33 protein-coding genes and 1 pseudogene (1 of these 34 running past the window's edge) are annotated in these 48,311 nt (G+C 44.0%); 15 read left to right on the top strand and 19 right to left on the bottom strand.

Annotated features, from left to right (window positions below):
• From FN815_RS02305 to FN815_RS02335, 7 genes are all read right to left on the bottom strand, one after another.
• Positions 1-631, bottom strand: the beginning of a protein-coding gene (locus FN815_RS02305) for an ABC transporter ATP-binding protein (protein ID WP_142452969.1). Its footprint begins 1,112 nt before the window's first position; the window shows 631 of its 1,743 coding nt (coding positions 1-631); its start codon is at positions 629-631; the stop codon falls past the left edge of the window.
• 92 nt (positions 632-723) lie between these two features.
• A complete protein-coding gene (locus tag FN815_RS02310; RefSeq protein ID WP_142452970.1) occupies positions 724-1,758 on the bottom strand; it encodes an NAD(P)/FAD-dependent oxidoreductase in 1,035 nt (344 codons plus the stop codon).
• Positions 1,759-1,827: 69 nt separating this feature from the next.
• Positions 1,828-3,201 (bottom strand): acyclic terpene utilization AtuA family protein, encoded by a 1,374-nt coding sequence (locus FN815_RS02315; protein ID WP_142452971.1) that lies wholly within the window; start codon positions 3,199-3,201, stop codon positions 1,828-1,830.
• A 185-nt stretch (positions 3,202-3,386) separates the two neighbouring features.
• A complete protein-coding gene (locus FN815_RS02320; RefSeq protein ID WP_142452972.1) occupies positions 3,387-4,301 on the bottom strand; it encodes a dockerin type I domain-containing protein in 915 nt (304 codons plus the stop codon).
• A gap of 255 nt (positions 4,302-4,556) precedes the next feature.
• Complete coding sequence (locus FN815_RS02325; RefSeq protein ID WP_142452973.1) at positions 4,557-4,940, bottom strand: VOC family protein; 384 nt, start codon at positions 4,938-4,940, stop codon at positions 4,557-4,559.
• A 177-nt stretch (positions 4,941-5,117) separates the two neighbouring features.
• Positions 5,118-6,626, bottom strand: a complete 1,509-nt coding sequence (locus FN815_RS19195; RefSeq protein ID WP_185957138.1) for a methyl-accepting chemotaxis protein — start codon at positions 6,624-6,626, stop codon at positions 5,118-5,120.
• 57 nt (positions 6,627-6,683) lie between these two features.
• A complete protein-coding gene (locus FN815_RS02335; protein ID WP_185957139.1) occupies positions 6,684-7,241 on the bottom strand; it encodes an SCO family protein in 558 nt (185 codons plus the stop codon).
• A gap of 322 nt (positions 7,242-7,563) precedes the next feature.
• Between FN815_RS02335 and rsmI the strand changes: the two genes are divergently transcribed.
• Positions 7,564-8,247, top strand: coding sequence for a 16S rRNA (cytidine(1402)-2'-O)-methyltransferase (gene rsmI / locus FN815_RS02340; protein ID WP_142452976.1), 684 nt, complete (start codon positions 7,564-7,566; stop codon positions 8,245-8,247).
• Positions 8,244-9,785, top strand: a complete 1,542-nt coding sequence (lnt, locus tag FN815_RS02345) for an apolipoprotein N-acyltransferase (RefSeq protein ID WP_246075109.1) — start codon at positions 8,244-8,246, stop codon at positions 9,783-9,785. The genes rsmI and lnt overlap by 4 nt, the downstream gene beginning before the upstream one ends.
• 214 nt (positions 9,786-9,999) lie before the next feature.
• Here the strand turns inward: lnt and FN815_RS02350 are convergent, their stop codons facing one another.
• The 8 genes from FN815_RS02350 to FN815_RS02385 form a co-directional block, all read right to left on the bottom strand.
• Positions 10,000-10,269, bottom strand: coding sequence for a ParE family toxin-like protein (locus tag FN815_RS02350; RefSeq protein WP_142452977.1), 270 nt, complete (start codon positions 10,267-10,269; stop codon positions 10,000-10,002).
• Positions 10,266-10,484, bottom strand: coding sequence for a hypothetical protein (locus tag FN815_RS02355; RefSeq protein WP_142452978.1), 219 nt, complete (start codon positions 10,482-10,484; stop codon positions 10,266-10,268). Before FN815_RS02355 ends, FN815_RS02350 begins: the two co-directional genes overlap by 4 nt.
• Positions 10,485-10,632: 148 nt before the next feature.
• A complete protein-coding gene (locus tag FN815_RS02360) occupies positions 10,633-12,291 on the bottom strand; it encodes a BamA/TamA family outer membrane protein (RefSeq protein WP_142452979.1) in 1,659 nt (552 codons plus the stop codon).
• Between the two features lie 488 nt (positions 12,292-12,779).
• A complete protein-coding gene (gene galB / locus FN815_RS02365; protein ID WP_221930215.1) occupies positions 12,780-15,551 on the bottom strand; it encodes a beta-galactosidase GalB in 2,772 nt (923 codons plus the stop codon).
• Positions 15,552-15,621: 70 nt separating this feature from the next.
• A complete protein-coding gene (locus tag FN815_RS02370) occupies positions 15,622-16,953 on the bottom strand; it encodes a glucuronyl esterase domain-containing protein (protein WP_142452980.1) in 1,332 nt (443 codons plus the stop codon).
• Between the two features lie 532 nt (positions 16,954-17,485).
• The gene (locus tag FN815_RS02375) at positions 17,486-18,835 is read right to left on the bottom strand and encodes a serine hydrolase domain-containing protein (protein ID WP_142452981.1); all 1,350 of its coding nucleotides are present in this window, start codon (positions 18,833-18,835) and stop codon (positions 17,486-17,488) included.
• A gap of 270 nt (positions 18,836-19,105) precedes the next feature.
• A complete protein-coding gene (locus FN815_RS02380; RefSeq protein WP_142452982.1) occupies positions 19,106-19,600 on the bottom strand; it encodes an MgtC/SapB family protein in 495 nt (164 codons plus the stop codon).
• Positions 19,601-19,709: 109 nt separating this feature from the next.
• Positions 19,710-20,915, bottom strand: coding sequence for a CynX/NimT family MFS transporter (locus tag FN815_RS02385; protein ID WP_142452983.1), 1,206 nt, complete (start codon positions 20,913-20,915; stop codon positions 19,710-19,712).
• Positions 20,916-21,438: 523 nt separating this feature from the next.
• Between FN815_RS02385 and FN815_RS02390 the strand changes: the two genes are divergently transcribed.
• A complete protein-coding gene (locus FN815_RS02390; RefSeq protein ID WP_142452984.1) occupies positions 21,439-22,893 on the top strand; it encodes a histidine kinase dimerization/phosphoacceptor domain -containing protein in 1,455 nt (484 codons plus the stop codon).
• 216 nt (positions 22,894-23,109) lie between these two features.
• Here the strand turns inward: FN815_RS02390 and FN815_RS02395 are convergent, their stop codons facing one another.
• A complete protein-coding gene (locus tag FN815_RS02395) occupies positions 23,110-24,294 on the bottom strand; it encodes a hybrid sensor histidine kinase/response regulator (protein ID WP_142452985.1) in 1,185 nt (394 codons plus the stop codon).
• 3 nt (positions 24,295-24,297) lie between these two features.
• Complete coding sequence (locus tag FN815_RS02400; RefSeq protein WP_142452986.1) at positions 24,298-28,155, bottom strand: PAS domain S-box protein; 3,858 nt, start codon at positions 28,153-28,155, stop codon at positions 24,298-24,300.
• A gap of 322 nt (positions 28,156-28,477) precedes the next feature.
• On the opposite strand from FN815_RS02400, the gene FN815_RS02405 reads away from it, so the two are divergent.
• A complete protein-coding gene (locus tag FN815_RS02405) occupies positions 28,478-28,912 on the top strand; it encodes an MBOAT family protein (protein WP_142452987.1) in 435 nt (144 codons plus the stop codon).
• Positions 28,913-28,966: 54 nt separating this feature from the next.
• Here FN815_RS02405 and FN815_RS02410 read toward each other — a convergent pair whose 3' ends face one another.
• The gene (locus FN815_RS02410) at positions 28,967-29,650 is read right to left on the bottom strand and encodes a hypothetical protein (protein WP_142452988.1); all 684 of its coding nucleotides are present in this window, start codon (positions 29,648-29,650) and stop codon (positions 28,967-28,969) included.
• A gap of 552 nt (positions 29,651-30,202) precedes the next feature.
• On the opposite strand from FN815_RS02410, the pseudogene FN815_RS19305 reads away from it, so the two are divergent.
• Both FN815_RS19305 and FN815_RS02415 read left to right on the top strand, forming a co-directional pair.
• Positions 30,203-30,634, top strand: a pseudogene (locus tag FN815_RS19305) (cache domain-containing protein); the annotation flags it as partial.
• Between the two features lie 327 nt (positions 30,635-30,961).
• On the top strand, positions 30,962-32,818 hold the full coding sequence (locus FN815_RS02415) for a methyl-accepting chemotaxis protein (RefSeq protein WP_425461069.1): 1,857 nt from the start codon (positions 30,962-30,964) through the stop codon (positions 32,816-32,818).
• A gap of 349 nt (positions 32,819-33,167) precedes the next feature.
• Here the strand turns inward: FN815_RS02415 and FN815_RS02420 are convergent, their stop codons facing one another.
• A complete protein-coding gene (locus FN815_RS02420) occupies positions 33,168-33,797 on the bottom strand; it encodes a helix-turn-helix transcriptional regulator (RefSeq protein WP_142452990.1) in 630 nt (209 codons plus the stop codon).
• A gap of 190 nt (positions 33,798-33,987) precedes the next feature.
• Between FN815_RS02420 and FN815_RS02425 the strand changes: the two genes are divergently transcribed.
• The 9 genes from FN815_RS02425 to FN815_RS02465 all read left to right on the top strand — a co-directional run bounded on the left by FN815_RS02425 (position 33,988) and on the right by FN815_RS02465 (position 47,679).
• Positions 33,988-34,596 (top strand): superoxide dismutase, encoded by a 609-nt coding sequence (locus FN815_RS02425; protein ID WP_221930216.1) that lies wholly within the window; start codon positions 33,988-33,990, stop codon positions 34,594-34,596.
• A gap of 406 nt (positions 34,597-35,002) precedes the next feature.
• Positions 35,003-35,533 carry a DUF2480 family protein gene (locus FN815_RS02430; protein ID WP_142452991.1) on the top strand — a complete coding sequence of 177 codons (531 nt, stop codon included), beginning with the start codon at positions 35,003-35,005 and terminating at the stop codon, positions 35,531-35,533.
• A gap of 13 nt (positions 35,534-35,546) precedes the next feature.
• Positions 35,547-36,110 carry an NADPH-dependent FMN reductase gene (locus FN815_RS02435; RefSeq protein ID WP_142452992.1) on the top strand — a complete coding sequence of 188 codons (564 nt, stop codon included), beginning with the start codon at positions 35,547-35,549 and terminating at the stop codon, positions 36,108-36,110.
• Between the two features lie 70 nt (positions 36,111-36,180).
• Positions 36,181-37,086 carry a sirohydrochlorin chelatase gene (locus FN815_RS02440; RefSeq protein WP_142452993.1) on the top strand — a complete coding sequence of 302 codons (906 nt, stop codon included), beginning with the start codon at positions 36,181-36,183 and terminating at the stop codon, positions 37,084-37,086.
• A gap of 293 nt (positions 37,087-37,379) precedes the next feature.
• Positions 37,380-38,003 carry an RNA polymerase sigma-70 factor gene (locus FN815_RS02445; protein WP_221930217.1) on the top strand — a complete coding sequence of 208 codons (624 nt, stop codon included), beginning with the start codon at positions 37,380-37,382 and terminating at the stop codon, positions 38,001-38,003.
• 337 nt (positions 38,004-38,340) lie between these two features.
• The gene (locus FN815_RS02450) at positions 38,341-39,384 is read left to right on the top strand and encodes a FecR family protein (RefSeq protein WP_142452995.1); all 1,044 of its coding nucleotides are present in this window, start codon (positions 38,341-38,343) and stop codon (positions 39,382-39,384) included.
• 53 nt (positions 39,385-39,437) lie between these two features.
• Positions 39,438-42,893, top strand: coding sequence for a SusC/RagA family TonB-linked outer membrane protein (locus tag FN815_RS02455; protein WP_142452996.1), 3,456 nt, complete (start codon positions 39,438-39,440; stop codon positions 42,891-42,893).
• A gap of 11 nt (positions 42,894-42,904) precedes the next feature.
• Positions 42,905-44,683: a RagB/SusD family nutrient uptake outer membrane protein gene (locus tag FN815_RS02460; RefSeq protein WP_142452997.1), complete on the top strand. Its 1,779-nt coding sequence runs from the start codon at positions 42,905-42,907 to the stop codon at positions 44,681-44,683.
• Positions 44,684-44,955: 272 nt separating this feature from the next.
• The gene (locus FN815_RS02465; protein ID WP_185957141.1) at positions 44,956-47,679 is read left to right on the top strand and encodes a glycoside hydrolase family 2 protein; all 2,724 of its coding nucleotides are present in this window, start codon (positions 44,956-44,958) and stop codon (positions 47,677-47,679) included.
• Positions 47,680-48,311 lie beyond the last annotated feature (632 nt).

Consider the following 48,311-nt stretch of genomic DNA (forward strand, 5'->3'; position numbering starts at 1 on the left):
ACTGAATCAATCGTATAGCTGAAAAAGTCTCTTTAGCCCGCCCGGCCAAAGTAGAATATTGCTCCTGAATAATAGTTGAATGCGTATGGATATAGCCGGTAATCCAATATGCAAAAAATGAGATCAGCGGTAGAGGAATTAAGGCCCACAACGTAAGTTCAGGATTCACAATAAACATCATGGTAAGCACAAAACCAGCCCTGGTTATGGTATTAATGCTATACATAATAACCGGGCCATAATAGTCCCGAACCTTGGAAACATCCTCAGTAGCCCGCACGTAGGTCTCGCCAGAAGAATTTTCGGCATAGTAACGTTGTGGCAGGTTCATAAGTTTTTTAACGATATCATTGCGGATATCAAACTCTACCCTGCGGGAGGTTACGATAAGTGTCTGGCGAGTGGCAAATAAGAGAATACCATACAGTGCCACTGTACCTATCAAGATCAGAGAATTGGTTGCGAGGATTTTTGAAGCTTCCGTAGAAAATAGAGTTTGCACAATGCTTGAGGGCACGTCAAATCCTTCTTCACCAAGGGCTTCAACCTGATCCATCGTGCGGCGAATATATACCGGAATCCACACCAAGAAAAAGTTCGAAGCCGTCAGAAAAAGAGTACCAAGAATCATGGTACTCTTATACTTTCTTAAATATTTATTTAACTCTTTTAGCGCACCCAAACCTTACAGGGATTGTCTCTATTTATATTTATAACAGGTTTTCAGCTGTCAAATCGGTTAACCCATTTTTGACCCAGCCTCACACCAGAAAGATAAGCGGATTCTACGGTATTTCCGTTCATATAAGCTCCAACCAAAGCAAGAGGTGTTTCTTTGCCCATAATTTCCATAAAATCATGTGGTAAAGGATTAATAGCCCGGCTGTATTTCCAGTAGTGAAGGCTTTTCCATTCAGGTAATGCAGCCCAACCGTCCAATATTTGTGCGAGACGATCTAAAATGATTTCCTGAACTTTTTCACGCTCTTCATTTGCATGTTTTTTGGCAAACTCCCAAGTAGTTTGTACCACCAGTGCTTTATTGGAATCTTCCTTTCTTTTGGTGTACTCGTTGGAAATCCATTGAATTATTTCATCATCACACTCCAGTGCATTCCATTCTGGCATCTCTGTATCGGCAAGATAGCCGGCCATCAGTGAAAATTGAGATTCGTATTCCACCTCATCAATCTCCCGAATCAGCTTAAGGGTCTCAATTTCGTCTATAGTTGTATTTATAAGAGCATACGCCTGGCGAGCCGGAGCAGTAATAATTACGGCATCGGCACCTTCGGTTAAAGCAGTAGGAAAATTTAGCATCCAGCTGCGTTTCTTGGTACGATTCTCACCAATATGAGTCAAGCCGCTTACTTTTTCTTCCATGCGGACATCCAGCATGCGTCCAAATTGTTTGCAAAACTCATTCATTCCGCCGGGCGCATAATAATAAGGCGTATCAGCCTCTTTACTTTTGATGTTGCCTTTGGCATCGCGATGAGCAAAATTTCCATCCCAGGTGGTTAGAATTCCTTTCTCGGAATATTTATTTACGAGTTCGAGAAATTCCGGATCTTTGGCCTGAAAATAGGTTACCCCATGATCCAGTTTCGCCTGATTATCTTTACCGGCATAGCGGGTGGCGAGACGACCGCCATAACCACGGCTTTTTTCAAAAACTACGACCTCGTGCCCGGCTTTGATAAGTTCATTACCTGCCGCTAAACCTGAAATACCTGCTCCTATAATTGCAATCTTCATTGTTCGCTAAATTTTCCATTCTTGCCCCTGGAAACTCTGATAAGACTCCAGGTGCAACATACATGATTATTATTGTTCAATTTCAAAAAGGGTTACCCGGGGCTGCACTGCTTTTTTATCTAACAGTGCGGGCCAATAAGCTACTACTCCACTGGCCTTGGGCCGTCCTCCGGCAAAACCGGTCACACCACTTGGTCCGGTGAGTATAAGTGGTGCTACCTCCATCCCAAAACGGTTCAGGTCTTCCTTGCTTTGTCCGGAAACTGAGATCCGCATCTGAATTTCATCATACTCTTGCTGTAGGGCTTCCTCCGTTACCGGCACTTCAGTGTTACCATTATAACCTACATACTCTTTGTGAAATTCGTCAAACTTTAAACCCAATTTTTTGGCTCTTTGCTCGAGTATTTCAGCTCCTTTTACTGCTTTTTTAAGAGCTCCTGGCCAACAATACACCAAGGTGGCAGAAAGTTTATATCCATCGTTGTAACTGGCTGATATTTTGTAGGTGGGTGTATCGGGTTTACCTTTGATGCCGGTGACTTTAACCCGGTTCTTACCGGCTTCTTCTACCTTCACCGAGGTGAAATCTGCAATTACATCCGGAGTAATATATTCCGAAGGATCGCCGATTTCATACAGCAGTTGTTCCTTCACCGTCATCTCGCTCACTAGTCCGCCGGTATTTTCGTGCTTGGTCACAAAAAACTCTCCGTTGGGATGAGCTTCAATGATCGGGAAACCAATATCGGTGAAGTCTTCCACTTTTTCCCAATCTGTAAAGTTTCCTCCTGAAACCTGCGCTCCACACTCAATAATATGTCCGGCAATGGTTCCCACTGCCATCTTATCGAAATCTTCAAAATCCCACCCAAATTCATAAATCATGGGAGCCAGTGTCAATCCCGTATCGGTGACCCGGCCGGTTATTATCACATCGGCACCTTCTTGCAAGGCTTTCACAATAGGCCGACATCCGAAATACACATTGGCACTCAAAAGTTCATCTTTAATTTCGGTGATGGGACGTCCATCGTCCATGTTGTCCAAAGTGTGACCGTCTTTTACCAATTCATCAATATTTTGCAGGATGTCATCACCGTCAACAACCGCTACTTTTAGTCCGGTATAGCCTTTTTCTTTGGCTACTTTTAGGATCTCATCCTTACATGCCAAGGGATTTACACCGCCGGCGTTGCTTATCACTTTAATGCCGTCATTTTTGATCTCTGGCAGCACCTGCTCCACCACGTGTACAAAGTCCCGGGCATAACCCCAGTCGGCATTCCGCATTTTCTGTTTCTGCATGATAGACATGGTTACCTCAGCCAGGTAATCCATCACCAAATAATCAATCGGACCCTTTTTTGCCTGGTTAATGGGAGCGTTTGGCAGATCGCCCCAAAATCCCTGACCCGATGCAATGCGGATAAAATCTTTCATATAGTTTCACGGTTAGTACAACTGAAATTCGCGCTGAATATCGGGATATTTTCCGTGCATTGAAACTAAAAACCCCTGTTAGAAATGCCTACCCCTACGCACACCGATTTTATGAGGGTTAAAGGGTGTAAATGGATTTTATTTAATGAGCGTCATAGTTTTGGTTTTAATAGTCCCCCCAGCCTCTAAACGATAAATATAGGTACCGGAAGAAAGCCCCCCCCCCCATCGAAATACACTTCATAAACTCCGGGGGTTTGACGCTGGCTGATCAATGTTTTTACTTTCCGTCCTGTAATGTCAAAAACCTCTAACCGCACATTTGTTGTTTCCAATACGGAATAACCGATTAAAGTAGAAGGGTTGAAAGGATTGGGATAATTTGCATTAAGCGTAATCGGACCAATCTTACTGGCATATTCCAATTCACTCAGCTGTAGAGGTGGACTTTCATTGAAACGTATTGTAGCATGAACCGGTGGATCGAGGTTATCTTTGTATTTGTAATGAAAAATTATTCTCGGTGTATCAATCTTTTTTCCTCCGGAATTCATTAACGTATGAATTTTTGGATCGGTTCCAGAATTTCCTCTATAATATACTCCTGTTGGCATGTATTCAGCTTTTTCTAAATTCATTCTTTCAGGATATCTCAATTCAATAGTATAGATATCACCTACCATGTCATTTAAATCCAGCTCCACAACGAACAATGAATCTATGACTTCTACCAGACTCATCTTAACCCCGGAGACTCCCAGTGTATCCTCTTCATTATTTTTATTACAGGTTAAGGTGTCTCTGGTCCCATTTAAATATTGAGATACTAATACACCGTCCAGCGTTGTAATCTCACCATTTCCTGATACATCTGCTGCTAAGGTATCCTCTATTACAATTTCACCAAAAAACCATTCGGTAGCTCCTATCGCATACCATGATATCAAACTACCATCCCTGCCCGTTACTTCTCCATCCCCGTTTACATCTCCACAAATAAAAGTAGAATCTGGATTACCCCCTCCAGGAGATTGTGCCAACACTTCGCCCAAACAAAATATCCCAATTACTAACACCCGAAAAATTTTATATATGATCATTCTCTGCAAGCTCTGTTATTTATATATCGCTAAATAACTAATTTTGCACATAAAAATCCATCAATATTGCACGTGATACTATAGTTTTTTTATACAATTAAAATTCAAGCTCAAATACATTAACACACTCTCTTTCTTCTATTTATTTATATAAAAAATGCCAATTCCACTTGGAATTGGCATTGATAAAAACAAGCGACAAGGATACAGTTATCGTGAAACCATCCTATAAATTTTTTTGTATCGCTCTTTTATCTAATCTTCCTCATAAAAGAATTCAATCATATTTCCATCGGGATCGGAAATAAAGAGAAAACGTCCTTTTTTACGATTTGCCGGCCCGCTCATAATAGTCACTTCTTTTTCTCTGAAGTATTTGGCCAGCTCATCAATTTTCTTGGGGTCATCCACGTAAAAGCCAAAGTGATCTACCCGAAAATCGCGGGAGGTTGGGTCATAGCTTGTTTCGGCTTCCACAATCACCAAGGTGTCTTCTTTGCCAATCTTATACACCGCCATACTTTGTCCCATGGTCTTAACCAACTCCAAGTCCAAAATATCCCCGTAAAACTCTTTGGAGGCGTCAATGCGGTTAACTCTTATTGTTATGTGATTTAATCCGGATGGTGTAAAATCCATATGTTGCTTGATGATTAATTCAGGTTTAGTATTTATCCGCCCAAACATACAACCGGATTTTTAAAATCCAAAGTCTTCACTTGAAACTGATAGTGTAGGTGTCATTTATTAACAAAAAAAGCCGCTCCCTTTATTTTAGGAAGCGGCCGGTACCGTACATCTTACCCTTAGAATTAATTAAAAATCGAGTAACTCCATTTCCTCTCGTTCACTGCGTTTGCCAGAACGGCGGGCAGACTGCTGTGATTTACTTACACCATTATTCCTTCTTGGAGTTGAGTAGTTATGGCTTTGTGTAGCTGACACGTTATTTGCCAGAGCCATACCATCGAGTGAACCTATGTTCTTCTGTACTTTTGCATTGATATCTCGAATTGCAGTTTTAAGTACGTGAATCTGGCTTTGTAGTTCTTCAGCTGTAGAGGCATTGTTCTCTGCCATCTCTGAGGTATTCTCGGTTGTATTGGCAATGTTCTGAATAGTGAGTTTCAACTCATCCAGGTAGGCCACTTGTTCACCGCTTGACTGATGAACATTTTCAATCCAGTCCATGAGCTCCTCAATCTGCTGGTTAATTTTTTCGGAAATACCCACTCCCTGCTCTGCTTTCTCGAGATTGTCGGTAATCATATCACGAATTTGATTTGCTGCATCGGCTGTTTTCTGGGCCAGTACGCGAACTTCCTCCGTAACTACCGCAAATCCGGCTCCTGCTTCACCTGCTCGGGCTGCTTCTACCGCAGCATTCAAAGCCAATAAATTGGTTTGTGAAGCAATGCTGTCAATTAAGTTAGTGATGGATGAAATCTTATTGCTTGAGTCTTTCAATTCAACCATAGAAGAGTTCATATCCGCCGTGTTGGATGAAATGGTTTCCATTTTGCCCTTCACCGATGCCGTCTTGTCGTTCATATCGGCTATTTTTTGGTTCATCATATTGATGGACTGATTAGATTCTGTAACAGCCTCACTATTTGCATGGGCGTCCATGGCAAGGCGTTGCCCTGAATCAGATATAAAATCTGCAGCCTGGCTGGTATAATTCACAGAATCATCCAAATCATCCATGATATCGAATACTTCTGCATTATTTAAGTATTCATTGGTCAGATTCAGAATGATATTGCTAAAAGCCACTACTTCAATAATTACAAAAACAGCGTGCAATGCTACAATGCCCCATCCACAACCATAATCAAACACCATAAGTGGCGTACCTGCAATGGTAAATTCGTACATCTGGGCTGCATTAAAAACCGCATGATGGACTGCAATGGTTGTCCCAGCTGCAATTAATGGCAGTATGTCTTTGTAACGGATCAAAAATGCAATGGCTACAAATATGTGAAAGTGCATTTCTATTTTCCCCAGGTTCTGTTGAATAAAGATCATGGAAAAGGCCATAAATGCCGCACCCATCGTAGCTCTGCTCCACGCACTTCCCGGGCTTGATTTGTAGGATGCATAAGCAATTCCATAAATGATACCACCTCCAATAAAACCGAGCAGATAGGTGCTATAAAAAAAGGCCGTTATGGTTGATGCCGCTACCCAGTGAAATAGGAGCAACTTTAGCATAAACTGATCTGCCTCTACAAAAGTAGCGTACAAATTTTGCCGTACTCCGGCTGATAAATCATTTTTATACGATGGAAAAAGGGTTTCCATCCATGTTAACTGTTTCATTGTTTCCATTACTTCCTTAAATGTGATTTTTGTATGTATTCCTGTTTATACCGTTACCTACAATGCGCTGATAATTGCGTGTTCTAAAGTTTTTTTGTCAGATATGTTTGCTAAAACCCGGCTTATTCGCCATTTACCTTCTTTCTTATTCAGAATATAAAAATGATCCGTGTGGTCAATATCGTATGGATTGACAGGGTCAGATTTAATTCTGAGCGAGAAGTCTTTTTTTAATTTTTCCAATAATTCTGCATCTGTATTTATCCCGCGAATATCATTCGAGAATGATTTTCCATAGGTCTCGGCCCGGTTTAGCTGCGTTTGAGCATTGATATCTACAAACGTTATACCTGCTGAAATTCCAGGGCGTTCAGTCCTAAGGCTATCCATTGCCCCTGCAGCTTTTATTAAGGCATTGGGACAAATAAACGAACAGCCCGCATATCCAAAAAAAACGACCTCCACCTGATTCCCGGAATTTTCCAGAAAAGGTACTCCTTCCACTACCCTTTTCTCCAAAGGGTGCCGCTCCCCAAAAAATGATAATCCAGCAAACAATACAGCCGGCAGTATCAACAGAGCAGTAAGTAGTAAGGGAGGTAGTATTTTTTTCATACACTTTTCGTTTGTCTGAGTTATCGGGGGAGCCGAAAAAAGATTTAGCTTAGAAAAATCACCCATCTCCTATCTTGTTGCTACCTCTAATTGACTGTATCACAATAAGAAAGCCCCTGCCTGTACATATTCCATTCTTTTTATTAAAAAATTTTAATGTTTTAAAAGAGGCTAAACTGTTCTGAAATTCATTTCATTCCTTTGTCGAAAATCTCTCCTGACCTTTACAGCCTGTATTACTTCGTGATAGTACGGTAAAGCATTTGTATTTTGGCTGGTCGAATTGGATATTTGTCCACCTTTAATAAACCCATTCTTAACTGTGTCCACCTTATATATTGTTGCGACCCCTATTGGTAACCTACAGGATTTTTCGCCCCGAGCGGTAGAAGTCCTGAAATCTGTAGAATATATAGCCTGTGAAGACACCCGCACTTCCGGCAACCTTTTGCAACATTTTGGTATTGATAAACCCACCTTCTCTTTTCACCAACATAATGAACACCGTAAAGTCGGCCACCTGATGAACATCCTGGATGCCAATCAAGATGTGGCGCTAATCAGTGACGCGGGCATGCCTGGCATATCTGATCCGGGCTTTTTGGCCACAAGGGCAGCCAAGCAAGGCGGACACAACGTCACCGTTATCCCGGGACCCGATGCCGCCACAACCGCCGTAGTCGCCAGTGGACTTCCCTGCGACCGTTACATCTTTGAGGGATTTCTTCCCCACAAGAAAGGACGCCAAAAGCGCCTCAAACAACTTTCAGAGGAAGAATTAACTATTATCATATACGAAAGTCCAAACCGGTTGCTGAAATTGTTGGGAGAAATTGAAAAACACTTTGAACCGGAACGTCTGGCAGCGGTAGCGCGAGAACTCACCAAGAAGTTTGAAGAAGTAGTCCGTGGAACTATTGCTGAGTTGAAAACCGAATTTGAAAACCGTGACGCCATTAAAGGCGAAGTAGTGGTGGTAATTTCAGGCAAGGGCTATTCGGAATGAACATGAAAGCGTGGCTGGATAATAATTGGGTAATTTCTATTGCTGCAGGCATTTTGTTGGGATTGAGCTTCCCTCCCATCAATCTGTCTTTTTTAAGCATTCCGGCTTTCATCCTTTTTTTTCATCTCTCCTATACATCTGATTCTTATAAACAACTGGCCTACTACAGTTATGCAGGCTTTGTAGTGTGGAATCTCATTGGAACCTATTGGCTAATGATGGCCACCGTGCCAGCAGGCATTGCTGCTATCCTGGCCAACAGCGTGATTATGACCATCCCGCTTTGCCTGGGACGATTCTTTGCCCAAAAGTCCAATTCACCGGTAGTAATTGCTGTACTACAATCCGCCGCCTGGGTGAGCTATGAGTTCTTACATCATCAATGGGATTTGGCCTGGACCTGGTTGTCTATTGGCAATGCCTGGGCCAACTGGACGGGCATTATTCAATACATATCCATAACTGGCTTTTTGGGAATTTCTTTTTGGGTGATGTTAACCTCGGCCCTCACTTATCAGTTTATTCAACATCAACAAAAAAGACTGCTTTACGCTGCAGTCGGAGTGTTTTTGATCTTTCCCATCTGGTCTTTTTTAATGTATGAAGAAGTCCCTGAAGATCTTGGAAATGATACTGTTGAAGTAGCCATCATCCAGCCTAATCATGATTCTTACCAGGATTTTGGTGGGATGAGCGGCCTGAATGAAGTGGTCGACAGCCTGTTTGCTTTATCCGAACGAACCATCACCCCGCAAACCGATGTGGTTATCTGGCCCGAAAATGCCATTGACGGCTACATATTTACCAACTCACCTACCGCTGCCCGCATTGCCGATTCAGCCCGCAGCTGGAACACCGGCTTCCTGGTGGGAACCGGTCTCTACAAAACCTATACCGATTCTACCGAAAAACTCTACCGTGGCACTTATCGCGGTCAACCATACAACATATTCAATGCCGCACTATTTGTGGAAGCTGATGGCAGCATCTCTGATTACGAGAAAGCCAACCTTGTCCCCATCGTAGAGCGTATTCCATTTGTAGAGACCCTCTCGGTGCTGGATGTTTTCAATTGGGTGGATTGGGGAAGTATAGCAGGCTTTGGCAAAGGCACCACGCCAGATATGCTTTCCGGTGATTCATTTTTGACGCCCGGACTTATCTGTTACGACTCGGTCTATCCTTCCTGGATAAGAGAATATGTTCGCCAAGATGCCACTTTCCTCACCATCATAACCAACGACGGCTGGTGGGGTAACACCAGCGGACATCATCAACACTTTGCGTACGCCCGCCTGCGTGCTATTGAATTCGATCGATGGATTGCCCGCAGCGCCAACAACGGTATTTCAGGAGTGATAGCTCCCAATGGCGCCATCATTCAAAAAACAGACTACTGGGTACGCACTGGCTTCACGGAAACCATCCAAAACCGGGATACCAAAACCATCTATACCCGTTTTGGAGACTGGCTGCCTATGTTGCTTCTGGGACTGACTGTTTTGAGTTGGGTGTATTTTTGGTTTGAAAGGGATTAGAGCTATCTATATATCTAAATACAACACGTTTACCGGTTATCAATATTCCCCTGCCTACCACAAGCGTCTCGCTTGTGGTTTGTTGGGATAAGACAACTCAGATATATACGAAGTGGTACAAGCGAGACGCTTGCACCAGTCGGTTTGTAAAAACGCTTTAAGGATTTACTTTTTCATGTTTTCTTTTAACCGGTAAACACGTTAAACACAACACTTACAGGTTTTTAATCATCTCTTCATAATCATGATGATTACCTATCCAAAACCAAATCATAGTATCATTTTTCTTAACGCCAATAGCTCGATAATCCATACTAACTCTAACAGAATACACGTCTGGATTATCGATGATCTTTTTAAATCTCAGGCTTGGATGGGAAGGATCTTGTTTAAAAAATTGATAGGCTTTCCGAGCCTTTTGTTTTATCTCTTCAGGTAATTTCTGATAATTCTCCCAAAATCCACCAGTTGTATGAGAAATCACAACTTGTTGGTATCGAGTTTATCCGTTTTGCCAGCATCATACTCTTTCAAGGCCTCTTCAGCTACATTAGTAAGTGTTTTTTGAGAGCTTTTATATAATTCATTCCATCTCTCTTCACTTTTCATTTCCTCTAAGATAAATGCAGCAAAAGATTCTTTCTCATCATCTGCTAAATTAGAGAATTCTTTCAGAGCTTTTTCAATTGTTTCACTCATGACAAATACCGGTTTGTGAGTTATATGTACATTAAATCAGGCGTCATTAACCAGGTAACCAGAAATCAATTAATATTGAAATATTTCTAAGATACCAATAAAATGCAACGGCCATTACTTTTTTCAGATCCATGCTTCAATAAAAAATTCACAACTCCGTCCGAATTCCAAAGTGTACTTTTCCATTTGCAAGACTTTGTTCGGGAGAAATGGCATAGGTGAAAGTCAGCCGCCCGATGCGGGTTTGATAACTGAGCCCAAAGCCAGTAGAGTATAAATAATCCGTAGTTTCGAAATCGCTGGTTTCTTCGGTGAGTAATCGGGGGCGTTCGTATCCACCTGCAGCACAAAAGGCAAACAAGTAGGAACTCCGGTTCATCAAAAAGCGATACTCCACATCTCCCCACAACATGGTGCCCGCCCGGAATTGATCTTCCGCATATCCCCGCAATGAATTGGCCCCACCAAAGCGCATCAAATCATTAATCGTCACTTTATCTGCCTCCAGGAAAAATCCGTGAAGTGAAGTAGCAATCACACTATTTTCGAATATTGAAAAGTAATTATAAGCCTCTGCTGAAAGCATATTTTGTGTAAAACTTCCGGTAGAATCTTCCTGTAAATCCTTGTTGGCAATACCGAGACTTACAACAAATCGATTACCTGTAGTTGGTACATCCGGATTATCCAGGCTGGAATACTCAAAACCCAAACGCGCGATTCGTTTCTGTCCGTCTGGTTCTACTACCAGCGGCACATTGGAGCCTGAGGTGGTTGCCTGAAACGAAATCCCTCCTGTCAGCCGAAAGACCGGCGAAACCCGGTAATAACCATCCAGAACAAACTCGCGGGATTGATAGGTAGTATCATTTTGATACAGCTGGAAACCCGCAGAAACGCCGATGGGAATGTTGCCAATCCAGTCCTGGGAAGCCCCCAGGTCAAGTTCACTGGTTTCCGGGCGAAGACGCTGGTATCGAAAGTTTAAACCGTTGCCCTGTGCCAGCACATTCCAAAGGGATAGCTCCACATCGCCCACAATTTGTCCGTTCCCGCTGGCATCGGGTACATAGCCCAACAGGCCATCAAACTGGTTTAGAGAGCGCTCCTGCACCTCAAATACCAACACCGGTTCCCCATTTCGAAGTAGCACTTGTCCTTCTCCCACATTCCTGAATAATTCACTGGCCATTAAGTTGGTTCTCAAAAGCCGAAGGTATAACGGGGTGATGGGCTGCCCCGGCCTAAAACGAGAAATCTTCCTCAGATAATCCCGAGAATTCGATTGTGCCCCGGTAAAATAGATATCCGAGACTACCGCTCGTTTTCCGGTCTCAAAAGCTATCGCTACGGTTAGTTCGCATTCTGCTTCTTTTATATTGAAATGGGTGATGGTTGATTTGGCAAAAGCATATCCCTGGCTAACCAAATCATTTATTTTTTGCTGAATAATCTCCTCGAGATAAGCGTCAGAATAAGGTTCATCCGGATAGATCACCTGCAGGCTGTCAATTCCTGAATATTTGATGCTTAGTTCTTCGAGGCTAAACCGGCAGCCTCTGGCAACTTCAGCTCTTTGTTCATCAACCAACTCAATATCAGCATTCAAATAACCTTCCGAGGCAAACCATTTGAGCAGCATGGTCTGTATTGCAGAGGTATCTTCTTGCAGAGATGTAATTAACGAATCGGGAACTGAAAGCACTTTGCCATCCTGCATCACCTGGAAAGAATCTTCAGATTGCTGGCCATACACCAGCAAAGGCAGAAATAGCAACAAAAGGATGTGGCTTATTTTTGAATACATGCCTCTAAACTACATCCTTTTTTGCTGAGCTGCATGTGGGTTTTGGGGCTTCATTTCAAAGCGATTTAAGCATCTCGTCTATAGCACCAAAACCCATCCTGACTCTACCCCGAATTTCGGGGCTTCCCTAACGCACAAGTGCGCCAAGGAAGGAGACGTTTTTAGGACTTTTGTGGCGGGATGTATGTAAATTCAGGAAAAGAGATAAAGGCCAATGCTAAGAAGCAGCATTCAGCCAAACACTCACCTCCAAGTCCTCTTGCCCTCGTGGACTTGTTCCTTAGGGAAAGAGACAGAGTTAGGGCCTGTTTGCTAAAGCTTTATTGCTCGAACCCACCCATCGGTCAGAAGGGCTTGGAGCCGTCGGACCGGGATACATAAACCCACCTCAACGACCTGACGGCTGGCTTTCCTAAATGTACTTACCATCCTGCCCCGAACCCACGGAGCCTTCCGATCGATGGTTAAGGCTTGAGCTGCACGATAAACTAATCCACCGTAGTAATTTCTACCGTGGTTCCTTCTACCCCTTCGCCTTCAGCTGTTACAGTAATGGTTCCGGTTTCACCGGGGATACCACGTACAATAGCCAGAGCCAATCCATTAAAGGCTTTTCGGGTTTTGGAGGGAAATGGCGTAAAATTGGTAGGATCACCGTTATCAGTGGCTACAATTTCACCGGGTCCTTCAATGGAGAAGGTAATTTCATTATCGGCAACGGGTACGGTTCGTCCCTCTTCATCCACCACTTTCACAGTGATGAACGATAAGTCTTTACCGTCAGCAGCAATTTCATTGCGATCTGCCGTGGCATTTAAGACACTTGCTTTGCCCGTGGTTTCCACTACATCCTCTGCCCACTTCTCGCCGTCTTTATAGGCCACTACTTTCAGTTCACCGGGTTCGTAGGTAACATCATCCCAGCGCAAGCGATATTCAAATTCGCCCTTTTGTTTTCGTCCCAACGATTCGCCATTTAAGAACAATTCGGCTTCATCGCCGGAGGTAGCCACGTGAACGGGTGTAACTTCCCCTTCGCGGCCCGGCCAGTTCCAATGAGGGAAGATATGTGCCATGGCATGATCCGGTCGCCAGCGGGCCTGGTAAATATAGAAGCGGTCTTTTTTGAATCCCGCTAAATCCACGGTTCCAAAGTAGGAACTCCGGGAAGAATAATAAGGCGTGGGTTCTCCAATATAATCCCAACCCGACCATACAAATCCACCCGCCACATATGGATGCTGATCAATCGAGCGGAACACTTTATCAGCCGAAGAGCCGAAATCTACCGTATATAATTCATAAGCACTTACATAACCGGTTTCCGGGTTACCGCCTTTGCCCGGACTAATGGGTGAACTGACCGCATCCACTACCGGAAACAAATACGTTCCCCTGCTGCTTACCGCGGCCGCGTTTTCACTGCTCACAATCACACGATCCGGGTACGTTTCTTTGAAGGACGGATACAATGGCGGTGTGGTTATTCCCTGATCTCTTAAGTGAGAATATTCCCCATCATTCCGGATTCCTTCTCCCTGGTAATTCAAGCTGATCACTTCCACCGGATCGGGGAATTCCATAGGCGGTTTGGCATAGTTCATGGAAGCGGTGGTTAAGCGGGTCGGATCTTCATCTTTCATGATTTTCCGAAGCTTCATCGCCAGGTCGGCACCGTCCTGACCAGTGTATTGCTCGCCCACTTCATTGCCGGTACTCCACAGAATTACTGAGGGATGGTTTTTATCCCGACGAACCAATGCTCTCAGGTCCTGCTCGTGCCAATCGGGGAAGATCAGGTGGAAATCCAGTGGTGTTTTCTTGCGCTCCCAAACGTCAAAGCTCTCATCAATTACCAGCAAGCCCATGCGATCGGCCAATTCAAGCTGCTCGGGTGCCGGTGGGTTATGCGCCGTTCGGATAGCATTTACCCCCATTTCCTGCATGACCTCCAACTGCCGTTCAGCTGCTCGGGTATTAAACGCTGCGCCCAAAGCTCCTAAGTCATGATGTAAATTCACCCCTTTTAAATGGATGTGTTCCCCATTTACAACCACTCCACGTTCAGGATCCATCTCAATGGTACGAATCCCAAACTCTGTTTCATATTGATCCACAATTTCGCCGTTCACTTTTATGGTCGTAACGGCTTCATACATGTTTGGGGTCTGAGTTGGTGCAGGTCCCCATAACTTTGGATTTTCTAAAACAAGTGAGCCTGAAACTTTAGCACTTCCATTTGCCGAAACTTGTGTTTCAAAAGGATCAAAATGAGCAACAGCTCCCCCTTTTCGGTTTCCTTCTTCATCCAATTCGTAAACCTCAGTTTCAGCTACAGCCGTTTGATCTGAATCAGAATCATTATCAATGGTAACTTCCAAATCTATGGTAGCTGATTTTTCAGAAACTTCAGGGGTGGTGATATAGGTGCCCCACTGCGCCACATGCACCGGCTCGGTTTTGGTCAGCCACACATTGCGGTACAATCCACCACCGGGATACCAGCGGGAAGATTCTGGAGGATTATCCAAACGGATAGCCAGTTGGTTTTCCCCACCGGGTTCTACGTACGGGGTCAAGTCTAATCGATACGATGCATAGCCAAAAGGCCAGCCTCCCACCAGGTTTCCATTCAACCATACCATAGAATACGACATCGCTCCGTCGATATCCAAGAAAATAGACTTGCCGGCGTCAGAAGCCGGGATATCCAGATCTTTACGATACCAGGCTACGCCAGGACTTGGAAGTCGTCCCATACCTCCGGTTACTTCGGCATCAGGCCCTTCAAAGAAAGGTCCCTCAATGGCCCAGTCATGGGGCAAGGTCACGGCCTCCCAGCTGCTGTCGTCAAAATCAGCCTGTACGAATGGGAAGTCGCTGCCAGGATTTCCATCGGGTCGCTCATACCTCTTAGCCGGATCTTTGATAAAATCATTACCGGATGGCATAATCCAGGGCTTCAATACTTTGTCTGAGGACTCCACCTCCTGAGCCTCCGTAGGTTTGGTATCGGCATCCTGAGAATCATCATATTCCCCAATTTCGGGACGCACATCATAAATTAAGCTATCGGCATCTTCGGCTGATTCATACTTCATAAACCGCCAGCCGTCATTAATAGAAATTCGTTCGCGGGGTGATTGATCGCCTGTAGAATTTTGACAAGCCATCAAGCCCGTAACAAGGCCTACAAAAGCAGCTATTAACAAAAACCGGGAGGTACTTTCTTTCAAGTTTTGCATTAAATAATGATTCATGTTTTTCTGGTTAATAAATAAATCTGTTATTGAAATTTATCCGTCTGATATAAAAAGTAGTTTCTGCCATTTATTCAAAATAAGATCGGGCATACTCAATAAAGTAAGACCAGTTTGGCCCTGTGGTATGTCCGCCTTCGTGCTGACGAAAAGCGATCTCGCCTTCATCCAAATTGGCACCTAAAGGCGGAAAGTTATCGGTTGGAAGTCCACCGGCGCCTAAAAGCTCATACACCGGGCTGGCGTGCACTCCGGCCAAAAACATGCCTTTGGCATCCACCCAGGTGCCTTCAACATCAGGGGCTCCAACGCTTATAAACACTGGCCGGGTTGCACAAATGACAATGAGTTGATGGGCATCTACTGGCAGGTCGTCCACGGTAAGCGGTCCAGCATACTTGATAAAATTTCCAGCAAACCAATGGTACTCAGCAGAGCTGGCTAAATTCTCCACTTGTTCGCCCAAATTACGTCTTAATATTTTGGTTCCGCCTGCCCCGGAGGATCCTATAAAACCAATCGCTAACCGCGGCTCATAGGCCATGGCAACTATAGCCGCTTTTCCATAGCGCGAGAGTCCTTCAATACCCACACGATCCGCATCCACATTCGAATCAGTTTCCAGGTAATCGAGCGTTCGACTGGCACCCCAGGCCCATGCCCGTAATGTTCCCCAATCTTCAGGATCGCGGCGCTCTCCTTTATTGGTGAGACCGATAATGCCCTCTGTAAGTCCCGCTCCGTTATCCGCCTGGTAGCTCGTGGGAATAAGTTCTCCATATGCCCAGCCTTGTTCAAGCAGTTGTTCCTTCCAGGTGGGTCCCTCCCCTGATCTTGGAGGCGTAAATCCTTCCGGCCAGTTCCAGCCAAAATGAATCATAGCGGGTACCGGCTTTTCAGCATTTTGGGGAACCGTGAGCGTAAAATCGATTTCTACCTCAATCTCAGGATATGAGCTGTTATCTATCACTCCTCGTAAAGTTTTTACTGTGACCGGGTAATCCCCTTCCAGCGTGTCCGCTTCATTAATGATTTCCCAATTCACCTCAGGAATATTGTCTGGCAGGCGGCCATACATCTCGCGGTTAAACAGCTCTCTGATTTCAGCTTCCCGACGCTGCCAGTCTTGTGCATTATCAACCTTGGTTCCATCTTCAAAAACCAGCGGGTCAGGCAGTGTATATTCGCGCACATTAGCTTCTTTGGAATTGGCTGCATTCGGAGCTTCCGGATTGCCTGATGGACCGTGTCTAAGTTCAGAGATCCCCAATTTGTCCATCATGGCCTGATGATATTCGCGGCTGAGTTTATTCAGGCTATCGCGGGCTTGTTGGGAAAATTGAGCGAAAACACTTCCGTATAATCCCGTTAAAAAAATCAGCAGGCAGCAAAGCTTCTTCATAACGAAGGGGGGTCAGGCTTTTGTTTATTTAAATCCGCAGTTTGATAATGCCAAAATTCCCACAGACTTACAAGATTTTTTGCCCTCTAAATTGATCACTTTTTGTTCTTTGTTTGAGGAAAAAATCTCAACTCAAAATAAAAGAATGTCTTCTTTTCTGCTCGTTGCGGAACTCTGATCCGCAATGCCTTCCGGAGGCTCTGCCTCTATTATTTTGATAATCCCTATCGATGTTCGTCAACAAAATCCTGTGCACATACGCCCTTCATTGACACATATAGCCCAACCTCCGATTACGTTCAAAATCATTGCCCCCAACCGGGCGGAGGTTCTTGCTTTGTTTAACTTCATCCCCGCCCTTAAGGACGGGGCTATTTTCTTTTGTGGCTATGCGACTTTTTAAAATTCCATAACCTTGTGAATCCTGGAAATGCTGCACATCCCGGTTCATACATTATGTAGTTGAACCAAGATTTACAGGATTATAGGATTAGCAAGATTTTTGGCGAATAAATTTAAAGTTGAGGAATTCTCACTCCACCTTCTCCCCAACCAGTTCATTTCCGTTGATGATCAGGATCATCTTGTTCGCTTCAAAATGAATACCCAGTTCTCGAGTGTAAGCCAGGCCCAAGGTTCCATCCTCATGTTTTGCCAATACCTCTTCATTCATAAATAACTTTCCATCCACATTGCGAAGTCGAACCTGACTTGATTCCATCTGCAAATACGTCTTCATCTGCTCGGGATCAAACTGATAGAGCCCTAAATGCTCTTTATATTCAGCCGGATTAGCCAACTGCTTGGATTCCGGCGGAGTTACATCCTGTCCCAGACTGCTCAGGTATAAATCCCTCAGGATATCCAACACCGGTGTATTTCCCCAGTTGGACACGACGGCAATAAACAGCCCCGGTTCCGGCTCACGGATCATCACACTTTTGGTTCCATATCCGCTGCCGGCGGCCATCCGGATGGTATCATCCCCAAACTGCTTGATAGAAAACGCATAGCCCTCTGCCTCGTTCTCACTCGTTTGTACATGAGCTTCAAATAGCTTTGCCTGAAGTGTATCCGGCAAAAGCTCCCCTTTTTCCAGCGCCAGCATAAACCGGTACAAATCATCCGGCGTAGAATACAAGCCACCGCCGGCGGTAGGACCTATAATTTTGGTGCGCTGCGCTTCTTCAATGCCGTGAACGCCCAGGGTATATGGTACCGCCTGTTGAGCTACCACGGTACGTCCCTGGTACACACCCGTATTTTCCAATCCAAGGGGTTCAATAATATTTTCCGTGATGAGCTCCGAGTATGATTTCTCACCAACTGCTTCCAGAATAGCTCCTAACAAAATGAAACCGGCATTGGAATACTGATATTCTTCACCCGGCTCAAAAAGCAATTCCAGTTCATTCACTTTCCGCACCTGCTCTTCAAAAAAGAGCTCCTCCCAGGCATTTAGTCCCGCTTCACGGGGCAAACCTGAAGTATGCGATAGCAATTGATGCACGGTAATCTGATCTTTCCAGGGAGCAGTCAATCCAGAAAGGTATGCTCCTATCGGAATGTCCAAATCAATCTTTCCGGCTTGTACCATTTTCAGAACTGCAACGGCGGTAAAGGTTTTGGAGATAGAGTTGATGGAATTACGAGTAGTGGGCGTGTTGGGAATCTCAAAACTTCGATTGGCTAGTCCATAGCTTTGTTGGAACACCTCTTCGTCATCAAGCACCACTTTTACGGTGCCCGAGAAGCCATGTACTTCTTCATAGGCTTCCAATAGCTGACCGTAATCGGGAGAATCATTCGTTTGTTGGGCCGTCGCACTAAGCGTTGAAAGAAAAAGAATGGATACTGCAAAGAGGTATTGTACTAATCTCATGTATGATTGGATTATATTCTGGGAAATTATGCGAGCACCGGTACGTGCAGATTTGATTCTTGTTACTATCAGAATTCAAAGTCTTTTTTATTGATTACCGGCCCCTTTCTCTTTCCAAAACGGACAAGTCCGCCAGAGCAAGAGGACATGGTGAAGACCTACAAAACCATTTTTGGTATTTCGACCTTGGTCATTTTGGCTTTTTCCGTTTATGAATACCTGGCAATTCCAAACTCCTGCCAGCGCTTCCCGCCCGAAGTTTTAATTTACCTATCCTACATCATCCTTCACTTCACCGGCTTTATCTTCATCCAGCTTTTTTTTCTTGATGGGTTCAGCAAATCGCAAAATCAAAAAATTGACAAGGGATAGCAGTAAAGCAATTTCATACATACGAAAAGCTACTGAAACGCCTATCGCGCCGGTGTTCCAGATACTGGCTGCCGTGGCCGTGCCCCTGATATTTCCTTTAGATTTCAAAATTGCACCGCCCCCAATAAAGCCCATCCCAGTGATAATACCATAGGTAACCCTGGCGATGGATCCATCGGTATCAAAAATAGAAATTCCGATAAGCATGTAGCCACATGAGGCAATAGAAACCAGTGGGAATGTCCGTAGTCCGGCTGAACGGGCAGTCTTCTCCCTGTTAAGCGCAACCGGTAAGGCAAAAGCAAAGGCTACCAGCAACAAGGTTAGATTGCTTAGAATAAGCTGTAAGTCAAACTCCGAAGTAAACCAATATGAAAGTTCATCAAATCCCATAATCCATTGACCTTTATAATTTTACTTAACTTTTGTGATTTCAATTCAACAGGTCTCTCAACCTTGTATCAGCTGTTTTCCAGTCTTCGTTAAACGACCAAGTACGAGCCTATTGACTGTCTTCTCCTCCTGACCCTGCAGAGATGGTCTTATCCTGTCCGGCTCCCAGACCAAACAGCAACTGCAAAGCAGCCACGACCAAAAGCAAAATCAACGGAGGTGACCAGCTGTCAAACCAATCGTGCAAGGCGCCAAAGAGCGCCGGTCCGGCTGCTGCCACCAGGTAACCCACGGATTGAGACATCCCTGAAAGTCCAGTGGTGGTTTCTGAGTCCCAGGTACGCATCACCATGAACAAAAGCGCAAGTCCAAAGCTGCATCCCAGACTAAAGCCAATTAACACGGCCCATAGCGGAACAAAGGTGGTTCCAGGAATCAGGAATCCGGCAATACTGACCAATTCCATCAGGCAAACGCCCCAGACAATGCCTCGCTGGTCTGGCCTTTTTTCAGCATAAACAGGCAAAATGATAGTGCCCAATACACCGAAGGCCTGAGATAACGAAAGCATCCATCCAGCCTCGTTGGGGTTCATACCCTGGCTGATTAAAATTTCCGGCAGCCAAGCCAACACCACATAAAACAGAAAAGACTGCAGACCCATAAAAAGTGAGATCTCCCATGCCAGCCGGGAACGGCCTAAAGTCTTCAGAGATTTACGAATACGTACACTTCTGTCGGGCCGGGTATGATGTTTTAACTGGGGAATCCAGAAAATGATCCCTATCACTGCAATCACAGCCCAAATTCCCAAAGCATATCGCCATCCCAGGCCCAAATCCTCAGCAATGGGAACGCTGACTCCAGCAGCTATAGCAGCCCCCAATCCCATCAGGCTGGAATACAAACTGGTCATCCAGCCTTTACGATGAGGAAAATCCCTCTTTACCAGGCTGGGCAACAGCACATTACCCAATGCAATGCCCACACCCAATAACAGGGTTCCGCCAAAAAGCGCTGCAACAGGCACCAGTGAGCGTACGGCTATCCCAATTGTGATTAATCCTAAAGACATTCCCAGAGCTCCTTCAATGCCCCAACGGCGTGTAAACAACGGCGTGAGCATAGACAAGAACCCAAAACAAAGTAGCGGAAGTGTGGTTATCATGCCTACCGCGCCGTGTGAAAGTGCGGTAGATTGTTGAATGGCGTTCGCCAAGGGCCCCACGGCTGCTAAGGGTGAGCGTAAGCTAAGAGCTATAAAAACTATGCCGGCTATGAGCGTTATCCGGCCAATAAGGGATTCTCGATACATTAAAAACTTCTATCCAGTTCTGAGTATTAAAACGGGTAAAGTACCGGTGTTTGGACTTAATTACAGGGATTGATTTGTAAGGGATGTGTTAATGATCTTTGGCTACAGGACCCTTTCTCTGTCTCTTTCCCTAGCGGACAAAATCCGCCTGGGCAAAAGGACTCCCGGATGAGCTCACAATCCGTTTTCGTTATTTGGGCATTGGTCATTTTCCCTTTTCATGATGATGCTTGCAAACCGTATCAGAACTCATACACGGGTCTCCTTACTTAACGCACTTGCGCGTTAGTGATTGAACAAAGATTGGTCTACTTGCGAAGGCACCTTAGTTTTTGCCTGGCTGTAGATATTCCTCCCCAAAAATGCAGCAAAATCCGTATTTAGATGTTGTATTAATACTCTTTTTTCTTGACGGTATGGCATCCGAATTATATTTTAGTTTTATTAAAAAACGTTAATAATAGGTTTCGTGTTCTTAAATAGTATAGATAAAAAATAATCGGTCGCAATTAAATAAGTTGGTATGCCTGAGACATTTAATGTGTTATTGGTCGAGGATAATGAAAAACATCAGATTATTATCCAGCATGAACTGGATAAAGTAGATCTGGATATTGACTGTACCTGTCTTTTTTTAAAAGAAGATTTTATTGAGCATTTATCTTCACAACCTGTTGATTTGATCATCTCCGATTTTAAGTTGCCTAACTTTAGTGGTATGGAAGCCCTAAAGATGAAGAAAGAGCTAAAACCGGAAATACCTTTCATTTTTATTTCTGGTATGATGGGGGAAGATTTAGCCGTTGAAGCTATGCTGGCTGGGGCTTCAGATTATGTAATGAAGGAGGACATGCGCCGGCTAAACCCTGCGGTTAAACGTGAATTGCAACATCATTACAAGCAGGCCCAGAATCAGAAAAAACTGGCTGAGACGGAAGAAAAGTATAAGTCGCTGGTCCATTCTCTGGATGCCATTGTATGGGAAGCGGATGTTGATCCCCTCAGGCTTACGTTCATAAGTCCAAAATTTGAGCCTATTCTTGGATTTAATCATGTAGAATGGAATTCTGGTAATCGCTTCTGGTTGGACAAAGTACATCCAGATGACTATGGAGAAGTGAAAGATTTCTATGAAAAAGCTTCTTCAGCCGAGGGGGACTATCAACATGAGTTCAGGTTTATAAGGCAAGATGGAAAAGTTGTTTGGTTGATGGATTCTGTAACTACTTTATGGGTACAGGATTCGCTTAAAATGCGCGGACTGATAATAGATACCAGCGTTCAGCACCAGCGGGAAGAAAAACTTAAAGAGGCGCTGAAAGAGAAGAAAAGCCTGCTTTCTGAAGTCCATCATCGCGTTAAAAATAACCTGGCTGTTATTTCCGGAATGATGCAGCTGCAATATTTCAGTGAATCAAATCCCGAGGTACAAGAAAAGTTATTATCCAGTGTGGGACGAATTAAAACCATGGCACTAATCCATGAGATTCTTTATCACTCTGAAAGTTTTGGTAAACTCGATGCCGGATCTCACCTCCGGGATATTGTAGACTTGTCTAAAGATCATGCGAATTTTGAATCCTACAATATTTCTATTCAATCCGAACGCATTTATTTAAATATTAATCAAGCCGTCCCCTTTTTCCTGATTGTTCATGAAGTGATTGATAATACATTTCAACACGCCGTCCCCAACTCTGCAAACCATACAATTGATATTCATATCAAAACCAATAAACAACAGGTAAATCTGCAGATTACTGATTCAGGAAATCAACATAGTGTGGACTTGCCACATGATTTCTTAGAGAATGATTTATCCGAATCTGGACTTGGTATAACTATTATCAAAGAATTAACACGGCAGTTATGCGGTAACTGTTCCTATTCTGCCACTCAAGACGGTACCACTTTTAGCTTAGCGTTTGCTAAAGAAGACCAGCAAAAGGGCAGTACGGCCAATAGTCTGGTATTGTAGAAAAATTAGTTAACGTCAGTTCAATATAAAACTCGTCATTGCGAGTCCCGACGCTTAGGGAAGCAAATACCGGGCCTGTGGCGCACACTTGTGTAGGTAGCAATCTTCCGGATAATGCCTATGAGCTTTGTTCGGAGATCGCTTTGTTCCCGATTTCTCGGGACGATGACCAGCCTATTTTTACATCATTCTTATATCGAACTCACATTAGTTAGTTTAATAATGTGCCTTTGCATGCTTTAAGGTTTTTGCATCCTCCGGAGAAGGAACGGGAATGGTAAGAGTAATGGTAGTACCCTCGCCGAGTTTACTTACTACTTCCAGCTTGCAATTATGAATTTTTGCCAGCTGGTGGGATAACATCAATCCAAATCCGCTGCCATTCTTATTGATTTCATTTTTGTTTCTGGGATGAAATTTTGAAGAGAAAAGAGAATCAATTGTTTCTTCATCCATTCCTATGCCATAATCGGTAACAGCAATCGTATAAGCCGCTTCCCCTTCCTGCAAGCTGATGTCGATGTCAGCCCCCGGTTCACTAAATTTTATAGCGTTAGATAAAATATTACGCAGGATGGTAGCTATATATCTTTCATCAACAAATATTGGATGTTCCTGCTCATACTTCAGGTTTATATTCATATCCTTTTTAGTCAGCTGGTATTCCATCAACTCCAGTACATTGTTTATAAGCTTAACAGAGCTAACTTCCTCCTTTTGTACCATCAATTCACCGGATTGCATTCGTGCCCAGTTCAGTAAATCCGAAAGCAACATCCATACATCCTTGGAAGACTGATGAATCATACTTATGAACTTTCCAATCTTGGGATCAGGCTCGCTTTTCTCAAAGTCTTCCAACAATATCCTGGTAAGCCCGGTAATGCCATTTAATGGCCCCCTGAGATCGTGCCCAATCACCGCATACAATCTATCACGGGTAGCTATGAGATCCTCCAGCTGGTTATTCTGCTTCCGGAGTTGGTCTTTGGCCATTTTCAGGGATACGTGGGTTTCAACCCTGGCCAGTAACTCACTACTGTTAAAAGGTTTGGTTACATAATCAGCCCCGCCCAGTTCAAGGCCGAAGTTAATATTTTCCTGTTCCGCTTTAGCAGTCAAAAAGATTACGGGTATTTCGGCCAGATCAGGATCTCCCTTTAGTTCTTTACAGACTTCAAAACCGTCTTTTTCCGGCATCATCACGTCCAGTAGAATAAGATCCGGTTTCAAGTTTCTTACACTACTTAGCACCTGTAACGGGTCGTTCAAAGCTGCAATTTTATAACCCTCATCCCGCAGGGTGGTACCAAGCAGTTGCAAATTCTTGGGGATATCATCCACAATCAAGATCAGCGGGGTTTTATCTGGTTCTAACTCCATCATCTGTTTCTCATTCATTAATTAAGAAAGTTCTTTGCTTAATTTTTCATCGAATCTTTCAAACGTTTCAAGCAAGTGCTGAATGTGTTTCGTATCAAACACCTGAGCTGCACCTAAAAGTTCTGCTGCAAACAAACTTAATGAGGTAATATTAAGCTCATCGCCGATTGATAATATACTTTCTGCAAATGCCTCACATTCATCTATAAGAATTGCGTTGCGGTTTAACTGATTAAAAGGAAGATGTATTTTCTCTTCCCAAACTTTTTGCAATTGTTCTGTTTGTCGACTTGTCAATTTTTCCTCTCCCAAGGGTATGTTATCCTCTTTTTCTTTTTGGGTTTCCCCCACACTCAGTTGTCCACTGCTTTCTGCGCTATAGCCCAAAAAGCCGCCTATCTCCAGCAATAATTCCCGCTGGGTAACCGGTTTTCTTAAAAACCCATTAAAACCTTGTTCACGTGCTATCTCTTTATAAGTATTGAACCCAGAAGCGGTCAATGCTACCACTACTGCTTCTTTATTTTCTTGTTTGATGAGCTTTAGAGCCTCCAACCCATTCATACCGGGCATCTTAATATCCATCAGTATGAGATCAAATTCATACTGAGAACACAGGGCTACTGCCTCACTGCCCGATTCCGCTTCTATTATTTCCAGCGGTTGATCTGTAAGATACTCAGCCACAAGATCCCGATTCACTTTTATGTCATCAGCTATCAGGATTCTTCCGGGATTAAGTTTTATATCTTTGGCAGAATGTATATCCGCCTCATAAACGGGGACCACCGACGAAACCACGACATTATTTATGGCAAGAGTAAAAGTACTTCCCTCACCAAGTGTGCTTTTTACCGTAATTTCACCGTCCATTTTCTCAGCAAGGTTTTTACTAATAGAGAGCCCAAGACCGGTACCCCCAAAACGATTTGAAATCTCCCTACCCTCTTGTTCAAAAGCATTAAAAATACGGTCCAGCTTTTCTTCTTTAATACCAATACCGGTATCGGTTATTGCAATAGACAGATCCACACTACTGGCATCTATTTCTTCCATATCGGCCGTAACATTGATTTTCACACTACCCTCTTCTGTGAATTTGACCGCGTTGCCAATCAAGTTGAATAGGATTTGCTGTACATGACCGTCATCCATCAGTAAAGATTCCGGAATGGTATCATCAACCTCCAGCTCCAGCCCCAAACCTTTTTGATCGGCTTTCACCGAGAAAGTATCCACAACCTCTTTCACCACTCTGCTTACATTCGTGGGCACTAATTGGATTTCTTCCGCTCCGGCTTCAATTTTTGACAAATCAAGAATATCGTTAATGAGTTTAAGCAACAGCTTGCCACTGCTGGCAATATTCTCAAGATACTGTTTCTCCTTAGGGGTACTGGCCGTTTTTTCCAATAGTTCAGTAAAGCCAAGAATAGAGTTCATAGGGGTACGAATTTCATGGCTGATATTTGCCACAAACTGGCTTTTAGCCTGGTTGGCAAGTTCAGCTTCCTCTTTTGCCTGGACTAATTTGTTCTCCATTTCCTTACGGTCAGTCAAATCCTGGAACACGCCTACCATCTTAGTAACTTCGCCTTTGGCATTGGTTTTTACCGAACCAATTGCACGCACCCATTTATGGTTTCCTTTTGCAGATACAAATGGTAGCTCCAAATCCCATCCTTCTTTTGTTTCTATGGAACGATTTATAGCTTTGGTTATGGTCTCACGCGCCTTGCCATGATAATAGCTGATTCCATCCGCTACTTTTACAGGAGTTCCAACAGGAATTTCATGAATATGGTATACCTCATCACTCCAAAATAAATCTCCACTCTGAACATCAAATTCCCAGCCGCCTACATTGGCCATACCCTGGGCACTATTTAGTAGTCTTTCCAGCCTTTTTTGTTCAGTCACATCCTGAAAGGTACCTCTCAGTTTGTATACTTTATCATCTTCAACCACAGCTTTACCAATGGCTCTAACCATTCTCTCATTTCCTTTGGCCGTTACAAAAGGCAGCGTTAAATCGTATGGTTTACGAGTTTCAATGGTTTTCTCGATACATCGCTGAATTTTCTCTTTTGCTTCTCCGGGGAAAAAACTCAACCCCTCTTCTACTTTTAAATCCTTGCCTATAGGTAGTTCGTGTATACGATATACCTCATCGGTCCAGAATAATTCACCGGATTCCAGAGTATATTCCCAGCCTCCTACATTGGCCATAATTTGCGAATCATCAAATAGTTCGGCTGTGGTTTCCTGTCGGGTTACATCCTGCAGAGCACCTACCAATTTCTTCGCCTCCCCATTTTCCCATAGGGCCTCGCCGATTATACGAACCGTTTTATATGTTCCTTCCGATGTTTTAAGATTCGCTTTTAGATCAAAGCTTTCATTCTCAAGCATTGCTTTCCTAAAAGCTTCTTCAATCTTCTTCTTTGAATCTTTGGAAAAAAAGGTGATACCATTCTCATAATGAATATCTGAACCCGGTGGCATACCAAAAATACTGCGTACTTCATCGGTTACCTGCATCATGTTTTCTGTTAAATCCCACTCCCAACCACCTACAAGGGCAAGTGTTCTGGATTTTTTGTGCAGCAACTCAATATTTTTCCGGGGCGTGATGTTTCGCGATGTCGTTTGAAGGTGTACAATCTCCCCCTCATCATTGGTGATAATTTCCGTGGAGGTATCAAACCAAAGATAGCTTCCTTGTTTGTCCCTGATTCGGTATTCGAAAGATTTGGTAGGATTCTTTTCAAGTGCCTTTTGATGAGACTCGCTTTGAATTCTTTCTAAATCATCGGGATGAAACAATTCGTAGGGGGAAGTGCCTAAAAGCTCTTCAGGGGCATATCCTAAAATTTTATTTACTGAAGGAGACACATATTCATAGGTTCCATCCGGCTTGTGCAAGGCAATCATGTCGGAAGTATTTTCCGCTACCAGCTGAAAATGTTCTCTGCTTTCTCTTAGCTCTTCTTCAATTTTCTCACGTTCCAGTATTACTCCCAGCCAGTCTGATATTAACTGTATGATATCCCTGTCTGCAGTACTGAATCCGTCATTGGGCTGGGTTGAAGAAAAATTCAACGTTCCATATAGCTCTCCTTTCACATAGATAGGGATACCAATGTAAGACTCCAGTTTGAAGAATTCATAACAGGGATGATGAGCGTGCTCTGATTCTCCCATATTGGATATGTCCAACACATCGTCTTTCTCGACGGTAATATGACAATAGGTGTTTCTAAAATCGAAACGCATATCGGTTTCAAGCTCACTGTCTTCCGGGTAATAATGGCGCACATAGTAGCTATCGTCGATAATCTGGCTTACGATCCCTACTTCCGTGCCAAGCAAATTATTTGTGAGCTGCAAAGTTTGTTGTATCTGCTTTTGAAGATCAAAACTTTCCTGATGCAAAATTTTTACCAAAAGTTCCAGCCGATCGTTCAAATGGGTCAGGCTATCTTCTTGCTTTTTAAAGATTGTCTTATCGTAGATTAGTCCCAGGTAGCCTAACACCTCATCTTTACTGCTAGTAACAATTTTACCTACTGTTTCTCCGGTAAATACTTCCCCCGACTTTCTTCTGTAGTCCTTTTCATAATGCGAAACCTTTTTTGACGGCTCCGGCTTAAACACTTTATGGGTATCCAGGAAATCTTCTTCACTTGCATAAATAAATTGCGTGGTTTTGCCACGGGCTTCATCCAGGGTATATCCAAATATATCAGTAAATGCCTGATTTACAGCGATAATTTCCCTTTTGGGATTGGCAAGCACGGCTGCATCCGGCAGGATTCTAAAAATGGACCACAAGAACTCCTTGTCCAAGTATTCCAAAGTACTTTTTTTGTTGCTCATAGGACCTGATACTTGTTCAACCTAATATTTGATATTGCCTCTTTATCGGAAATCATTTTAGTTTCCTTAAAGCTTTTTTTCGATAGTTCAGAAATAACTCCCCTACCCTCTCTATAACTATCTTTGAAAATACTTGCTATCAATACAGGCTACTGATTATCGCTAATGTATAAATCCACAACTACAACACAAAAAATTGAACAACCAATTTGTTTTTTAGCCTCTTTTCATTGTTAGAATTATCTCAGAAATTCTCTTTGTATCAGATGAAACTTTTGTTGAACCAATCCTTATTGCATCCAAAATCAACATTTTATATCGCATGACTCTCCGCGAATACATTAAGAAAAGAAATGGTCTTCCGCTCGGTGCTTCCGGCTCATTAAAAGCTATGCTGAGGCGATCCCTTGGTGCGTCTTCACCACGACAGTTTTGGCAGTACTGGAATCCAATCTTCGGTTATTACCTTGGCAAATATGTGCATGGGCATGTCAGAAAAGTGTTGCCCTCTTCTCTTTCCCTGCTTATCACTTTTGTAGTTAGCGGGTTGATACATGACCTGGTTACCTTTGCAGTAAGTGGCTCTACTTCTTTCTTTTTTGGGATCTGGTTTTTATTCCTTGCCCTGGGCCTGCTTGCCGGTGAACTATTCAATTGGGACCTATCCAAACTCTCTCTTCCTGGACGGATGGTGGTCAACATAGCATACCTGTCAGGCTTTTTCGTACTCAGCTTTGCATTGGTTTATGGATTTTGAAATTCCACGTAACAGGATTACAACTGTGCACTCAATTCCATAAAACAAAGGGTTTCAGCCCAATAAAAATACGGTCACGATCAGGTAGCATGAAGAAAGCAGGATACTAAGCGGTATCATTACTTTTCTCTCTTTAGCACTTTTGGAGTTGAAATTTCCAATGATGCTAAGCAAAAAAATCCCCGTCAAAATAAACACCGTGATTCGTGATATAGCTTCCGGGATGATGCTCGAAAAACCGGTAGCAGCAAGTACAGAGAATCCGGCAAAAATCAGTATCAGAAATGAAATAAAACTTCCCAATCGCAGAGATAAGGGAAGCTTTTTATGAAAACCTCCCCAGGCCCATTCTCCCCATTGTACTCCAAGTACAAGTAACATCTGAAAAACAGCCAGTAAGAAGGTTAAGAAGGCTGCAAAAATACCTGCGGTCCTTTCCAGCCTTAAAGACTGTTGATATGTTGATGCTACTACAGTCGCTGTATCCGATAAGCTTACGGTACACTCCGTGGTACTCATTGTGTAGCTTGAGTTCACTATAATTACATCGTCAGATTCCTTATAGTGCAGTAAATTACCGGTATCAAGGGTATGCCTTACCGCTTCTACCGATTGCCCCTCATTAAACATGGAGCACAAAATGCGCACTTCCTTCTCGGCTTCAAACCAGTACACCACCCCTGCCACATAGATTAAAAAAAGCGCAATGCCTAAAATAGTTAGTATTGTTTTATACATCCTTTTTCCGTCAAGATAGTAAATCGTTTAATACGGGCCCCAGCTAATTGCAGAAACCCGGTACAAGTCCGTCTAAAAGCTACCGGAATTGTAAAGAATAAAGGCTACTTAATTCATCAAATATTCATAAATGTTTTGAGGACATTTTTGCCGTTTTGAGATGGTGAATTTTTACAAAAAAATTACACCAAAACTTCTACTTCATAAACCGATTATTAATGTTGGTTTTACCCTTCCTATAGCTTTATACCCTGCCCATTCACCAGCCCTTAATCGTTAATAAAAACGATTTACGGGTAAAGAAGATCATGCTCAAGCCGATAATGTAGAAAGAAATTTTATCAGTAAAATCATTGCCCCTAAAAGCTGTTTTGGATGCTCGCTTTTATGGGCATAAGGAGTAACAATATTATGAATCATAAGCTATCCATTAACCAGAAAATGTGGATTACTGCCAGTCTCATTTCCATCATGTTTCTGCTTCTTCTATTCTTCTTTAACAGAACTCTTAGCAAGTCTGAAAATATCGGAATTTCCAATGCTTCTGAAGTGATGTATGAGGACCAGAAAGACAAAGTTAAAGTGGCTACCCATAGCATGGCACTTTCTCTTGGAGAAATCATCAAATCTGAACAGGATGATCAACAGCAATTAGAAATTATCCGGGGTGCAGTGGACCCTATTCGCTTTGAAAGCGATCAATCCGGCTACTTCTTTGTTTATCATAAAACAACGGTGGTTGCCCTGCCCCCAAAGAAAGAATTGATTGGTAACGACCTTAGTGACTCTAAGGATACCCAGGGAATATATTTTGTACGGGAGCTTTATAAAGAAGCCAAAAATGGCGGAGGATTTGTGGATTATGTATTCCCCAAACCAGGCGCAGGTGATCAACCCAAAATTGGCTATGCAGAAATGATTCCGGGTACCGATTATTGGATAGGGACCGGCGTTTACCTGGATAATATAGCCACAACAAGAGCTCACATTGAAGAGCAGATCGGCGAAGCGGTTCGTTCCCAAAACCTGATTATGTACCTGTTCGTGGTTCCCTTGTTTCTTGGAATTTTAGTGGCTCTATTCTTCATTTCCAGGAGTATTGTAATCCCACTAAGAAAAGTATCGGAAAACTTAAGTGATGCTGCCAACCAGGTTTCTTCGGCCTCGGCCATGGTGTCACAATCGGGACAATCTTTGGCTGAAGGCTCAACACAACAGGCTGCTTCCATTCAGGAAACTTCTGCTTCTCTCTCTGAATTGAACAGTAAGACCCATGAAAACAGTGAGAATGCCCGGCGGGCTGATCACTTTATGCAGGAAACAAATACCGTAATAGAATCCGCCGACCAGGAAATGAAGAACCTGGCTATTTCTATGACTCAAATTTCGGAATCAAGCAATGAAATACACCGGATTATTAAAACGATTGATGATATCGCCTTTCAAACCAATCTGCTTGCATTAAATGCGGCCGTTGAGGCTGCCCGTGCCGGAGACGCCGGAGCAGGTTTTGCCGTGGTTGCCAGCGAAGTTCGAAGTCTTGCCGTACGTGCAGCAGAATCAGCCCGAAACACCACACAGCTTATAGATACCACTTCAAAGCGTATTCAGGAAGGCGAAGAATCTGCCGAACGAACAAAAGTAGCCTTCTCCCAGATTCAGGACTCCTCTTCTAAAGTTGCGGATATCATCGCAGAGATTTCAACAGCCTCGGAAGAACAAGCCAACGGAATTGAACAAATCAGCACAGCGGTAAATGAAATGAATACCGTAACCCAGCAAAATACTGCCACCGCTGAGGAAGCCGCTGGCTCTTCGGAAGAAATGGCCGCCCAGGCTAAGGAAATGGAGAATATGGCCGTTGAACTCAGCCTGGTAGTGAACGGAAATCAAAACCAGTCGGCTTTAAAAACATCTTTTAGCCCGTCGCTGAAGAGCTTTGCCCCGGGTAAAAAATCATGGGCCCTGCGCTCCTTCCTGATACTGCTCTTTGCCACTTTTGGATTGGCAAAGGCCCAGACGGTAAAGATAGGTGGCTTCGTATCCAGTGAGACCTACTTTGACAGCAAAGAAGGCATAGCCTCACGCGAGTCAAATGTGTTATTGTTCTCCAAAAAGCCCATGTATGATAACCTGGGCAACGACCTCACCGATGTACGGTCGTTTCACATGGTATCCTTTAACAGCCGCCTGCGGGCATCTGTTTCAGAGGTTGAAGCCTTTGGAGCCAAAAGCAGTGCCGTCATTGAATTCGACTTCCTTGGCACCGGCGAAAGCTTCGTTAATATGCCCCGCATGCGCCATGCCTATGTCAATCTTGACTGGGAGAAAAGTAGCCTGCTGATGGGACAATACTGGCACCCCATGTTCAATCCCATCTGTTTCCCTCAGGTGATGGGCTGGGGTGGCGCAGCGCCTGTAAACGTTCTATCCCGCAACAACCAAGTGAGGTTTACTTACCAGCTTAGTCCCAGTGTTTCTGCTAATATCAGTGCCCTATCTCACCGGGATTTCACCAGCAACGGTCCGGACGGTTATTCTTCCAAGTACATCCGCAATAGTGGTATCCCGGAAATGAACCTTCATATGGAATATAAAAACGAGTCGATCATGGCCGGCTTTACCTCTGGGTTCAAGTCTATCAAACCGAGAACGGTTACCCCGGCCGGTTATAAAACCGATGAAACTTTACAAAGCTGGCACGCAAACGCATTTATCACCTACACATCAAAGAAGATACATGCCAAGTTCACCACTATCTACGGGCAAAATATGACCAACTTCCTGATGATTGGCGGTTATGCTGAAAAAAGTGTGCAGCCTGAAAAAATCACCTACACCAACCTGACCACCTCCTCCTATTGGACGGAAATAAGCAGTCGCGGGGAAAAATTCAAAGCCGCCCTTTTTGCCGGATATACGATCAATCATGGCGCCAGCGAAACCATTATTGGCTCTACTCCTGTGTTCTACGGCAGAGGCACGGACATTGCCTCCATATACCGCATCGCTCCTCGTATCACCTTTAAGAATGGCCCGCTGTTGTGGGGACTGGAATACACCTGGACTTCAGCAGCCTACGGCACACCCGATATAAAAGGAAAAGTGCGTAATACGGAAGATGTATCCATGTACCGCATTCAGATAGCCGCTATTTATACTTTCTGATAGAAAACCCTTACTTTACAACCCGGTCTTATAATTCCAGGCCGGGTTGTCCTCGTTACGAATGTCTCGTTCGTAATGCCTGCTGGAACCTCTGGTTCCAAGTAGATGATTAGGAGCTAAAGCGGACATCATATTGAACCATGATTTTGGGGATTTAAGGATGAACAGGATTTGAAAAAATCATCCATCAAACATCGGTCCGTCGGTCTATCGCACATCTATTGAAAAACATCTCTCAATTAGAAAAGCCATCATTCATTTATCCCTCCAGGATTTATAACCCAAAGCACACAATACTAACCACTCATCATTCACAACTACTTACACCTTGAACCTATAATCTTGTCCCTTACCCCTCACTTATTCTATAGGCACAACGCCTGCCATCACTCAACAGATGCTCTACCCGGGTTACCTGTACATCCTCTCCAAGTAAGGCTTTGAAGGTTTGCAATTCTGCCCGGCAAAAGCCCTGACATGCTTTGGCCGCCAAGCAAATGGGACAATGGTTTTCAATAAAAATAAATGCATCATCTTCTTCTTTATACTCCGCCATGTATCCTTCACGGCTTCGGATTTCTGCCAGTTTCTCAATGCGAGTTTCCAGACTTGAATACTCATTGATTTCGGCAGAATACCGCTCTTGCATATTTTTTTCATGGCGGGATATAACCTGATCTACCGCTTCTTCACCCAAAGTATCGCGCATCATTTGTATAAGATTGGCAGTAAGCTTTGCGTGGGCATCGGGAAAACGGTCGTGCCCTTTTTGAGTCAACGACCAAATTTGCTTTGGTCGGCCGCGCCCTTCGGCTACCGATTTTGACTGCACCAATCCCTCCTTTTCCAGCTTCAACAGATGGAAACGGGCACCTTCGGTCGTAATCTTTAAGGAATCAGCTATCCCGGATATAGATTTAGGACCGCCTCGCTTGAGGATTTCCAGAGCTTTTTCATTTTCTGCTAATTGCGTCTGCATTGTGCACAAGAATTAATCGATAGAATTGCCTTTTATATTACTGAATTCGTGTTGAACAGTAAATTCATCACCCTTCTTAAAAACTTATACCAGTGATAAAGAGTAATTATACTAATAAACAAAGTGATTATTTTGTTTATTGTAATTCTTTGGTACTTTGTCTGGCGAATCGAAACCAATCAAACACATTATGAGTTACGAATTACCTGAACTTTCATTTGAATACGATGCCCTGAAACCTTCCATTGATGCCAAAACCATGGAAATCCATCACACCAAACACCACCAGGGTTACACCAACAAATTTAATAATGCCATTGAAGGCACTGATCTTGAAGATCAGGACATCGAAGAGATCTTCAGTTCTGTGTCCAAGCATTCAACGGCCGTAAGAAATAACGGTGGCGGATTCTACAACCATTCTCTATTCTGGAGTATCCTGGCCCCTAACGCCGGTGGAAGTCCTGATGGTGAGCTGGCTGAAGCCATCGATAAAGCCTTTGGTTCTTTTGATGCCTTTAAGGAAGAATTCGCGAGCGCTGCAGGTTCCCGTTTTGGATCTGGCTGGGCCTGGTTAATCGTGAATGCTGACGGTGAACTTGAGATCACATCTACTCCAAATCAGGATAATCCACTTATGGATGTTGCCGACGTACAGGGAACGCCTATCCTGGGACTGGACGTGTGGGAACATGCCTACTACCTCAACTACCAAAACAGACGTCCCGATTACATCAGTAGCTTCTGGAATGTAGTGAACTGGGATAAAGTGGCTGAATACTATAACGAAGCCAAATAACAAGTTACTTGTTGATACCGGCAGGGTTGTCAATACTGATTTGACAGCCCTGCTTTTTTATTGGTCTCAGCCTAGAGTTAAAAACCCTGCACTTTCAGTGCAGCACTTTAGTATTCCGAAAAAATCTAATTCGTGCATTTAGAGTCATTCTGAGGCCCCGAATCAGTCGGGGCGAATAAACTTAGCCACGCAATGATTACCAGTTTTTTACAGGCAATAGCGAGGGTTCCACTGGAGAAGTAGTGTATGAAATTGCTGGAAGATGCTCCGCAAAATGCAAGGTCCTTCGTCCCGAGTTATTCGGGATCAGGATGACCATGATGGTAAAGAAACCGGGACTTTCAGTCCCAACCCAAACCTCTGCACTTTCAGTGCAGAGTGATTTAGTTAACCGCTTCACTGTCCTATGAGTAATACAAAAAATTCTCCATCTGATCCCATCAGAAATAAAATTAAAGAAAGTCCTCTGATCGTATTAGATTTGGAGACCTATAAGCCCGATGGACTTATAGAAAATTTTGACATGGCCTCCCTATTGGAAAAAGGACTGGTTGCGCGACGAGAGCCATTCAATGAAATGCTGGAAAAGGTAAATTGGGATCATTACACTGATAAGCACGTAGCCGTACATTGTTCTACCTCTGCTATTTTGCCACCCTGGCCTTATTTGCAGGTGGCTAGTGCATTGCAACCGGTGGCTCGCTCAGCTGGTTTTGGAACGCGGGAAGATTATCATATGGAGTTATGGAAAAGCAATATTAACAAATGGGATAATCAGCAATTTGAAGGCGAAAGGGTGATCCTGAAAGCCAATAAAAATATACCGCATGAGATTTACCTGACAGCTGGCTATCGGTTGCGAAAGGTCGTTCAAACGCTTATGTATGGTATGCCAGCCAATACGGTTCCTGTTTTTAAACGAAAAATTTCTAAATAATTAACATCAACGCATGCTACTTTTTAACGGATCTCTCCACAATGTTGACCAGGACGAAAACTCTTTTCTTGCCACTGTTTACGATCACGTTTTACAGGAATCTCAGGATAATGATTTAGATGTTAACCAAGTGGACCTTTCCAAAACAGAGGTACCCTTTTTCGACCCTTATGACCAGACGGCACCTGAACACGTGGAACATCTGATCCAGCAGTTTAGCACAGAAGAGCTTCAGATTTGGATTGCTCCCTTATATCATGGAAGTATACCCGGCGTGATGAAAAACGCATTGGATTGGCTTCAGCTTACCAGCAAGAATGAATCTCCCTATCTAACCGACAAAAAAATCGGGCTGATTTGTATTTCCGATGGTACTTTCGGGATTCAAGGCATAAACGCCATGACGGCTATAGCCCACACTTTGCGCGCCTGGGTACTCCCCTACTCTATTCCCATCAATAAGCTGGAAGCACAGGTTCGAAATCCAGATCACCTTGCCAGCTATTACCGGAGTAAAATCAAGCTCATGGTACAGCTGTTAAAAGAGGAAAGCCTTAAAAATTCACAGTCTGTCTAAACTGCTGAGAAAGGAACCCTATACCTTCAAACTTTCTTATTATAAAGCCAAACATCATTTACCAAAGTCAATGAATCAACCGGAAAACACCTCTAATACAGGCATCTTAATTATGGCCCACGGCGGAGGTACTACCTGGAACCGTATGGTGAAAGAAGCAGCCCGGCCTTTGATTAAGAAGTATCCCGTGGAATTTGCCTGGGGCATGGCCAATTTTGTGTCTATTCAAAAAGCCGTACAGAAGCTCGAGACTCAGAGCATAGACCGTATTTTGGTGATTCCGCTGTTTATTTCGAAGCACAGTCCTATTCTTCGTCAGGCCGAGTATTTGCTGGGTTTGCGGGATGAACTGGCCGACCCGCCCATGCCGGTAATGCACTATACGGATGAATTTGTGGAGATGTCTGGGGTTGATATTGATGATTCCCATTTCATGCACAACATGCTCTTTCCGCCAAGCCTTAACCCGGTGGAAATCAACACGCCGGTAGAGTTTACTGATGCCTTGGATGATCATCCAATAGTCGCTCAAATTTTGCGGGATCGTATTCTTGCACTTAGTAAACATCCTGAACAGGAAACGGTGGTGTTGGCCGCTCACGGACCCAATGGCGAAGAAGATAACACCGGCTGGGTACAGAGTATGGAATCATTGGCCGCCCAGGTCCAGGAAATGCAACGGGAAACGGGTGCAGCATTCAGGCATATCACAGCGCTTACCGTTCGGGATGATGCCCCGGAAGCTATTCATGAGCAGGCCAAGCAGCACCTAAGAGCTGCTGTAAGACAAGGAAATATTTCCGGTGAAGCCATTGTGATCCCGGTTTTTCTCTCTCCCGGTGGAAGGGAAAAATCCATCACAAAACGTCTGGAAGGTTTGAGTTTTAAATGGAGCGGAGAAACCTTACTGCCTGATGCCCGGCTAACCGATTTTTTAGTAGAAAGTGTGAAAGAGGCTTATTCACGTCAAAGTTAACCCCCTATCTTACAAAACCCTTTCCTGATAGTGCCTCTATCTAAAGGTTTGGAACAAGCTTTAAAATTGATTTCATTACTTTAGTTTGCTCTTCTGTGTTATCGAGTCAAACCTCATCAATGATGCCTCCAATAATTCAGCCTTATCATGATGAGGGTCAATAATTTCCATCATTTAAAAAAATCATAGGGTATCCACTTTCTGAATCGTATTAACTAATGTAAGGGCCATATTTATTGGGATATTTTATAAATATGTACCTGTTGGATAGATTACATTAGGACAAAGCATTCTTGCGGAATGGACACATGGAACAGGACGAAGTAAAATTTCTTGTCAGAGGTTTGGCGGAAGGTGACGAGTGGGCTTTTAAGAATATCTTTCTTCTCTATTATGAGCCACTTTGCAACTTTTGCTGGCGCTATACCAAATCAAAAGCTATTTCAGAAGATTTGGTGCAGGAAATGTTTGCTGATGTTTGGCATAACCGTGCTGTCTTCGATCCTAATAAATGTATAAGACTGTATCTATATAAGGCCGTTAAGAATAAAGCCCTCGATTACCTGGACCACCAAAGAGTGATCAGAGAATATGAGGAGGAGCAGCAAAAACAAAATACAGGGATTGACGAACAGGGAAGTTTTCATCAAGATAATGAACAGTTCATTATTGCAGCCCGAGAAGCTATTTATAATCTGCCTCACCGTACTCAACAAATTTACATCCTAAGTCGGGAAGATGGATTCACCTATCCCGAAATTGCAGATATCATGGACATCTCTACAAAAACAGTAGAAGCCCATATCAGCAAAGCACTGGATATGCTACGGATTCGACTACGTAAATTGTTTCCGGAACAGGTAACAGAGCGAACCATCGCCAAAATATTCTCCTTTCGATCAACGGGCACAAAATAACACCCCTGGCTATTAGGGGTAGCAATGAAGGCTACTTCTTCTTTCACTGGTGCTTTTTACTATTTGCCTGTCTGTCCCCTTCTATTCCAATAAAAACCAGTTCCACCTGCAATTCTTTTTCTGAACTGCTGCACTCAGTTTCAGATAAAACCTACCTATAAAGATTTTTTTGGATTTAGGGAGCCAATAAACCAGCAGCTACCGTTGAAATCACTGAGACTACCCGGATTCATTTACCAGGTAAGTTCATTTCATTCCAAAAAAATAAAAAAGCATAGGGTACTCGCTTCTTTGCTCGTATTACTTACAGAGTCAATTGACAACACCACAGATTTAAATGAAAACAGAACTTTTATACAAATACTTGACCGGGGTTTGTACGGAATCTGAAGAAGAAGAGATTGAAGACTGGTTAAAGCAATCCCCTGAAAACAGAAAGAAAATGAGTGATTTAAAAAAAATACTGGAGGTTTCGCCGGGCAAAATGATTCATGTTGATTCTGAAAAAGCCTGGGATTCCTTCAGTCATACTCACTTGGGGCAAAAGAAAACATTTCAGAAACGAATCCCCGCAAGGAAGCCTGCCTTTAACAATAGAATTGACCGTAAAAAGAGTAATAGCCTTAGATATTTTGCCTACGTAGCAGCCGCAGCCGTACTGGTGATTATTAGTTCGCTGTTTTATGCACAAACCTCTACGGTGCAAGAAACTGTCAGCCAGGAATTGGTTAGCCAGGAAATTACGACCCAGCGGGGACAGCGCACTACCGTACGCCTTTCAGACGGCACCCTCATTCACTTAAATGCGGAAAGTAAACTGAGTGTACCTCAGGACTATATGAAAAACAACCGGTTAATTCGCCTGAACGGTGAGGCCTTTTTCGAAGTCACCCCTAATAAAGAGAAGCCATTCATTGTACAAACAGGAAAGTCAGTTACCCGGGTTTTGGGTACCAAGTTTAATGTAACCGCCTACCCCGATGCCGAACAGGTACAGGTGGTAGTGGCCGAAGGGAAAGTAGCCTTTGGGGCTAAAGACGATGTAGATACCCCTGAAGTGCAGTTAACGAAAAAGCAACGCGGGGTAATTAACGAAAAGGGGGAGGTCATGGCCTCGAACATAACTGATCTGGGATTGTACCTGGATTGGAGCAGGGGCTTGCTCACTTTTAAAGATGCCCCCCTCGAAGAGGTCGAAAAGAAATTAGAACGATGGTACGATGTGCAAATAACGTTCGATAAGAACATTTCGAATGAAGACAGGCGCCTCACAGGCTCATTTAAAGATGTGTCTATGACGAGTGTGTTTAATTCAATCGCATTATCTCTTGACCTGAAGTATGCGGAAGATGGTAGAGAGATTGCATTCTCTGCCCGGTAGAAATACTGAGCAGCTAAATATGTCAATCTAAAACAATTGTTGGAAATACTTTTATGGAAAAAACAGTACAAAATTTAGTTCTAAAACGAATTAGAAAACTACTGCTCCTTGGCACCATATTGCTTATAAGCTCCATCACAGCTGTTGGACAAGCTCACAGGGTGGCACCTGTTGACCAGATTAGCAGCCTGTTTCCCGGAGTACAAATCAATCAGGATATATCAGAATCTTCCATTCTTAATAAACTTATTTCGGTGGAATTCCAGGATATACCTTTGCTGGAAGCCATTAACATCATTTCAGAAAAGGCAAACCTGGAAGTGGTATACAATAGTAAGACCTTACAGTCTATCAACCGCACCATAAACTTTAAAAGTGAACAAATAACCCTTGAACAAGCTCTTTGGCAAACACTTGACGGTACAGGCTTACGTTTTGCTGTTGCGGACAATAAGCAGTTAATACTTCTCAAGAGAACTTTTGAGGAAGAAAAGGTTATCGACGCCTTTCGGGAAACGGTAACCGGTCAGATAACGGATGGAGATACCGGAGAACCTCTCCCCGGTGTTAACATTGTAATACTGGGAACCACCAACGGTACTTCTTCTGATATTGACGGCTCCTACAGCCTGTCGGTTGAAAGTTTACAAGATACCCTGGAATTCTCTTTTCTCGGTTATCAAACTCAACGGGTTCCTATAAATGGACGTACCACCGTAAATGTTACTATGCAGCCTCAGGTTATTGAGGGTGATGAGCTGGTTGTGGTAGGTTACAGCCAACAACGGGCTGAAGACCTCACCGGCTCTGTGTCACGGGTTCAGGGTGCTGAAATTAAAAAAGCCCCGGTAACAAACGTAAGCCAGGGTTTAGCAGGACGTCTGCCCGGTGTAGTTGCTATCTCCAATACCGGTGAACCTGGTTACGATGGTGCAACCATTCGTATTCGCGGACTTAATACCTTCGGTAATGCCAATCCCCTGGTAGTAGTAGACGGTGTACCCGGACGTTCTCTGGATCGCATCGACCCCAGCACGGTTGAAAGCATTTCCGTACTGAAGGATGCTTCTGCTGCCATCTACGGTGCACAGGCAGCTAACGGGGTTATTCTCATCACCACCAAAAGAGGAACCAGCGGCAAGCCTACCATCAACTTCTCTTATAACCAGGGTTTTGCACGGCCAACAACCGTTCCGGATATGGCAAATTCAGCTCAATACGCTACCCTGCTAAATGAGATCGATATGTATGCAGGCAACCCAATGCGATACACCTCAGAGGAAATCGAAACATTCAGAGACGGTTCCGATCCCTGGAATTATCCCAATACCGACTGGTTTGATGAAACCTTAAAGCCATGGTCACCCCAATACAACGGGAATTTATCCATTGATGGCGGCACTGAAAATTTAAAATATTTTGTAAGCGGTTCCACTAAAGGACAGGACGGTTTCTACGAAAACAGTGCTACAAATTACAATCAGTACGATTTACGGTCTAACTTAGACTTTAAAGTAAATGACCATATCGATCTGACTTTTAACGCTTCAGGACGATATGAAGACCGAAATTATCCGGTACGTTCTGCTGAGAATATTTTCCGTATGCTCATGCGCTCCAAGCCTAATATGCCAGCCTACTGGCCAAATGGGCTTCCCGGACCCGATATCGAATATGGTGATAACCCTGTAGTTATCAGTACCGATGCTACCGGTTATAACGAAGACCGTAGATACATCGTTAACTCAGATTTTGGGATAGATGTTGAAATACCCTGGGTTGATGGACTCTCGGTAGAAGCCAATGCTTCTCTGGACAAATACATCCGTTTCCAAAAAGTATGGCAGACCCCCTGGTACCTCTACAACTGGGACGGCCAAACCGTAGATGAAAACGGCGAGCCTGTTCTCGTTCGAGGTAAAAAAGGATTTGATGATCCCCGGCTTGCCGAAAACATGGAGGACAGTCATAACATCCTTCTCAGTGGATTGGTTAACTATGAAAAAACCATCGCCAACGACCATAAAATTAACCTGTTGGGTGGTGTAGAACGCATCACAGCCAATGGCGACTTATTTGACGCTTACCGCCGATATTACATTTCAACCGCTATCGATCAGTTATTTGCCGGTGGCCGGGATGAAATGAACAATGGTGGTTCGGGCTGGGAACAAGCACGACTGAACTACTTTGGAAGGGTTAACTACCGCTTCAAAAACAGGTACCTGGCTGAATTTGTATGGCGATATCAAGCCTCCTATATCTTTGAAGAATCCAGTAGATATGGTTTCTTCCCGGGTGTATCTTTGGGATATCTTATTTCCGAAGAAAACTTCTGGAAGGATAATATCTCCATCGTCAATTTTGCCAAAATCAGGGCTTCTATTGGTGAAACCGGTAACGACCTGATTGCGCCCTATCAATTCCTGGCCTCTTACCAGTTTAACGATTTATCCTTCATTACTGACGGAGGTAATTCGTTCAACAAAGCCCTTATGGAAGGGGTAGCACCGAACCGTGGGGTAACCTGGGAAACCGCCATTCAGCGCAACGTAGGTATTGATCTTGAATTTTTTGACGGACAACTGGCCTTAACCACGGACTATTTCTACAACACCCGGGATGATATCCTGTGGGCAAGAAATGCTTCCGTACCCTTTACCGCTGGTCTGGATCTACCTGATGAAAACATTGGTAGAGTTAGAAACCAGGGGGTCGACTTTAGTCTTGAATACACCCAGGAACAATCAACAGGCCTCTCCTACTCGATTGGCGTAAACGGAGTGTATGCCAAGAACAAGATTCTGTTTTGGGACGAACCCCCTGGGGGACCAGAATATCAGCAATCAACAGGGCGACCTATTGGTTCTGATCTCTACTACCGGGCCATCGGTGTTTTCCAAGACCAAGAACACGTTAACTCCTACCCTCATTGGGATGGAGCACGACCTGGCGACATCATTTTTGAAGATTACAACAATGACGGTGTAATTGATGCCAACGACCGTGTACGTGATGACAGAAGCCGCACTCCAACCTTTACGGGAGGCGTAAACCTGGCCATGGCTTACAAGGGATTCGATCTGTCGGTACTGTTCCAGGGAGCAGCTGGTGGCGTATTCTACCAATCTACCGAATCGGGTGACTTTGGTAACTTCCTTGAAAGTTTCTACGAAGAACGTTGGACGGCCGAAAATCCAAGCAGCAAACATCCGCGTACGTACAACCGCTCTGGCGTTTACTGGGTAAATCAGGCCAATACCTACTGGCTGCACAAGACCGATTACATTCGATTGAAAAACATCGAATTGGGTTATACCCTGCCGGTCAACTTCACCAGTGCATACGGCATTCAAGATGTACGTCTCTATCTCAGCGCATTCAACTTGTTCACCTTTAGCCCAGACATGAAGGACTTCGATCCTGAAACAGTCAATGACCGGGCCGCAGCGGGATATAACTATCCGCTGAATCAGGTGGTGAACTTTGGTGTAAGTCTAACTTTTTAAATTGAATTGTCATGAATAAACAAAAAAACATACTTATCCTGACACTAATCCTTTTATTTACAGCGTGCAGCGATGGCTTTCTGAATGTACAGCCACAAGATCGTTACTCGGATGCCGCTGTTTGGAGTGATCAGGCTTTAGCCACAGCATTTGTAAACGATATCTATATGGGCCTGCACTATGGCTTTCAGGTAGAAATGTTAGACTCTTTTAGTGACATTTCTATGACCAAACGTGCAGAAACACTGCCCATCGTAACCAGTGATTTAACGGAAAGTTACCTTAGTATCTTAGATCCTAACCACTGGCTTAGCAGCTTCGAAAATCTCAACTGGAACAGCCTTTATGAGAATGTTCGTGCCTGTAACGTATTTTTCGAGAATATCGAAAATTCTGAATTAGAAGGACCGGAAATCGAGCGCCTTAAAGGCGAAGTACACTTTCTGCGAGCTTACAACTATTATTATTTGATGAGCTTGTTCGGTGGCGTGCCTATTATCGATCAACCCTACGCTCCTACCGATGACCTGGCAGTGCCAAGAGGTACGCTCGAAGAAACCGTAAACTTTATTGTTGCTGATTTAGATGCTGCAGCCAACCTGCTGCCCCTAACCGGCGACAAAGCCCGTGCCACACAGGGAGCTGCTATGACCCTAAAATCCAGGGTACTGCTTTATGCTGCAAGCGACTTGTTTAACTCTGGCGCATCCTGGAGTTCCGGTTACAGCAACCCCGAGTTGGTAAGCTACACCGGGGGCGACAGAACCGCCCGCTGGCGTGCGGCCCAAGAAGCTGCTAAAGCCGTAATAGACCTGGGTGTATACAGCTTGCATGGCGGAACCAACCCTGCCTCAGCTGAAGAAGCAACAGAGAATTACATCAATATCTTCCTCAACCACAGTACTCAAGAAGATATCTTCATTTCCTACTACGACAACATCAACAGAACAGACTGGCAAACACCAGATCCCGGTTTGCACTATGGCCCTAACGGCTACCATAACTGGGGTAATAACACGCCTCTGCAACGCTTTGTTGATTCTTATGAAATGATTGATGGCAGCGAGTTTGACTGGAACAACGAGGAACACAGCACGGCTCCTTATGAAAACAGAGACCCCAGATTCTATGCAACAGTTCTTTACGACGGTGCAGACTGGCGTGAACGTCCTGATGATGTAGCCGCTTCTGATCCTGAAGGGGTAATCCAAACAGGATTCTTTGAAAACGAAGATGGCACCTATACTCCCGGCCTGGATACCCGTCAAAGTCCTTTCGAAGACTGGAACGGTACCTACAGCGGATATTATCTGCGCAAATTCATTGATCCTTCTATTGATCATCAATACGAGCGACAAAACCTCCCATGGAGACAAATGCGTTATGCCGAGGTATTGTTGAACTACGTAGAAGCCAGTATTGAACTGGGTCAAGAAGCCGAAGCCAGACAATATTTGAACATGATTCGACAAAGAGCCGGTATGCCAGATGTTCCTGCCACCGAATCTGGTGCAGACCTTATGGATCGCTACAGAAACGAGCGCAAAATTGAGCTTGCTTACGAGCAACACCGCTTTTTCGATATTCGTCGATGGATGATTGCACCTGACGTGCTTTTAGATGCACGCGGAGTGGACATCCGTTACCCCTACGGTAGCGATACGCCTACCTACACGGTTATTGACATCGGTTTTATGACTCGTGATTGGAAAGACAAAGCATATTTTTTACCCATACTTCTGGATGAATTGAATAGGAATGACCTTCTTATTCAGAATCCGGGATATTAAAAATATGTTTAGTTGAGATAGGAAGATTGGGGATAGGATTAAAGTGGCTTTTTCCTTCCCCAATCTTATTTTTTATTATTGTTATTGGCGAGATAAAGACTTTTCTACAGGTATTAAGATCATAACCTGACTTTTTTATCATCCCCTTTTTTAAAAAAGCGACCGCTTCCACTCTTAAAAGATTATTTCACAAGATTATCATGAATATGAGGCTCCTAAAAAATTTATATAAGTTTATACCCCTACTTTTTCTCTTTTTCAGCTATCAGACTGTGTTCGCACAGCAAACTCAAACCGTCTATCTCTCGGGCACCGGTGCTGAGGATACCAAGGAATGGGAATTCAAATGTTCAGAAGGAAGATACTGCGGAAGCTGGTCTACCATTGAAGTGCCCTCCCATTGGGAGCAACAAGGCTTTGGAGAATACAACTACGGACACGTTCCCTTCGATCAGCGGCTGAAAGAAACCGGAACCTACCGGTATGACTTTGAAGTACCAGAAAGTTGGGAAAACAATACCGTAAAAATTGTTTTTGAAGGCGTGATGACTGATGCCCGTGTCAGTATTAACGGCCAGTCAGCCGGTGAAAAGCACCAGGGAGCCTTTTATCCTTTTGAATACGATATCACTCCTCTTTTGAATTTTGGGGAAGAAAACACGCTGGAAGTGGTTGTTGATAAATTTTCAGCCAACATGTCTATTAATTGGGCTGAACGTCAGGCCGACTACTGGGTATTCGGTGGTATTTTTCGACCCGTTTTCCTCGAAGTACTTCCCCAACAATATATTGACCGCGTTGCCATCGATGCTAAAGCAGACGGTTCGGTCAAAACAGAAGCCCACCTTGCAGGTATCGAGGACGCGACATCGGTAACCCTGAATATTCAGAATACAGATGGAGAAACACTGGCTTCTTTTTCTAACGATATTGATAAACAAGAAAATGTAGCTCTTATTAATGGCACCTTTGAAAATCCAAAATTGTGGTCGCCCGAGTTTCCAAACCTGTACCATTTTCAGTTCCAGTTAAAAGATCAGAGCGGCAATGTAATCCACAGCGTCAGCGAACGCATGGGCTTCCGGACGGTGGAAATACGTGCCCAGGATGGCATTTATGTGAATGGCGTGAAAGTGAGACTTAAGGGCGTAAACCGGCACACTTTCCATCCCGATTACGGCCGGACCTCCAGCAAAGCCTTCAGTATTGCCGACGTGAACCGCATCAAAGATATGAATATGAACGCGGTTCGTATGGCGCACTATCCCCCTGATCAGCACTTTTTGGAAGCCGCTGACTCCATTGGATTATTTGTATTGGATGAATTGGCGGGCTGGCAACATCCGGGTTACGATACCGAAGTGGGCCGAAAGCTTCTAAAGGAAATGATTTATGACGACATGAATCACCCTTCTATCGTATTGTGGGATAACGCCAATGAAGGCGGATGGAATCCGGCTTACGACGAAGACTTCAAAAAACTGGATATCCAAAAAAGGGAAGTAATCCATCCGTGGGGCGTACATGAAAAGATTAACGCCGCTCACTACTTCAATTACAACTACCTTTCGATGGATAATTTTGCTCCACGAAAGATCTTCCTCCCCACTGAATTTCTCCATGGGTTGTATGATGGTGGTCACGGTGCCGGCCTGAAAGATTTCTGGCAGCAAATGTATAACCATCCCCTGGGCGGTGGTGCTTTCCTGTGGTCTTTCTCTGACGAATGTGTGAACCGCACCGATACCAACCAGCTGGACTGCGACGGTAACCATGCCCCTGATGGCATCTTCAGCCCCTATTTCAAGAAAGAAGGTAGTTTCTACACCATTCGTGAAATCTGGGCTCCCATTGTGTTTGAGGAACGATACATCACCCCCGAATTTAACGGGACTTTTAATATTGAAAATCGTTTCTACTATACCAGTCTGAGACAAGTTGATATTAGCTACGAATGGGTAAAACTTCCCTCCGACGACGAAGGAAGAAAAGTACTGCATGAAGGCCAAGCCTCCGTCTCGGACCTTCCTCCCCAAGATGCCGGTGTACTGAAAGTTGACCTGTTTGACGGCTGGCAGGAAAGTGATCTGTTGAGCATTGAAGCCCATGATCCACATGGCCGACTGATTCACACCTGGACCTGGCCGGTACAATCGCCCGCGAAATTTGCAGAATCCCGCCTGCCTGAAGCAAATGATCAGGCTCCTGAAATGGAAGAAAGTGACGACCTGTACCAATTCAAGTCAGGCGATTTCTACATCAACATCACCAAAGAAAATGCGATGCTTGAAAAAGCAGGGAACAAGAATGGCGAGTTTCCTATTTATGGTGGCCCCTTCGTGGTTGATGAAGAAGTAAACTGTGAGAATGTGGAAGTGGAATCCCTGGAGAACGCTTACCAGGTGACCGCAACCTGCGAAGAACGGCACCTGTTTATTCAATGGACGATAAAAGCAGACGGCCTGGTGGATCTGGATGTACAGTACCACCTCCCTCCCGATGTAAGAGACTATGCCGGTATCTCCTTCTCTTATCCTGAAGAAGAGATGGAAGGCGTACGGCTGATAGCCGATGGCCCCTACCGGGTTTGGAAAAACAGAATGGCCGGTCCGCAGTTTGGCTTGTGGGATAAAGCCTACAACAATACCATCACCGGTTACAGCGGGTATGAGTACCCCGAATTCAAAGGGTTCTACTCGAATCTATACAAAACTACCTTCCAGAATAAAACGGCGCCAGATTTTAGTGTGTACAGCAAATCAGAAGATATTTTCCTGCGCCTGTTTAGCCCCGAAAATCCCCCTGAGCCTGTAAATACACGGGTTGAGTATCCGGAAGGCGATATTTCATTCATGCACGGCATCCTGCCCATTGGTACAAAGTTCAAGCCTACCAACGAATTAGGCCCTCAATCCAGCCGCTACAATTATCTGCCCAGGAGGCTGGAAAACAGGATTTTGTCTCTGTCGTTGAGTTTTGATTTTACAGGAGAGTAAGCGGATGGAAACGGCCCACATTAACCCCAAACGACTATGCTTAAGATAACCAAGCCCTGGCCACAGGACCCCTCTCCCCGATTTTCTCGGGACAGGTTGTTCTCCCCTTTTTGGAAAGGGAGAAGACAACGTAGTTGAGGCACAGCCTCAACACACTTGTACTTTTCAAGTTTAACTTGAAAAGATCTCTTTGTGAAATTGGGATGAAATTATACCAAGGGATCTTTTGAGGTTGTACCTCAAAAGCAAAAGTACCCGAAGGCTTCGCCTTCCGTACATTCCAGCCACTGACAGACAGCGTGGGGACTTAGTGTCAAAGCCCGGATTCTTTGAACATGCCGGATGTTGACCAACGGCCAACCATACTATCACTCCAGTACCGCTCCCATACCGCTTCGTTTCCGAAAACAAATGAACTGGAGTTGTACTGGACTTATACTGGAGGGATACTGGAGCGGTAACGGAAGAAGAACAGCTCATTTTGGACTTAAACTCCCGGGTTTTTCATAGAAAACGTATCAACTGATTTAATTCAGGTTGTCGGCTTCCCCAAAAACTGGGCCAATTAAAAGTAGAATGTTCGGTTTAATTTAAGAGTTCTATCGGTGTTTTATACCCCAAAGATTTATGGG

The sequence above is a fragment of the Gracilimonas mengyeensis genome, assembly GCF_900182705.1.
Classification (GTDB): Bacteria; Bacteroidota; Rhodothermia; order Balneolales; family Balneolaceae; genus Gracilimonas; species Gracilimonas mengyeensis.

Excerpts from the sequence above, each read along its gene's own strand:
- FN815_RS02320 (WP_142452972.1), bottom strand. The coding sequence starts at position 4,301 with ATGATCATATATAAAATTTTTCGGGTGTTAGTAATTGGGATATTTTGT.
- FN815_RS02425 (WP_221930216.1), top strand. The coding sequence starts at position 33,988 with ATGAGTTACGAATTACCTGAACTTTCATTTGAATACGATGCCCTGAAA.
- FN815_RS02440 (WP_142452993.1), top strand. The coding sequence starts at position 36,181 with ATGAATCAACCGGAAAACACCTCTAATACAGGCATCTTAATTATGGCC.
- FN815_RS02400 (WP_142452986.1), bottom strand. The coding sequence starts at position 28,155 with ATGAGCAACAAAAAAAGTACTTTGGAATACTTGGACAAGGAGTTCTTG.
- FN815_RS02460 (WP_142452997.1), top strand. The coding sequence starts at position 42,905 with ATGAATAAACAAAAAAACATACTTATCCTGACACTAATCCTTTTATTT.
- FN815_RS02455 (WP_142452996.1), top strand. The coding sequence starts at position 39,438 with ATGGAAAAAACAGTACAAAATTTAGTTCTAAAACGAATTAGAAAACTA.
- FN815_RS02410 (WP_142452988.1), bottom strand. The coding sequence starts at position 29,650 with ATGTATAAAACAATACTAACTATTTTAGGCATTGCGCTTTTTTTAATC.
- FN815_RS02430 (WP_142452991.1), top strand. The coding sequence starts at position 35,003 with ATGAGTAATACAAAAAATTCTCCATCTGATCCCATCAGAAATAAAATT.
- FN815_RS02450 (WP_142452995.1), top strand. The coding sequence starts at position 38,341 with ATGAAAACAGAACTTTTATACAAATACTTGACCGGGGTTTGTACGGAA.
- FN815_RS02335 (WP_185957139.1), bottom strand. The coding sequence starts at position 7,241 with ATGAAAAAAATACTACCTCCCTTACTACTTACTGCTCTGTTGATACTG.
- FN815_RS02420 (WP_142452990.1), bottom strand. The coding sequence starts at position 33,797 with ATGCAGACGCAATTAGCAGAAAATGAAAAAGCTCTGGAAATCCTCAAG.
- FN815_RS02415 (WP_425461069.1), top strand. The coding sequence starts at position 30,962 with ATGCAGGAAACAAATACCGTAATAGAATCCGCCGACCAGGAAATGAAG.
- FN815_RS02385 (WP_142452983.1), bottom strand. The coding sequence starts at position 20,915 with ATGTATCGAGAATCCCTTATTGGCCGGATAACGCTCATAGCCGGCATA.
- lnt (WP_246075109.1), top strand. The coding sequence starts at position 8,244 with ATGAACATGAAAGCGTGGCTGGATAATAATTGGGTAATTTCTATTGCT.
- FN815_RS02315 (WP_142452971.1), bottom strand. The coding sequence starts at position 3,201 with ATGAAAGATTTTATCCGCATTGCATCGGGTCAGGGATTTTGGGGCGAT.
- FN815_RS02405 (WP_142452987.1), top strand. The coding sequence starts at position 28,478 with ATGACTCTCCGCGAATACATTAAGAAAAGAAATGGTCTTCCGCTCGGT.
- FN815_RS02435 (WP_142452992.1), top strand. The coding sequence starts at position 35,547 with ATGCTACTTTTTAACGGATCTCTCCACAATGTTGACCAGGACGAAAAC.
- FN815_RS02380 (WP_142452982.1), bottom strand. The coding sequence starts at position 19,600 with ATGGGATTTGATGAACTTTCATATTGGTTTACTTCGGAGTTTGACTTA.
- FN815_RS02375 (WP_142452981.1), bottom strand. The coding sequence starts at position 18,835 with ATGAGATTAGTACAATACCTCTTTGCAGTATCCATTCTTTTTCTTTCA.
- FN815_RS02390 (WP_142452984.1), top strand. The coding sequence starts at position 21,439 with ATGCCTGAGACATTTAATGTGTTATTGGTCGAGGATAATGAAAAACAT.
- galB (WP_221930215.1), bottom strand. The coding sequence starts at position 15,551 with ATGAATCATTATTTAATGCAAAACTTGAAAGAAAGTACCTCCCGGTTT.
- FN815_RS02355 (WP_142452978.1), bottom strand. The coding sequence starts at position 10,484 with ATGAGTGAAACAATTGAAAAAGCTCTGAAAGAATTCTCTAATTTAGCA.
- FN815_RS19195 (WP_185957138.1), bottom strand. The coding sequence starts at position 6,626 with ATGAAACAGTTAACATGGATGGAAACCCTTTTTCCATCGTATAAAAAT.
- FN815_RS02395 (WP_142452985.1), bottom strand. The coding sequence starts at position 24,294 with ATGAATGAGAAACAGATGATGGAGTTAGAACCAGATAAAACCCCGCTG.
- FN815_RS02310 (WP_142452970.1), bottom strand. The coding sequence starts at position 1,758 with ATGAAGATTGCAATTATAGGAGCAGGTATTTCAGGTTTAGCGGCAGGT.
- FN815_RS02325 (WP_142452973.1), bottom strand. The coding sequence starts at position 4,940 with ATGGATTTTACACCATCCGGATTAAATCACATAACAATAAGAGTTAAC.
- FN815_RS02370 (WP_142452980.1), bottom strand. The coding sequence starts at position 16,953 with ATGAAGAAGCTTTGCTGCCTGCTGATTTTTTTAACGGGATTATACGGA.
- FN815_RS02360 (WP_142452979.1), bottom strand. The coding sequence starts at position 12,291 with ATGTATTCAAAAATAAGCCACATCCTTTTGTTGCTATTTCTGCCTTTG.